Annotated in this window: 50 protein-coding genes (2 of these 50 only partly in view); 22 read left to right on the forward strand and 28 right to left on the reverse strand. The window is 59.2% G+C overall.

The window, feature by feature from the left end; translation table 11 throughout:
• Together D0851_RS14885 and D0851_RS14890 are read right to left on the reverse strand one after the other, a co-directional pair.
• Positions 1–553 carry the 5' portion of a LytR/AlgR family response regulator transcription factor gene (locus D0851_RS14885; RefSeq protein WP_117619356.1) on the reverse strand. Its footprint begins 197 nt before the window's first position, so only the first 553 of its 750 coding nucleotides appear in the window; the start codon lies at positions 551–553; its stop codon lies off the left edge, out of view.
• Positions 546–1,607, reverse strand: a complete 1,062-nt coding sequence (locus D0851_RS14890) for a sensor histidine kinase (protein ID WP_117619357.1) — start codon at positions 1,605–1,607, stop codon at positions 546–548. Before D0851_RS14890 ends, D0851_RS14885 begins: the two co-directional genes overlap by 8 nt.
• A 119-nt stretch (positions 1,608–1,726) precedes the next feature.
• Here D0851_RS14890 and D0851_RS20240 point away from each other — a divergent pair, with 119 nt between their 5' ends.
• Complete coding sequence (locus tag D0851_RS20240; RefSeq protein ID WP_162893752.1) at positions 1,727–2,341, forward strand: hypothetical protein; 615 nt, start codon at positions 1,727–1,729, stop codon at positions 2,339–2,341.
• Entirely contained in the window at positions 2,244–3,125 is an 882-nt protein-coding gene (locus D0851_RS14900) for a phospholipase effector Tle1 domain-containing protein (RefSeq protein WP_162893753.1), read from the forward strand. Before D0851_RS20240 ends, D0851_RS14900 begins: the two co-directional genes overlap by 98 nt.
• A gap of 286 nt (positions 3,126–3,411) precedes the next feature.
• On the opposite strand, the gene D0851_RS14905 is transcribed toward D0851_RS14900, so the two are convergent.
• The 3 genes from D0851_RS14905 to D0851_RS14915 form a co-directional block, all read right to left on the reverse strand.
• Positions 3,412–5,496 carry an MtrB/PioB family decaheme-associated outer membrane protein gene (locus D0851_RS14905; protein ID WP_117619360.1) on the reverse strand — a complete coding sequence of 695 codons (2,085 nt, stop codon included), beginning with the start codon at positions 5,494–5,496 and terminating at the stop codon, positions 3,412–3,414.
• Positions 5,497–5,527: 31 nt separating this feature from the next.
• Positions 5,528–6,403: a DmsE family decaheme c-type cytochrome gene (locus tag D0851_RS21115; protein WP_227539553.1), complete on the reverse strand. Its 876-nt coding sequence runs from the start codon at positions 6,401–6,403 to the stop codon at positions 5,528–5,530.
• Positions 6,404–6,556: 153 nt separating this feature from the next.
• The gene (locus D0851_RS14915; protein WP_162893755.1) at positions 6,557–8,878 is read right to left on the reverse strand and encodes an OmcA/MtrC family decaheme c-type cytochrome; all 2,322 of its coding nucleotides are present in this window, start codon (positions 8,876–8,878) and stop codon (positions 6,557–6,559) included.
• 333 nt (positions 8,879–9,211) lie between these two features.
• Here D0851_RS14915 and D0851_RS14920 point away from each other — a divergent pair, with 333 nt between their 5' ends.
• The 3 genes from D0851_RS14920 to argH all read left to right on the forward strand — a co-directional run bounded on the left by D0851_RS14920 (position 9,212) and on the right by argH (position 12,415).
• Positions 9,212–9,829, forward strand: a complete 618-nt coding sequence (locus D0851_RS14920; protein WP_117619363.1) for a c-type cytochrome — start codon at positions 9,212–9,214, stop codon at positions 9,827–9,829.
• A gap of 58 nt (positions 9,830–9,887) precedes the next feature.
• Entirely contained in the window at positions 9,888–10,499 is a 612-nt protein-coding gene (locus D0851_RS14925) for a NapC/NirT family cytochrome c (RefSeq protein WP_117619364.1), read from the forward strand.
• A gap of 506 nt (positions 10,500–11,005) precedes the next feature.
• The gene (gene argH / locus D0851_RS14935) at positions 11,006–12,415 is read left to right on the forward strand and encodes an argininosuccinate lyase (RefSeq protein ID WP_117619365.1); all 1,410 of its coding nucleotides are present in this window, start codon (positions 11,006–11,008) and stop codon (positions 12,413–12,415) included.
• A gap of 34 nt (positions 12,416–12,449) precedes the next feature.
• Here argH and D0851_RS14940 read toward each other — a convergent pair whose 3' ends face one another.
• Positions 12,450–14,894, reverse strand: a complete 2,445-nt coding sequence (locus tag D0851_RS14940; protein ID WP_117619366.1) for an EAL domain-containing protein — start codon at positions 14,892–14,894, stop codon at positions 12,450–12,452.
• Positions 14,895–15,003: 109 nt separating this feature from the next.
• Here D0851_RS14940 and D0851_RS14945 point away from each other — a divergent pair, with 109 nt between their 5' ends.
• The 7 genes from D0851_RS14945 to D0851_RS14975 all read left to right on the forward strand — a co-directional run bounded on the left by D0851_RS14945 (position 15,004) and on the right by D0851_RS14975 (position 23,563).
• Entirely contained in the window at positions 15,004–17,862 is a 2,859-nt protein-coding gene (locus tag D0851_RS14945) for a class I adenylate cyclase (RefSeq protein WP_117619367.1), read from the forward strand.
• A gap of 62 nt (positions 17,863–17,924) precedes the next feature.
• Positions 17,925–18,071: an LPS translocon maturation chaperone LptM gene (lptM, locus tag D0851_RS14950; RefSeq protein WP_227539315.1), complete on the forward strand. Its 147-nt coding sequence runs from the start codon at positions 17,925–17,927 to the stop codon at positions 18,069–18,071.
• Between the two features lie 41 nt (positions 18,072–18,112).
• Complete coding sequence (lysA, locus tag D0851_RS14955) at positions 18,113–19,363, forward strand: diaminopimelate decarboxylase (RefSeq protein ID WP_117619368.1); 1,251 nt, start codon at positions 18,113–18,115, stop codon at positions 19,361–19,363.
• Positions 19,364–19,377: 14 nt separating this feature from the next.
• Entirely contained in the window at positions 19,378–20,295 is a 918-nt protein-coding gene (gene dapF, locus D0851_RS14960) for a diaminopimelate epimerase (protein WP_117619369.1), read from the forward strand.
• A gap of 16 nt (positions 20,296–20,311) precedes the next feature.
• On the forward strand, positions 20,312–21,058 hold the full coding sequence (locus tag D0851_RS14965; RefSeq protein ID WP_117619370.1) for a DUF484 family protein: 747 nt from the start codon (positions 20,312–20,314) through the stop codon (positions 21,056–21,058).
• A 28-nt stretch (positions 21,059–21,086) separates the two neighbouring features.
• Complete coding sequence (gene xerC, locus D0851_RS14970; protein WP_117620423.1) at positions 21,087–22,028, forward strand: tyrosine recombinase XerC; 942 nt, start codon at positions 21,087–21,089, stop codon at positions 22,026–22,028.
• Between the two features lie 59 nt (positions 22,029–22,087).
• Positions 22,088–23,563: a GGDEF domain-containing protein gene (locus tag D0851_RS14975; RefSeq protein WP_117619371.1), complete on the forward strand. Its 1,476-nt coding sequence runs from the start codon at positions 22,088–22,090 to the stop codon at positions 23,561–23,563.
• On the opposite strand, the gene D0851_RS14980 is transcribed toward D0851_RS14975, so the two are convergent.
• Positions 23,560–23,793, reverse strand: coding sequence for a DUF2789 domain-containing protein (locus tag D0851_RS14980; RefSeq protein ID WP_117620424.1), 234 nt, complete (start codon positions 23,791–23,793; stop codon positions 23,560–23,562). The genes D0851_RS14975 and D0851_RS14980 overlap by 4 nt on opposite strands.
• Positions 23,794–23,889: 96 nt before the next feature.
• Here D0851_RS14980 and D0851_RS14985 point away from each other — a divergent pair, with 96 nt between their 5' ends.
• Positions 23,890–26,691: an ATP-binding protein gene (locus tag D0851_RS14985; RefSeq protein WP_117619372.1), complete on the forward strand. Its 2,802-nt coding sequence runs from the start codon at positions 23,890–23,892 to the stop codon at positions 26,689–26,691.
• 17 nt (positions 26,692–26,708) lie between these two features.
• Here the strand turns inward: D0851_RS14985 and D0851_RS14990 are convergent, their stop codons facing one another.
• Positions 26,709–27,074, reverse strand: a complete 366-nt coding sequence (locus tag D0851_RS14990; RefSeq protein ID WP_117619373.1) for a hypothetical protein — start codon at positions 27,072–27,074, stop codon at positions 26,709–26,711.
• Positions 27,075–27,292: 218 nt separating this feature from the next.
• Here D0851_RS14990 and D0851_RS14995 point away from each other — a divergent pair, with 218 nt between their 5' ends.
• Entirely contained in the window at positions 27,293–27,910 is a 618-nt protein-coding gene (locus tag D0851_RS14995) for a hypothetical protein (RefSeq protein ID WP_117619374.1), read from the forward strand.
• A gap of 7 nt (positions 27,911–27,917) precedes the next feature.
• A complete protein-coding gene (locus D0851_RS15000) occupies positions 27,918–30,146 on the forward strand; it encodes a patatin-like phospholipase family protein (protein WP_227539316.1) in 2,229 nt (742 codons plus the stop codon).
• A 6-nt stretch (positions 30,147–30,152) separates the two neighbouring features.
• On the opposite strand, the gene D0851_RS15005 is transcribed toward D0851_RS15000, so the two are convergent.
• The 3 genes from D0851_RS15005 to D0851_RS15015 all read right to left on the reverse strand — a co-directional run bounded on the left by D0851_RS15005 (position 30,153) and on the right by D0851_RS15015 (position 33,428).
• Positions 30,153–30,830 (reverse strand): GntR family transcriptional regulator, encoded by a 678-nt coding sequence (locus tag D0851_RS15005; protein WP_117619376.1) that lies wholly within the window; start codon positions 30,828–30,830, stop codon positions 30,153–30,155.
• A gap of 85 nt (positions 30,831–30,915) precedes the next feature.
• Complete coding sequence (gene cls / locus D0851_RS15010; RefSeq protein ID WP_117619377.1) at positions 30,916–32,346, reverse strand: cardiolipin synthase; 1,431 nt, start codon at positions 32,344–32,346, stop codon at positions 30,916–30,918.
• The gene (locus tag D0851_RS15015) at positions 32,346–33,428 is read right to left on the reverse strand and encodes an AraC family transcriptional regulator (protein WP_117619378.1); all 1,083 of its coding nucleotides are present in this window, start codon (positions 33,426–33,428) and stop codon (positions 32,346–32,348) included. The genes cls and D0851_RS15015 overlap by 1 nt, the downstream gene beginning before the upstream one ends.
• Before the next feature lie 398 nt (positions 33,429–33,826).
• Between D0851_RS15015 and D0851_RS15020 the strand changes: the two genes are divergently transcribed.
• The 3 genes from D0851_RS15020 to D0851_RS15030 all read left to right on the forward strand — a co-directional run bounded on the left by D0851_RS15020 (position 33,827) and on the right by D0851_RS15030 (position 37,002).
• Positions 33,827–34,624, forward strand: coding sequence for an alpha/beta fold hydrolase (locus tag D0851_RS15020; protein ID WP_117619379.1), 798 nt, complete (start codon positions 33,827–33,829; stop codon positions 34,622–34,624).
• Between the two features lie 101 nt (positions 34,625–34,725).
• Entirely contained in the window at positions 34,726–35,811 is a 1,086-nt protein-coding gene (locus tag D0851_RS15025) for an SMP-30/gluconolactonase/LRE family protein (RefSeq protein WP_117619380.1), read from the forward strand.
• A gap of 207 nt (positions 35,812–36,018) precedes the next feature.
• Positions 36,019–37,002 carry an NADP-dependent oxidoreductase gene (locus D0851_RS15030; protein WP_117619381.1) on the forward strand — a complete coding sequence of 328 codons (984 nt, stop codon included), beginning with the start codon at positions 36,019–36,021 and terminating at the stop codon, positions 37,000–37,002.
• 9 nt (positions 37,003–37,011) lie between these two features.
• On the opposite strand, the gene D0851_RS15035 is transcribed toward D0851_RS15030, so the two are convergent.
• From D0851_RS15035 to speA, 5 genes are all read right to left on the reverse strand, one after another.
• Positions 37,012–38,886, reverse strand: a complete 1,875-nt coding sequence (locus tag D0851_RS15035) for a cation:proton antiporter (RefSeq protein ID WP_117619382.1) — start codon at positions 38,884–38,886, stop codon at positions 37,012–37,014.
• 21 nt (positions 38,887–38,907) lie between these two features.
• Complete coding sequence (tcdA, locus tag D0851_RS15040) at positions 38,908–39,699, reverse strand: tRNA cyclic N6-threonylcarbamoyladenosine(37) synthase TcdA (protein WP_205422218.1); 792 nt, start codon at positions 39,697–39,699, stop codon at positions 38,908–38,910.
• Positions 39,700–39,855: 156 nt separating this feature from the next.
• Positions 39,856–40,494, reverse strand: coding sequence for a ChrR family anti-sigma-E factor (locus D0851_RS15045; RefSeq protein ID WP_117619383.1), 639 nt, complete (start codon positions 40,492–40,494; stop codon positions 39,856–39,858).
• Positions 40,491–41,090: a sigma-70 family RNA polymerase sigma factor gene (locus D0851_RS15050; RefSeq protein WP_117619384.1), complete on the reverse strand. Its 600-nt coding sequence runs from the start codon at positions 41,088–41,090 to the stop codon at positions 40,491–40,493. Before D0851_RS15050 ends, D0851_RS15045 begins: the two co-directional genes overlap by 4 nt.
• Positions 41,091–41,252: 162 nt before the next feature.
• Positions 41,253–43,163 (reverse strand): biosynthetic arginine decarboxylase, encoded by a 1,911-nt coding sequence (gene speA, locus D0851_RS15055; RefSeq protein WP_117619385.1) that lies wholly within the window; start codon positions 43,161–43,163, stop codon positions 41,253–41,255.
• Positions 43,164–43,374: 211 nt separating this feature from the next.
• Here speA and speE point away from each other — a divergent pair, with 211 nt between their 5' ends.
• Entirely contained in the window at positions 43,375–44,256 is an 882-nt protein-coding gene (speE, locus tag D0851_RS15060; protein WP_117619386.1) for a polyamine aminopropyltransferase, read from the forward strand.
• A 64-nt stretch (positions 44,257–44,320) separates the two neighbouring features.
• Here speE and D0851_RS15065 read toward each other — a convergent pair whose 3' ends face one another.
• Both D0851_RS15065 and glnK read right to left on the reverse strand, forming a co-directional pair.
• Positions 44,321–45,589 (reverse strand): ammonium transporter, encoded by a 1,269-nt coding sequence (locus D0851_RS15065; RefSeq protein ID WP_117619387.1) that lies wholly within the window; start codon positions 45,587–45,589, stop codon positions 44,321–44,323.
• A gap of 74 nt (positions 45,590–45,663) precedes the next feature.
• Complete coding sequence (glnK, locus tag D0851_RS15070) at positions 45,664–46,002, reverse strand: P-II family nitrogen regulator (RefSeq protein WP_071264623.1); 339 nt, start codon at positions 46,000–46,002, stop codon at positions 45,664–45,666.
• A 381-nt stretch (positions 46,003–46,383) separates the two neighbouring features.
• On the opposite strand from glnK, the gene D0851_RS15075 reads away from it, so the two are divergent.
• From D0851_RS15075 to trmB, 3 genes are all read left to right on the forward strand, one after another.
• Entirely contained in the window at positions 46,384–46,638 is a 255-nt protein-coding gene (locus D0851_RS15075) for an accessory factor UbiK family protein (protein WP_117619388.1), read from the forward strand.
• A 60-nt stretch (positions 46,639–46,698) separates the two neighbouring features.
• The gene (locus D0851_RS15080) at positions 46,699–48,231 is read left to right on the forward strand and encodes a YifB family Mg chelatase-like AAA ATPase (RefSeq protein ID WP_117620426.1); all 1,533 of its coding nucleotides are present in this window, start codon (positions 46,699–46,701) and stop codon (positions 48,229–48,231) included.
• Positions 48,232–48,303: 72 nt separating this feature from the next.
• On the forward strand, positions 48,304–49,038 hold the full coding sequence (gene trmB, locus D0851_RS15085; protein ID WP_117619389.1) for a tRNA (guanosine(46)-N7)-methyltransferase TrmB: 735 nt from the start codon (positions 48,304–48,306) through the stop codon (positions 49,036–49,038).
• A 39-nt stretch (positions 49,039–49,077) separates the two neighbouring features.
• On the opposite strand, the gene D0851_RS15090 is transcribed toward trmB, so the two are convergent.
• The 10 genes from D0851_RS15090 to D0851_RS15135 form a co-directional block, all read right to left on the reverse strand.
• A complete protein-coding gene (locus tag D0851_RS15090; protein WP_117619390.1) occupies positions 49,078–49,611 on the reverse strand; it encodes a hypothetical protein in 534 nt (177 codons plus the stop codon).
• Positions 49,611–50,813 carry a radical SAM family heme chaperone HemW gene (gene hemW, locus D0851_RS15095; RefSeq protein ID WP_117620427.1) on the reverse strand — a complete coding sequence of 401 codons (1,203 nt, stop codon included), beginning with the start codon at positions 50,811–50,813 and terminating at the stop codon, positions 49,611–49,613. Before hemW ends, D0851_RS15090 begins: the two co-directional genes overlap by 1 nt.
• 4 nt (positions 50,814–50,817) lie before the next feature.
• Positions 50,818–51,435 (reverse strand): RdgB/HAM1 family non-canonical purine NTP pyrophosphatase, encoded by a 618-nt coding sequence (gene rdgB / locus D0851_RS15100; RefSeq protein WP_117619391.1) that lies wholly within the window; start codon positions 51,433–51,435, stop codon positions 50,818–50,820.
• Positions 51,436–51,442: 7 nt separating this feature from the next.
• Entirely contained in the window at positions 51,443–51,910 is a 468-nt protein-coding gene (locus tag D0851_RS15105) for a DUF4426 domain-containing protein (RefSeq protein WP_117619392.1), read from the reverse strand.
• Positions 51,907–52,512 carry a methionine biosynthesis protein MetW gene (gene metW / locus D0851_RS15110; RefSeq protein ID WP_117619393.1) on the reverse strand — a complete coding sequence of 202 codons (606 nt, stop codon included), beginning with the start codon at positions 52,510–52,512 and terminating at the stop codon, positions 51,907–51,909. Before metW ends, D0851_RS15105 begins: the two co-directional genes overlap by 4 nt.
• Complete coding sequence (metX, locus tag D0851_RS15115; protein WP_117619394.1) at positions 52,509–53,657, reverse strand: homoserine O-succinyltransferase MetX; 1,149 nt, start codon at positions 53,655–53,657, stop codon at positions 52,509–52,511. Before metX ends, metW begins: the two co-directional genes overlap by 4 nt.
• Before the next feature lie 127 nt (positions 53,658–53,784).
• Positions 53,785–55,749 carry a dynamin family protein gene (locus tag D0851_RS15120; RefSeq protein ID WP_117619395.1) on the reverse strand — a complete coding sequence of 655 codons (1,965 nt, stop codon included), beginning with the start codon at positions 55,747–55,749 and terminating at the stop codon, positions 53,785–53,787.
• A 243-nt stretch (positions 55,750–55,992) separates the two neighbouring features.
• Entirely contained in the window at positions 55,993–56,577 is a 585-nt protein-coding gene (locus D0851_RS15125) for a YggT family protein (protein WP_117619396.1), read from the reverse strand.
• 22 nt (positions 56,578–56,599) lie between these two features.
• Complete coding sequence (gene proC, locus D0851_RS15130; RefSeq protein ID WP_117619397.1) at positions 56,600–57,433, reverse strand: pyrroline-5-carboxylate reductase; 834 nt, start codon at positions 57,431–57,433, stop codon at positions 56,600–56,602.
• A gap of 61 nt (positions 57,434–57,494) precedes the next feature.
• On the reverse strand, positions 57,495–57,671 hold the final stretch of the coding sequence (locus D0851_RS15135) for a YggS family pyridoxal phosphate-dependent enzyme (protein ID WP_117619398.1). The gene runs 528 nt beyond the window's last position; the window shows 177 of its 705 coding nt (coding positions 529–705); the start codon falls outside the window, past its right edge; the stop codon is at positions 57,495–57,497.

The following is a 57,671-nucleotide window of genomic DNA, read 5'->3' on the forward strand; positions in this document are numbered from 1 at the left end:
GATCCTTGAGGGTATAGTCGCAGACGGTTTCACCCCGGCTATGGTGGATGGTGACGTATTTCTGGTCGGCCTCACAGTAGAGGATTTCAGACAGGTCAATCAGCTCGGTACCGCGGTGAGTGCGCACCGCCAGCTGTTCAGGACTCTGGCTGGCCTGGCCATTCAGGGTTTGCAGTTGCACCCGGTTGACCCTGCCGGCCCTTGCCAGTGCGTCAGCCAGTGTCTCCTTGCGCACGGGCTTGAGCAGGTAGGCAATGGCCTGCACGTCGAACGCCTGTATGGCGTAATGGTCGTAGGCGGTGCAGAAAATCAGAGCCGGCGGGTTGGACAACTGGCTCAGGCGGTCGGCCGCTTCCATGCCGTCCATGCCGGGCATGCGGATGTCCAGCAGCAGAATGTCCGGATCCAGTTGTGCAACCTGTTTCAGGGTTTCGTCGCCGTCTGCGGCTTCACCACAGACCCGGTAACCCGAAAGCGCCTCCACCAGGCGGCGGATACGTTCCCGGGCCAGGGGTTCGTCATCGGCAATCAGGACGCTGCGGGTATCACTCATGGCGGATCTCGGTTCCCTTTCCGGGGATTTTCTGTTCGCTGGCGTTCTGGCGAGGCAGTCGCAGTGTCACGGTATACACATCGTTATGATGGCTGTGTTTGAGCACGGCCGGTTCCCCGAACAGCGCCTGGAGCCGGGACTTGATGTTGGCCAGCGCCATGCGGTTACCGTCATGCTGATGGGTGCTCTGCCCTGGTTTCGGATTCTGCACCAGCAAGTAGACGAAGTCGCCTTTGGCCTCGGCCTCAATTCGCACTGTGCCACCCTCGGGCCTGGGTTGGATACCGTGGTAGATGGCGTTTTCTACCAGGGGCTGCAGGGTGAGGGGGGGGATCGCCTGTTGCTCCAGACCCGCTTGAATCTGCCATTCGAGCTTCAGCCGGTCACCCAGACGGAGTGCCTCGATGGTCAGGTAGCGCTGGCACAGTTCCAGCTCCCTGGACAGGGGAATCAGTTGGTCGCCGGTGCGAAGGCTGGCGCGGAACAGTTCCGACAGATCCAGCACCGCTTCTTCGGCTTTGTCTGGATTGATGGCGATCAGGCTCGCGATGGTGTTCATGCTGTTAAACAGGAAGTGGGGCTGGATGCGGGCCTGAAGGGACGCCAGGTGGGCCTGCATTTCCGCTTCCCGCTGCTGCTGCCACTGGTGTTGCAGATAAAAGTAGCGCAGTACCATCAGTACAATCAGCAGAGCCAGCAACATCTTTTTGGCGATGCCCTGCCAGACGGCCACACCGGCCTGGGGGTGCACGATGCTGTCGGCAAACAGGCTGAACGCCAGTACATCCAGCAGCACGATGGCGACAATAATGGCCGTGGCACCGGGAACGGACATCCGGGCGAGTCTGGTTCGTAGGAGGCAGATCAGTGCGGCGCTGGTGAGGGTGGTCCACTGGACAAACAGGGACAGCAGCCCGAAGTAGTTCCAGTCAATCCAGCCCTGGTTCGCCTGGACGATGGCGAGGACCAGAACCAGCAGTTCGCTGGTCACCAGCAGCAGGAACACGGCTCTTACCCGGCACAGGTCCGGAACGAAAAACTCGCTCGTTGTCACACCTTTGTCCCCGTTACGGGGTGTCTCCTTTGCCCGGGTCAGAATGGTATACCCCCGCCACGTTGAATGTACCCAGTTCCCGCCAGATGATGCCGGGCTGTCAGCAGGAAAGATAGACCATGTTTAGTGCCAGAGATAACGTTACCAATCAGCCGGTGCTGGGCAATGCCTTGGATCAAGAATATTCCGGGCTTCCGCCAGTTCAGCTTACGAGGTCTCAAGGCCGTGCCGCTCAGAACGGCGCATTGATTGATGAAGGCATGCCAGACGAATCGCCGGATGATTCGTCCGAAGAAGAAAGCCGCCCCAAAGTCCGGGTTGAGGCTGGCATCTTTTTCGATGGCACCGGTAACAACCGCAATAACACTCAAACCTACCAGCAGCAAATGGATGGGTGCCTCACGGCCAATGCTGCCGGGGCCATCTCGGAAGATGAATGCAGCAGCGAACTGTCGCAGATTATGGAGGGTAGCTACCTCAATGCCGAAACCAATGTGTCCAAGCTTGAGAACTTGTATCAGCGAGCTGGTGCCCAAGGTGAGAATGGTGAGGCCATAGTCAGGCTGTCGACCTATGTGCCTGGTGTCGGTACCAAATTTGGTGAGCCTGATGACGGTCCGAGTATGGGGCTTGGCCTTGGCGAGCAAGGCCTTCGAGCGGGAGGGGCTTCCCTGGCCGGACAAGGTCACCGTTCGTTTTCTGGGGTTGTTCGACACCGTTGCTGCGGTTGCTGATCTGGATAATCTCGATTTTTCCGCCCACGATGCCGATGCGGGGCGCATCAGCGTTAATGTAAAATCGGGGCATGTTGAGCGAGCCGTGCAATTTGTTGCCCGGGATGAGTGCAGGCACAACTTTTCACTGAACAGCCTCCGAAACGAATCTGGCGACTTACCTGAACATTTCAACGAGTGGGTGCTACCGGGCGCCCATTCAGATATTGGCGGTGGTTACCCGGATCGTTTTCATGAGCGTATCGAAGTTCGTCCGCCCCTGGTCGTCAAAGGAAAAGATCGCCGTAATCCCGAAGCCAGTTTTGAATTTTCCCGCATGTTGCAGGAGCGTGCGCTGATCAAAAACGAAGGTTGGATTGGGCCACTGAACCCGCTTGCCACGCTGGAGATTGAACAGGAACGCCCGCGCGGCTTGCCGGGCGGTGATGTCACGCTTCGCCTGTGGCTGGATCGAGAAGTCCGGGGCGAGTATTCGCGTATTCCGCTTTACCTGATGCACAAGTTGGCGGTGGATGCCGGTGTACCATTTGACCCTATACCCACAGACAACCCTCAACTGGTGTTGCCACCGGAATTAATGACTATCGCCAGGAACCTTGCTGTCCATGTGTGGCATGGCAATGAATTGCTGATGTCCCCAGAGTCCAAAGCACTACTGAAGCAACGGTATATCCATCATTCCGATCATTACCTGAAAATGTACGTGAAGGATGCCTGGCCGATTTACCCGTTCCAGCCGGCCAAATATGGTCGACGCGTTGTCCATCCAAACAAGAGCCAGTGAGCCAATGGGAAATGCCATGAAGATGAAAGACCTTGTGCTCAGTTTATGCGTTCTGATGCTGTTAGGGTGTTCGGAGCAAACGGCCTCAGAAGGGTCAAAGCCAGGCCCTAACTCTACCTATCGGAGTATCGGTGTTGTGGCACCCAGGTATTACAGGGCAGGCACGGCGACGCCCACTACATTGCGCCTTTGGCTCCATTACGTGGGCGCGCATGCTGCAGGCATTACGACTCCCCCCCTCTGGCAGGATGCTCAGCTGAGAAAAAACACGGAACAACTCGCGGGCTCAGAAGCGGTATCTTGCGGATATCCCCACGGCATGGATGAGGTAGTCCGGGCTTTCCCGGTTGGCAGTCAGAACATTATCACTGGTGTCTGGAGCTAAGCCGTCTATGAAAAAGTCCTCCTGGTCGTAATATTCAAGCCAGTAATCAAGGCGATAACTCCATCGGTCGGAAAGGCTATACTCGCCATAGATTCGAGTGCTAAATCGATCAGCTTCCAGTTTTGGGAACTCCTGATCTGATGTTCGAGAATCGATCGATATAGTCCCCCTTGACCGTGTATAGGATAGGTCCACGCCCAGTTCGAGGTGGGGAACCACCTCCCTGGCCTGGACGCCACCGCCGAACGCATTGATCGTGTCATCATTCTCTGCAAACCAGTCCGGCCGTCCAAAGCTTTCACTTCCGGCTATGTCTGACACAATGCTCTGGTGGGTGAAATAGACATAGGCGTTGAGGCTTTGGTCGGGAGAATACGAAGCGTCCAGCGTCACCATTGTGTCGCGTGCCTCGGTCAGACCAATGGAGGAGTTACGGTAGTCATCATTGGCGTATACGGAGTTCAGTCCGAAGCTGAGCTGCGCACTCGCGTAGTAATTGCCCGATATTTTGATTTCACGTCGATCACGGTCAGCAAGATTGAATTTCCGCAAGAGTGGATTCTCCGGCGGCGCTATCGTGAGCGGATCGTAGCCACCATCTATGTCGCGATCTTCCCACCCCAGGCGCACTCGGAGCTCGATTCTTTCCCCGGGTCGGGTTTGTAGTTCGCCAAAATAGGAATCCGTGTCTGTGGCGTCCACCTCCTGGAAAGTAAACTCGGACCGCTCCCGTCCATAACCTGCGCTTATGTCGGTGGTGTTGGTCAGCCGATAATCCGCACTGAGCTCACCACCACTTTTGTCAAAACTGTAAGGGCGGTTTTCCCGAAGCTCAGCCAGGAAAAGATCGGTGCCAACCTGCCGATAGCTGTCCACTGGAGTGTCGTTGTCCCGTTCATCAAAGAACCCTTCTGCCTTGAGGGTCAGCCGACGGGTAGCGTTTCCGGTCAGCCGAAGGCGAGCATTCAGGGTATTCACTTCGGCATCCAGATCCTGCCGTGGGAGCCCGACAGGGCCCAGGCTTGGATTTATCGTTGCGGGAATGAAGGATTCATCCTGCTCAAGACGGCCCACCGCAATGTGCCCCGAACCACTGAACCAGCGAGTGGGACGGAACGCCCCGGAAAGCATCAGGCGATTGAAGCGATTGTCCGGCGCTGCCGCTGACCGGCCTCTCGGGGCGTCGCCGGGAACAACAAAGGGGTTGTCCCAGGTCAGGGACTTGTTATCGTTATCAAAAAACGAGCCGTGATAGGCCAGACGCAGTTGCCAGAGTTTTGCCAGGTAACCGACCGAGAGGTCGAATCGGTGGGTAATATCATCCACCGGCTCTGGCAAAATGGCTGATCGTAACAGGAAGCTCCCACCCATGAGCCGGGTACCATCACGTTCATCCACGGTATACTGGAAGTCGTAATCCCAGTTCTCGCCCTGGAAAAACTGTAAGCCGGTCGAAAGGGTCCGTCGCTCCAGCTCAATATCAATCTCCCGTAAAGCGAGGTCGAGATCGGGCAGGTCTTTTGTGGTATCCCCCCGGACCCAGTTGGCGGAGAGTTCCAGACGCTCGCTGCCGACCCCGGAAAATGCTGTTTTCGTAGAGTCGTACAAGTTGTGATTTAACTCCTGGTAGTCCAGGAAGTAATTTACTGTTCCCTGCTTGCCGGCGTGGATTGCCGCGCTCCGTGACCCAAGACCCAGATTTCGGCCCTGCAGGGACCAATAGGTGCCATCCTCGTCGCGATCGATAACATCTATGGCGCCGTTGAGGAAAAGACCGTCCCGATCAAATCCCCGATAGTCGGTAAACTCAGGTTCATCTTCCTCGAGCCACAGAATGCCAGCCTCCACATAACCTCTTGGTTCCCATTCGAAGGCACAGGCTTCGCATTCTTCAGCCGTATTGTCGCTTTCAGCCATCACACTGGCAGGGCTTACAATCAGTGCGGCCCCAAAAGGCAGGATCCAGTGTAATCTTGGCGCCACCATGGCTTTGTCCTCCTTATATCCCGCCGCTGTGTCAACGGCTCAGGTTGGCTCCAGAAGGATGGTTGGAACCATGCACTTTCGAATGACAATTCACACAACTTCCACCAATCAGGAACGGCGAGGCTCGTCCGCCGGGCAAGTCGTTGGAGGTGCGGGAAATGCTGGGGTGACCTGCCCGGGAATGGCAACTCTGACACAACAGGGGAGGCCTTTGCTTCAAGAGTGCAGGGTGGTTGGAGCCGTGTGGGCTATGACAGTTTGTGCAGTCGTCGGGAACAGGCGCATGCTCCCAGAGAAAGGGGCCGCGCTTCTCAGCATGACAGCTGTAGCAACTGTCATTCAGTGTGGGCTCTTTCAGTATGGCCGGATTGAGAGAGCCGTGGGGCTGGTGGCAGTCGGAGCACGCCATGTCACCGAAACGTATTGGATGCGATGACATTTGGTGGGACTGAACCTGGACATTCCTGTGACAGTCAGCGCAGACATTGGCTTCTTGCCGACTCACTGTTACCGGGTCCTCACTGACATGCACCTGGTGGCAGTCGACGCAAGCCACGCCCTGTCGCTGATGAGGCCCGCCATCCCAGTGCATGCGCTGATTTCGCTGGTGACAGTCGAGACAAATGCCATTCTGTTTTTCTCCCGACCAGAGAGCACTGTCGCCAAATGCAGGTATCGGAGGGCGTTCCTGATTAAAGCGGAGCCTTTTCGCATGATCAGCACCTGGCCCATGACAGGACTCACACTGATTTTTTGCAAAAGGGGTCCGGGCATCTCCAGGCACTGCATGAGGGGTCTTGAAAATGTCCATAACGGGGACTTCGCCGCTTTCATCATGGCAGGCCAGGCAAGTCTCAGCGCCTTTCTCGGTATATTCCGGGGTCGAATCCGCTTCGTCTTGCGCCATCCCCTCAATGCCACCGGAAAACCAGCCAAACAGCACAATCACCCCAGCGAGTATCAAGCGCGGACGGTAGCCCTGTTTCTGGTCGCCGATCCTGATCACTTTTGGTTCCTCTTTAGAGTTGTTATTTGCAGAGCTGATATTTCAGTGCAGTGATCAGTCGCCGGGATTATGAGCCTCGCGAACGTCGGCAATGCTGCCCGGACCATGGCACACCGAACAGCTCTCCTGATTGGCTGTACCTGCCGGAACACCAAAGCCGCCGCCATTCTGCTCCATGTGGTTTTGTGCAGGCTCATCGTCGTGACAGGAAGAGCAGCCCGCTGCCGTCGCCGTTATGACCTGGTCGTCACCCTGATTGAGCGCGGCTGCAAGCGTGATGAAATCATCGGTTCCAAAAGGAGAGGCGTTGGCGACCGTTGCCTGAGTATCGATGGTTGTTCCGAGCACCCCCTCTGGTAAGGGTAACTCGAAGGTGCCATCGGCGTGGCACGCCATGCAGTCGCCGGGCTCGCGAGGGTAACGTATTTCACTGAAATCATGGGGGGTATTGAGGAAACCGTAGACAAGCAGATCCCCGGAGCGTTTGTCAGCACCATGAATGGCATGGATCATCCACTTGAAATCAATTGGCGCCTCTTCTGCGTTATCCACCGCATTCTGGTTGATCTCGTCGTCAGTGCCATCCGGGTCTGCCGGGCGCTGCGCAAGGTCGGTGGCGCGAGGGTTATGGCACATGACGCACAGTTGGACATTATCTGTCCGGTTCGAGCCGTGCAGCGAGAGCCCATCATTCTCACCGTGACAGTTCTGGCACCTGGCCAACTCAACAACGTCCCGGCGAGCCTGGGCCTGGCTATCCGTGATCGGAAAAAAGGCCACGGCACCGGTCACCTTGACCGCCACGTCAAAGGTGCCGTCACCATCGGGGTCCACGGCCGGGTGGCCTTCAATGCCCACCGCGCCTGAACCGCTCACGTTTGCCGGTATGGCAACGGGAGAGACCACACTGAATGTGCCATCGCCGTTGGCTGTAGAGCCAGCAAGAGCATCAATTGAAACGACCTTGGCGGGCGCAACTCCGCTTCCCGAGTTGGTGTAGTCACTGGTGTCCCATGCAAGAATCACTGCCAGCCGGCTCTCGCTGCTGGTGAATTCCGGATTATTCTTCAGATCAAAAGGCTGGTCGTTGTTGGTTGGGTCTGTCACTGAAAAACGGATGTCTGGCTGCTCAGCCGGCCCTGTATTGCTGACTTCGATAATGTTGTAGCTGAATTGCCCGGCAGCAAGGCTGGCTGGAATGGTGTGAGAGTCCAGTACCGATCCGGCAATCTTGTTCTCTGCGTGGCAAACCGAGCATTCGCTGTTGTCTGTGACAATGCCTCCGGGATGGCCACCCGCCATGCCCGCGCTGAAGTCCACGTCGTCATGGCAGGAGCCACAGGACGCAATGGTCGGACGGGTGACGATATTGGTGGCGTCCGGTGTTTCGTTGCTGGCGGGGTCGTGGCATTTCACGCAGGTCTGCGGGCTTTGCGGGAAAGCGACATCGGAATAGTCATTTCTGGAATCACGGAACCCGTAAATGACATATTCCCCGCCGCTTTCAACGCTTGGCAACTGCTCACCCATGTGGATTTTGTGGATCAGGACCCGAAAATCCAGGTTGTTGCCACTGTTGGCGTCCGTGCTTCCCGGATTATGGCAGGTCACACAAAGATCCACGTCCTGGCGGCCATTACCGTGGATGCTCAATTCTCCGTGGCAGGAATTACAGGACGCCTGAGCGACAATTTTCCGCATGGGTATGTTGTCAGTCAGCCCGCTGGATGGCTGAAATGTGAAAACCGCATTGGTTAATGGCAGGGATTCACCGAGAAAGCTTCCCCGGATTTCGAGCCCTACGCGGTGCGTCAAATCCGGTTCAAAAGGTACTGTGACAGGATCAGTAATGGAATCCAGGTCAGCGGCAAATGTATATTCGTAGGTGCCGTCGCCATTGTTGACCAGGGTGCCGTCATTTTCTGTTCGGGCCTGAACGGCGTCCTGGGTTCCCGGGCCAGCACCGGCTGGTTCTATTTCATTCAGATAGCTTTGCCAGCGGTCGCTGTCGCCCTCCGTGCCCGGGACAAGCTTGGCAATTGTAAAAGACGGTTGTCCCTGGGTTAACTGGTCAAACGGAAATCCGAACTGGTCTGTGGCTTCAAATTTTACGACAGGGGCGCTATTGATGGTGACATCGGTTATACGAATCTGGAGTTCTTCGGGAACCTGATTAAAGGATCCGGGGGGGGCGGAGGTGCCGGGAGGTCCTGACGGGCCCCGATCACCGGTATCCCCCTCGCAACCGGCAAGGACGAGAAGAACGATGAACCCCCAGATCAATCCCCCAGTCCGTGCGATGATGCGGAACGACTGGGTGCGGAACGACTGGTTGATCGGCACGCAAGGTTTATGAGTTTTTGTTACCTTGTCCATGCTCATTGCCTCCCTGTTCGAAATGCCACCGGGCCTGGTGGTCAATTTCATTCTTTTACACTATGACTAATGCCGCCAGGTAGATCCCCAGCTTTTCGTTGACTGGAGTCTACGTGATTAAAAATAGTTCATCCGATCAGACCGTCGCACAGTGTGTTCTGGAAAGCTGGTTGGTAATTGATCTGCGTCAAAGTTGGTTCAACACTTAAGATGGTAGTAATTGACTTGAAATGCCAGCAGCCTGTCGGACTTAAGGCTGCTAGTAATCGAATTGCTCGGGGCGCGCGAGCAGGCTAAAGGCACGACGGAACCCACCCGAAAAAGGAGCTCGCCATGCGTTCTACCACTTCTCTTATCCCTGCTACCCTGGCCGCTCTTGCGGTGAGCGCTGGTGTTTTTGCCGGGGTTCCGTCAGCAGCCGAAGACTGTGCCAGCTGCCATAACAAGAATGGCATCAGCGATGACGAAGACGTTCCCATCATTGCCGGTGCTTCTGCCTTCTTTCTCGAAAATCAGATGTTTATTTTCAAGGAGGGGGCCCGTCCCTGTGGCACGGAAGAATTTGCAGAGGAGGCGCATAAAGGTATTGCCGAGAGTCATTGTGACCTGGCAAAACAGTTAACCGAGAAAGAGTTCACTGAGCTTGCAGCCTATTTCGCCGATCAGCCTTTCGAGAGTGCGGATCAGAAAGTCGATGAAGATCTCGCGAGCATGGGGGCGCAAATCCACCAACAGAGCTGCGAAAAGTGCCATTCCGACGGCGGCAGCCTGGTGCTGGATGATGCGGGCATTCTGGCAGGTCAATGGAAGGGCTATCTGATCAGTACCCTGCAGGATTACAAGAACGGTGACCGCTGGCAGCCGGAGAAGATGCAACCTGCAACCACTGCCCTGAGCGAAAAAGATATTCAGGCGTTAGCAGAATACTACGCCAGAGAGGGTAAGAAATAGGCGGACAGGAACGTGTTCCGGGCCACGACGGAGAGCATCAGTCTACAGGAGCAGGGCGATGGGAGCGGGGGAAGATCAGGGTTCGGAAAAAAAGGGCTGGTGGCATCGTCTCTGGCAGTGGCCGAAAACGAAATACCTCCTCTGGATTCCTGCGGGTGGTTTTTTGATGCTGGTCACGGGAGCGATTCTGCTTGGCGGGCTCAATGTCACCATGGAGAAAATGAGCTCCCTGGAATTCTGTACTTCATGTCATGAAATGAGCGCGTTTGTTTATCCGGAGTATAAGCAAAGCGCCCATTTCTCTAACCAGAGTGGTGTTCGCGCGGTCTGCTCCGACTGCCATGTGCCGAAGGACTGGTGGGGTAAGGTCGTTCGCAAGACAGAAGCGACGTTTAATGAAATCCCCGCATGGATTACCGGGAAGATTGACTCGCCTGAAAAGTTCGAGGCCCATCGCAGGGAAATGGCGGAATCGGTTTGGGCGGGAATGCGAGCAAGCAACTCGGCCACCTGCCGCAACTGCCATAGCTACGAGGCCATGGCACTGAGCATGCAGGACCGCTATGCCCAGCGCAGGCACTCCCGGGAATATCGCGAGGCTACCGATAAAACCTGCATCGACTGTCACCAGGGCATAGCCCACAACCTTCCCAAAGTCACGGTAGAGTAAGCGTTCGTACACCTTTCCAGAGAGCGGGGGGGCAAAGCAAAGTCGCCAGCTGACCCTCAGGCCGCTATTCGTTCAAGCCGGGGGGAGAAGCAATTCCTGGTCGGGCGAATAGGGGCGGAAGGTGGTTCCCATCAGACTTCCGGCTGCTGAAGAATTTCCGTTCATTGTGCCAGAAAGTGGCTCCTGCAGCGCAGACTCCTGGCAGGCATTTACCCCTGGCTTTTGCAGTTTCGGAATCGCAACCATGGCTCGGATAACTCTTGGCATCAGGCCATTTTCCATATCTGGGCCAGAAAAAAGGTCACCATTTATCCGGCAAAGTACAAAGAGCAGCCGAAGTGATGTTGAGGCCCAGGAGTGCACTGATATTTAGAGCGATTCTGGAATCCTGAAACGTTACAATGTAGACAAGCACACGCTAAAAGTCGCGTAAACTGTCATTTTCATAATTTCTAATAATATCAAGCGGTCGCCGACTATTCACATGCAACTGGAGTACTAAATCCATGACGGATCAGAAAAAGTCTGACCAGACCACAAGTTCCGAAAAACCCTGGGGCGGACGCTTCAGTGAACCTACCGATGCCTTTGTCGAGAAATTTACCGCATCCGTGGGTTTTGACCAGCGCCTGTACCACCATGACATTACCGGTTCCATTGCCCACGCCACCATGCTGGCGGAAGTTGGCGTGCTCACCAACGAAGAGCGGGACCAGATCATTGAGGGCCTGAAGGGCGTCAAGGCGGATATCGAGGCCGGCAATTTCCAGTGGTCGGTCAGTCTTGAAGACGTGCACATGAATATCGAAGCGCGCCTGACCGACCGTATCGGCATCACTGGCAAGAAGCTCCATACCGGCCGAAGCCGAAACGACCAGGTGGCCACCGATATCCGTCTGTACCTGCGGGACGAGATCGATGTGATTGCCGAGGAATTACGGCGCCTGCAATCGGGATTGCTCGACCTGGCCGAGCGCGAGGCGGATACCATCATGCCCGGTTTCACCCATTTGCAGACTGCCCAGCCGGTGACCTTCGGGCACCATCTGCTGGCCTGGTACGAAATGCTGGTGCGGGATGCCGAGCGCCTCCAGGATTGTCGTAAGCGGGTTAACGTGATGCCCCTGGGCGCGGCGGCTCTGGCCGGTACCACCTACCCCATTGACCGTACCCTGACCGCGACGCTGCTGGGTTTTGACCGGCCGACGGAAAACTCCCTGGATTCGGTCAGCGACCGGGATTTCGCCATCGAATTCTGCAGTTTTGCCGCCTTGCTGATGACCCATCTTTCTCGGTTCAGCGAGGAGCTGGTGCTCTGGACCTCCGCCCAGTTCGATTTCATTGATCTGCCGGACCGGTTCTGTACCGGCTCGTCCATCATGCCCCAGAAGAAAAATCCGGACGTTCCGGAGCTGGTCCGGGGCAAGACCGGCCGCGTCAATGGCCACCTGATCAGCCTGCTGACCCTGATGAAAAGCCAGCCGTTGGCCTACAACAAGGATAATCAGGAAGACAAGGAGCCTCTGTTCGACACCGTGGATACCATCAAGGGTTGTCTGAAGGCCTACGCCGACATGATTCCGGCCATTCGTTCCAAGGCCGATAACATGCGGGTGGCGGCCAAGCGCGGTTTCTCCACCGCCACCGACCTGGCGGATTACCTGGTGAAAAAAGGTGTGCCTTTCCGGGACGCTCACGAAATCGTGGGTAAGTCGGTGGCGTTCGGCGTGGCTGAAGGCCGTGACCTGTCTGACATGACCCTGGAAGAACTGCAGCAGTTCTCCGACCGTATCGGGGCCGATGTGTTTGATGTGCTTACCCTGGAAGGGTCGGTTCAGGCCCGCAATCACCTGGGCGGTACGGCGCCGGATCAGGTTCGTGCGGCCGTTGGCCGGGCGCGCAGCCAACTGGGCTGAGCCGCACCTGCCGGCCACGGGTGGGGCCGTTAGCCTAGCCGCCAATCCGTCCCGTGGCCAGATCAACCGCTGCCGGCGTTAGCTGTTCCAGAGGTTGCGGGCGGAACAGGCGGTAGCCCTGGCCATAATGGATGCCGAGGGTCCTGACTTTCCGGAGGGCATCGTCGCTCTCGATAAATGTGGCCACGGTGACCTTGCCGGCGGCCTCGGCAATCCGGTGCAGGGCTTCGAGCATCACCTGCTGCACCGGATCCTCTTCCAGCTGCTGCACCATCCGCCGATCCAGCTTGATAATGTCCACGGGCAATTTCGCCGCCAGGCTGTAACTTTCCACCGAAGCGCCGGCGCCGTCCAGAGCCACCCGACAGCCCGCCCGATGCAGGGCGTCGCAAAGCACGGCCACATCGTCCGGGTATTGGGTTGCATGAGCTTCGCGAATTTCCAGGCAAAAGCAGTTGGGGGCAAACGGCGATTCGCTCACAGCCCGGGCCATAAAATCCGGGAAGGTGTCATCCAGTACACTGGCCAGCGACAGGTTAAAGCCGCAGTATTTCAGTCGGGGTTCCAGCAGCGGCTGGTTGCCTAACCAGTCCAGAGTTTGGCAAATCACCTGGCGGTCCAGGCGTTTGGCCAGATCAAAACGTTCCGCGACAGGCAGGAAGTTGTCGGGCCTGAGCATGGTCCCGCCATCCGATGTTGCCGGGATCCGGCACAGGATTTCAATATGATCGCCCCAGGTGGGGCTGGCCACCGGTCGCATGGCTTGATATTCGAGAATCAGGTGACCGCCGTCCAACGCCTCGCGTATCTGCTCCACTCGTCGGCTGGCGGTTGAATCGTCGGTCTGTTGGGTGATTGCTCTGGCGGCATGGACCCGGTTTCGGCCCGAGGTTTTGGCGGTGTGGCAAAGGTCCGCGGCCTGGCTGAGCAGTTGTTCCGGATCGCCCGGTATGTCGCTGTCCATGATCAGGAGGCCGCCGGAGGCTGTGGTCTGAAGCTTGTGGCCCTGCCATTCGAAGACCAGTTCCCCGATCAGGTCCAGGGTTTCCTGGGCAATTTTCCGGGCCCGGGCCTCCGGGCAGTTCTCGATCAGCAGGGCGAAAGTGTCTCCGGCCAGTCGTGCCAGGGCGTCACGCTGATGCACCCGCACGCCGAGATTGCCGGCCAGCTCCCGCAGGTAGCGGTCACAGGTACCGCTGCCGGCCAAATCGTTGAAGCGTTCAAAGTCATCAAGATCCAGATACAGCAGGCTGTCACAGGAATTCCGGTGGGCTTTCTGTTCCAGAGTCCGGAGCATCCGGGCGATGAATTCCTTGCGGTTCATCAGGCCGGTGACCGGATCGTGCCGGATCCGGTGGTCGCCATTTGAGGCGTGGTTGATGCGGTTCCCGATGCGCCTTGCCACATGGACAGCGCCGGTCACTTCGCCAAGTTCGTTGGTCAGGCGCTGGTAGTGGAACTCATGCACCGGCAGCTCCCGGGACTGCTGGGCCATGGGCATCTCAACAACGAAGCCGTCCCGCTCAAAGGCACGATGCCAGAGGCGCTCCATCAGCCTGCGTTCATTCGGAAATTCCTGCAGAAGTTCGCTCAGGTTATCGCCGTGCCCGGGATTCACGCCAAACGTTTCCGCGAACTGGCTGGCCCAGGCGTCATTGAAATGCAGCAGGTTGAACGATGCGTCCACTGCAACCACAAGATCCGGAGTGGCCCGGGTAGTCGCTGCCAGCAGCTGTCGCGCATTCTGGCGGGCGCTTTCGCGCTGCATTTCGGCAGTCCGGTCCACCAGCGTTCCGCCGAGCCTGTGAATCCGGCCCCCCTGCTTGAGTGCCTGGCAATTCAGGGTGACCCGGCGCGGGTTCTGCCTGGAGGTAAGAATGTCGAGATCGAGGGAAAAGCGTTCGCCGGTCCGTATGCAGCGCCGGAACATGGCCCTGACCCGTGCCTGTCCGGTCTGGCAGTAGAACAGGGCCTGTTCCGGGGTGATCTCACTGCCGGGTCTGAGCTCAAGGAGCCGGAACATACCCTCCGTCCAGGTCATCTCGTTGGTTCTGGTGTGGAGCTCCCAGACCCCGAAACTGGCACTGCTCTCCGCCGAGCGCAGCAGCCGTGAGTCCCTGGTTGAACTGTCGCAAAGGGTTATGGTGGCGCTGGCGGCCTTGTCGGAATCACGCATGTCGACGCGCAGGCTCAGGCAGGCTGTGTAAAAGAAACCTTCCTTGTGCCTGAATGTCACCAGAACGCTCTGGCCACGTTCAATCCGGTGTCGGTTGGCCGGCGCGAAGGGGTCGTCCTGGCGGGATGCCAGAATCCGGTGTACCGGCTGGCCTTCCAGTTCACTGCTGTCGTAACCAAGGATGGCTTCGGCCTGATGATCGGCAAGCAGCACTTTGCCTTCATCGTCAATGCGCACAATCGTATGGCGCTCCGGTGTCGGGGACTGCTCCGAGCGGTAGCGGCGAATGATGAATTCTTTCACGACGGGTGAGCCTCGGGGGTTCTATAGCTTTTATTTTTTTGTCGGTTTTGCCACGATGCGTCCATCATACTCATACTGGCATTGAAAAGAACCTCTCCCCGGAGCCGCCTTGAGCACCCACGTTGCCCCGATTGCCCTCGATTTTGAGGAGGGTATAGACCGCAAGACTCTCCGTCGGCTGAGGGACCGGTTTCTCGTGGTCAACCAGCAGCGCTGGGACCGTGCCCATTCGGCGTTGTCCTACCGCCAGCAGATGGTTCTGGAGGTTCTGCCACTGGTGTTCCACCTCAATCATCCCGCCTTGCCGGGGTACCTGGATAGCGACTGCCCTTACGGCCTGAGTCACTACAAACCGCCAGACGCTACCATCAATGCGGCGAAGCGGCTGACCCGTACCTTTTCCCTGAAGGATGAAGGCAAGCGCAAACCGGATCTGGACGCCATGTTCCTGATGGGGAGCCCCGGTACTTTGGGGCATTCCGTTGCCAGTGATCTTGATGTCTGGCTCTGCCACCGCAACGATTTGCCGGAGCGGGGTATTCGCTGTCTCGAGCGCAAGGCGCAGAAGCTGGCCGGGTGGGCCGAATCCTTCGGCGTGGAGCTCCATGTGTTTGTTTTCTGTGCATCGGACTGGCGGGCCGGGCGCCAGCGGGCAGAGGTGACGGGGGAGAACTGTGGCAGTGCCCAGCACTTCCTGTTGCTGGACGAGTTCTACCGGACCAGCATCCACCTGGGCGGCGCCTGGCCGATGTGGTGGCTGATACCGGCCGACCAGGAAACCCGTTATGACCAGTGTATGCGAAAGCTGGTGGATTGCCGGTTTGTACGGGCCGAGGAGCACATTGATTTCGGCCCGGTCCCCTCGATACCGGAAGCAGAATTTCTGGGTGCCGGGGTCTGGCAGCTGTACAAGGGCATTGATGCCCCCTGGAAGTCCATTCTCAAGCTGCTGTTGATCGAATGCTATGCCCGGACCGCCGGGCAGGCGTTGCTGTCCGGTGAGTTCAAGCGGGCCGTCTTCCGGGGTGAAACCGACGCCGACAGTCTCGACCCCTATGTCATGCTTTATGACCGACTGGAGGGCTGGCTCTCCGGGCCGGAGGTGGCGTCGAGGCTGGACCTGGTTCGCCGCAGCCTGTACCTGAAAGCCGGCCTGCCGCTGACCCGTTCTGAGGTGTCCTCTGAGCAGTGGCGAACCCGTCTGCTGAGGCAGCTGGTTGAACGCTGGGACTGGCCGGAGAGCACGCTGGCGGAGCTGGATGAGCGCCAGCGCTGGCGGGCTGAGGATGTCACCACCCTGCGCCGGACGATCGTGAACGAGCTTACCCACAGCTACCGCTTGCTCTCAAAAATGGCCAGAGATCACGGCCAGCGGGCCGCCATCAGTGACAGCGATATCAACCTGTTGGGCCGTAAGCTGTACGCGGCGTTTCAGCGTAAAGCCGGCAAGATTGAACAGATCAATCCGGGCCTCGCGCCGTCGCTGGCGGAGGAGAATCTCGCTTTCCACCACCAGTCGGAGCAGGGTGGCAATGGTGAAGGCTGGTTGCTTTACCGGGACCTGGAAGATCCGGCCGATGCCTTCTGGCAGCCGGTTATCCGCCGCTCCGGCAATCTGGCCGAGCTGATGGTCTGGTGTTACTGCAATGGTCTGCTGACCCGCTCGACCCGGCTGAATGTCCGGGCGGGGACGAGCATTGCCTCGGTGAGCGAGCTGCGGGAGATGCTGGATGCCCTGTCCGGGTTCCTGTCATTCCCGGTTGCGCCTGCACCACGGGAGAGCCTGTCCCGGGGTGTCCGGCCCCTGAGAAATCTGTTGCTGGTCAATGTTGGCGTGGACCCACAGGCCCATCTTACGGACAAGGGGCTTCACAAGCTCAGCGCCCGGCACGATTCCCTCGGCTTCAGTGGCGGCCGGGAAAACCTGGTGATCAGCATCGATCAGATCACCTTCAACAGCTGGCACGAAGTCAGCCTGCAGCACTACGCTGCTGGCGACACGCTCATCCAGTGCCTGAAAAACGTTCTGGCATCGGTGGCGGCCAACCCAGCCGAATTGCCCGGCATTCTGGTGCATTGCCATAACCGGGGGCACGGCTCTGCCATTGCCCGCCGTGTCCAGGAGTTGTTTGCCGATGTCCTGAGGCCCTTCTTCGCCGGCGGTGCAGGGCCCCACCCGTTGCGCTACGTCATCGAAATGGATCGCCGTTATTTCCTGCTGCAGTTCAATGGCCTGGAGCCGGGCTTCGTGGCGCTGGAGAGCTTCGATGCCCTGATGGAGCACCTGGCGCTGCCCCAGGAGCGCTATCTGCCGGTGGTGTTCGATCGTTACGCGCTTCAGGACGAACCGGCCCTGCGGGCCGTTAGTCAGGCCAGTGAACCGGATAATATCCAGGTTTTTTTCCGGGTTCTGGGGGAACAGGCGCGGCTCTGGGTCGTTGATGAACTTGGCTCGGTGTTCAGCTGGGACCAGGCTGTGAACAGCCGTCGGCACCTGCTGGTGCCGGTGTTGCGGTTTCTGGACAACCTGATTGAACGGCGATTGCTCCGCCATACCGATTCGCCCGGCGTTGTTGCCGGGGTGCAATGCTACGAGATTGTCCGGCGCGACGGTGCCTGGCGTGCCGAATGCCGGCCGGAATCGGATTCGGGTGCGCCCTTGCCCGGGCTTGAGGTGCAGGCTGTCGGAATTCACGAAGGGGACAGCCGGCTGCGCTTTGATATTTTTTGTGGCGAGCAGGAATTTACCGTGCAGGAATACGGCGACCAGCTGATTCCCGCCGTGGCCCACTACATCCGTTCCCTGCGCCAGAGCGGCGAGGTTTACCCGGTGTACCTGACCGATGTCCATCTGCCCCACGATATTGACCCCAGGGTCTATCAGCAGGATATCCAGACCAGCCAGTACCTGTATTACCGGTCTGTGCTTGAGGATTCCCTGAATCGACAGCTTGCCAGAGGGCGCTGACCTCGCCGCGCGGTGCGGGTGTCAGGTATACTGCGGCCATAGTGAACTCAGGGGTAGCAGGTATGCGTGCGTGGACTCTTCCGATCATGGTGCTGTTGCTGGCGATCGCAACGAGTGGATGCGGTCAGAAAGGACCGTTGTACCGGGACAATCAGGATATTTCGGCCCGGGCTGCGGCCGAGGCATCTGATGAAGATAATCGTGACTAACGCTCCGGCCTTTCCGCCCCGTTAAACGAATCAGGAAACTCATGGATCATTTCAACTATCGCAACGGCGAGCTTTACGCCGAGGGTGTGGCTGTCTCTGCCATTGCCGGGCGCTTCGGCACGCCAGCGTACGTCTATTCCCGGGCGACCCTCGAGCGCCATTATCGCGCCTACGACGAAGCCCTCAAAGACCATCCCCATCTGGTGTGCTATGCGGTAAAAGCCAACAGCAACCTGGCTGTGCTGAATGTTCTGGCCCGGCTGGGCGCCGGCTTTGATATTGTCTCGGCGGGCGAGCTGGAGCGGGTGCTGCGGGCCGGCGGCGACCCGGCAAAGGTGGTGTTTTCAGGCGTTGGCAAGCAGGAATGGGAAATGAAGCGGGCGCTCGAGGTGGGTGTGCGCTGTTTCAACGTTGAGTCCGATACCGAGCTGGACCGACTGAATGCCGTGGCCGGCGAGCTTGGCGTCAGGGCGCCGGTTTCCCTGCGGGTGAACCCGGATGTTGATGCCGGCACCCATCCCTACATTTCCACGGGTCTGAAAGAGAACAAGTTCGGAATCGATATCGCCGAAGCGCCGGACGTATACACCCGCGCTGCGAGCCTGCCAAACCTGGAGATCAAGGGCGTGGACTGCCATATTGGCTCCCAGCTCACCACCGTCTCCCCGTTCCTGGATGCCCTGGACCGGGTGCTGGCCCTGATCGACACCCTGGCCGACCGAAGTATTCATATCCATCACCTGGATATGGGGGGCGGTCTGGGCGTTACCTACAATCAGGAGCAGCCACCGCAGCCGTCGGATTATGTCCGGGCGCTGGCGGAGCGTCTGGGTGACCGGAAGCTGGAGCTGATTCTCGAGCCCGGCCGTTCCATTGCCGCCAATGCCGGTATCCTGGTTACCAGGGTCGAGTTCCTGAAATGCACCGGGCACCGGAACTTTGCCATCATCGATGCCGCCATGAACGATCTGATCCGTCCGGCCCTTTACAGTGCCTGGCAGGCGATCATCCCGGTCACGCCGCATCAGGACGGCGAGGAAAAAGCCTGGGATCTGGTTGGGCCAGTCTGCGAAACCGGGGACTTCCTGGGTAAGGACCGTCACCTTCGCCTTCGGTCCGGGGACCTGCTGGCGGTTCGCTCTGCCGGCGCCTACGGCTTTGTCATGAGCTCCAACTACAACACCCGCAACCGGCCCCCGGAACTGATGGTCGATGGCGAGCAGGTGCATGTGGTCCGGCGCCGCGAAACCCTTGAAGACCAGCTCGCGCCCGAGAGCTGCCTTCCGGAATGAGCGGAGGCGAGGAGATGAACCAGCAGCGCCGGAGCCAGGGCCCCTTACTTCGGTTCACCAAGATGCACGGGCTGGGTAACGATTTCATGGTTGTGGATGCCATCAGCCAGCCGTTCCGGCTGCGCCCGGACACGATCCGGGATCTGGCCAACCGGAATTTCGGTATCGGGTTTGACCAGTTGCTGGTGGTGGAGCCGCCGGGTTTGCCCGACGTGGATTTCCGCTACCGTATTTTCAACGCGGACGGTTCCGAGGTGGAACAGTGCGGCAATGGCGCCCGTTGTTTCGCCCGGTTTGTCCGGGACCAGCACCTGACCAATAAAAAGGTGATACGGGTCCAGACCGCCAAGGGTGTGATCGAGCTGCGCGTTGGCCGGGATGGCATGGTCATGGTCAATATGGGGGTGCCTGAGCTGAATCCGCCGGCCATTCCGTTTGCTGCAGACCGTCGCAAGGACGTGTACACCGTGGATGTGGACGGCCAGACCGTGGAGCTCAGCGCTGTGTCCATGGGCAATCCCCACGGCGTGCTGGTGGTGGAGGACGTAGACACAGCGCCCGTGGACACCCTGGGGCCGAAGCTGGAGCGCCACCCCCGCTTCCCGGCCCGGGCCAACATCGGCTTCCTGCAGATACTGGATCGCAGCCACGCCCGCCTCCGGGTGTTCGAACGAGGCGCCGGCGAAACCCTGGCCTGCGGCAGCGGAGCCTGTGCCGCCGTGGTCGCTGGCTGTTTGCGTGGCCTGCTGGATTATCGGGTTGAAGTGGAGTTGCGCGGCGGCAAACTGGTCATTGAATGGCAGGGTGACGGGACCCCTGTTATGATGGAAGGGCCTGCAACCAGCGTATTTGAAGGGCAGTTAAGGCTGCCAGCTGATTCTGGCAGTCGCCGCCGAAAGGGCAGTGGCCGCCCCCACAAACAACGATCCTGACAGCCAGGAGTTCACCATGACAGAACAAACGGCCCGCCAGAAGGCCGGTGACCTCACCCAGAAAGAGGTGGCGGAGTACTTGCGGGCCAACCCCGATTTCTTTGTCGACCAGGACGAACTGCTGCGCAGTCTGACTCTGCCCCACGACAGCGGTCGCGCCATTTCCCTGGTCGAACGCCAGGTGCACCTGTTCCGCGAGCAGCGGGACACGCTGCGCAGGGAGCTGGTGGAGCTGGTGTCCATTGCCCGCCACAACGATCGCCTGTTTGAAAAGAGCAAGCGCCTGTTGATGCAGGTGATTGAAGCGCGGACCCTCAACGATATGGCCTCAGCCATTGATGACAGTATCCGTGGCGATTTCGGCCTCGACGCGGCCTCGGTGCTCCTGTTTACCGACGCTGAGCTACCGGAGGCCTCCCAGGGTGCCCTCCATGTGGTGAGCCCTTCGGTGGCCCGTGAACGACTGGGCAGCCTGCTTGAAGGCGAGCGGGCGGTGTGTGGCCAGTTCCGCGAGAGCGAACGGGAGTTCCTGTTTCCGGACCGGGAAGAGGCGATTGCTTCTGTCGCCCTGGTGCCCCTGCGTCATGATGAACTGGTGGGCGTGTTTGCCGTTGGCAGCTGCCAGCCGGGTTATTTTGACCAGAGCATGGGCTCGCTGTTTCTCAGCTACATCAGCGACACCCTGAGCCGGCTGCTGCCGCCCATGGTTCAGCGCCACACCATGGCCGCCCCGGTTACCGATATGGCGACGGAGTCGCGCTGAGGTGTCAGAGATTCCGGCGGCGTCGGACCTGCCCGATGAGCTGTGCGGGCCATTAACCGATTTCATCCGGCATCTGGCGTTCGAGACGCGGCATTCACCCAGAACCTGCGACAGCTATCAGCGGGACCTCCTGCGCCTTGCCCGGTGGCTGGCTGGCAGAGAGGTGCCTGCGTGGCGGCGGGTCACCAACCATGATCTTCGCCGCTATGTGGCTACTCTCAGCCGGGAAGGCCTCTCAGGCCGCAGTATTGCCCGGCACCTTTCGGCAACTCGCCGCTTTTTCCAGTTTCTGCTCAGGGAAAAGCTGGCGTCCGACAACCCGGCCCTGGACATCCGCGCGCCGAAGGGTGGCCGGCGCCTGCCCCGGGTGGCCGACGTCGACCAGCTGAGTCACCTGCTGGACAGCCAGCCGGACGACCCCCTCGAAGTTCGTGATCTGTGTATGTTTGATCTGATGTATTCCTCCGGGCTGCGGCTGGCGGAACTGGCGAGCCTGGATACGGGAACCGTTGACCTGCGAAGTGGCGAGGTCCGGGTAGTCGGCAAAGGCGGTAAAGAGCGGCTGTTGCCAGTCGGGAAAAAAGCGGTGGAAGCGATCCGGGCCTGGCTGCCTCAGAGGACGGCGCTGGCCAATGAGGGTGAAGACGCCCTGTTTGTCAGCCAGCGCGGTGGCCGGCTCAGTCACCGGAGCATTCAGGCCCGGCTTGGTCGCTGGGGGATCACCAGGGGGGCTGACCAGAAACTTCATCCCCATCTTCTGCGGCATTCCTTTGCCAGCCACATGCTTGAATCCAGTGGAGACCTTCGCGCCGTACAGGAACTGCTGGGACACGCCGACATCGCCACAACCCAGGTCTATACTCATCTTGATTTTCAGCATTTGGCCCGGGTTTATGACCAGAGTCACCCCAGAGCTCGCCGGGATAAGTATCATGGCAGGACCCATGGCGAAAACACCTCAGGTCAGTGACCGGCATGCCGGTCACTTCCACTCAATAACGGCACAGCCAGCGTAAACGGGAGCGCTCCATGGCATCCGATCCTTCCTGGAAGGAGAAATACCTTCAGAAACTCGAATCTGCTGATAACCGGGAAAAGCAGTGGAAGGCGGAGCGGAATACCCTTGAGCGTATGCTGGTGCGCACCAGCCTCGCATCCGAGGGTCAGACTCCAGAGCTTGACCGGTTGCTGGTCCGTATCCGCAAGGACCTACGGAAAAGCAGGGTGGATGTGGATGCCTGGAAGGAACTGCAGGACCAGATTGACCGCCAGGTAGCCCTGTTGGATGAACACCAGGCCTCCGGTGACAAGAAGCGGTCGTTTTTTTCGCGCAAAGAGCGGGAGCCAGAGCCAAAAAACGGTCCGGAGCCGCAACCAGAGCCTGAAATCGCCTCAGAAGCCGCTCATGCACCGGGCAATGGCCAGGATATTGAAGACAATGCCCAACGACTGCGCATTGCCCGCCGGGTTGGTCAGTTGCTGGGCCAGATGCTTACTCAGGTCTCTCTGGAACCCGCCGCCGAGGCCCGGGCCCGGGCCCTTCAGCAATCCCTGCTGGCAAGTAACGACTGGGACGAGTTGCGGGAAGGCCTGAATCATGTCGCGGAACTGGTCATTGCCGCGGTTACCCGGAGCAAGCGTGAGTTTGAGGCCTTTCTCAAGCGTCTGGATGAGCGACTCGAGATCCTGCGGGAACATTTCTCGGCCCAGTCCTCGGCCCAGACCGGTCGCCTTGATGCGTCAGAACATCTTGACCGGGAGATCCGCGAGGAAGTCGAGCGGGTCGGGCTGCAGTTGCAGGCCAGCGACAACCTCCGGGACCTCAAACAGTCTGTCAGTGGCCATCTGGAATCCATTGTTCAGGCGGTTGGCCGGTTCCGCACCCAGGAGTCAGAGCGTGAGCAGGTGCTTTCCGAGCAACTGGAGGCGATGCAGGAGAAAGTGGCCGCCATGGAGGCGCATTCAGAGCAGATGCAGGAACAGGTTCGCAAGGAACGTCTGCGAGCCATGACCGACCTGCTCACAGAGCTGCCGAACCGGGAAGCCTGGCAGGAGAGGCTGTCTTTCGAATGCAACCGCTGGCAGCGTTACCGTCATCCACTGACCATCGGCGTTCTCGATATCGACCTTTTTAAGCGAATCAATGACTCATACGGCCACAAGGCCGGGGACAGGGTGCTTCAGCTGGTTGCCAGGGAATTCAGGGAGCGGCTGCGCACCACCGATTTCGTGGCTCGCTTCGGGGGCGAGGAGTTTGTGGTGCTGTTCCCGGAAACCGGGCCCGCCGATGCCCGTACCGTCGTCGACAAGGTGCGGGAGCACGTCGGCAAGCTGCCATTTCATTTCCGGGGCGAGCCGGTAACCATTACCTTTTCTGCTGGCTTGGCGGGTTTTGTTTCGGGGGACACTGAAGAGTCGGTATTTGATCGGGCCGACCGCGCCCTTTACCAGGCCAAGGACGGGGGCCGCGATCGGGTTGTTATCAGTGAGGGCGCCGAGTCCTAGTGGCGCATCCGGGCATCCAGTTCATCGATAATCTCCGCCCAGTCACTGTCTTCCTCCAATCCTTCTTCCAGGAAATGGGACTGGCTCTCTGACCAGAAAGGGGCATCCTGGATAGCGACCTCGCTTGGCAGGGGGGAGTACCTGGCGACAAAATCCTCGATGCTCCTGGTGTCGGAGGCAAGGCCAAGCTGCTCAAATAAAGTGCTGAGGTTGTGTTTGCTGGTGTCCATGTCCATTCATCTCCTGTTGGCGGCTTGCCTGAATGAAATCGCCGGCGATTGCAGGTATTGTTCCCTGAAATGTAGCGGAACCCTTGAGGATTTCCAGTGAAGGTTAACCTTCCCCTCCTACTATGCTGCCTGCTGGCACTGTTTCAATCCCCGGTATGGGCGGACCCGCCGCAAACGTCGCCGGCGCCGGTACTCGGTATAAAGGAGCTGACCTGGCTGGCGGAGCAGGAACGCTTCCGGATAGGTCTGCGTAGTGCTCAGGTTCCGCTGGCTTTTGATACCGGCGAAGGTGCTCTGGCCGGAATCTACATCGATTATCTGGCCCGGTTATCGGAAAAGCTGGATGTGGCCATCGAACCCGTGATCCTTCGGTCGGAGAAAGACCGTGGCCCGGTTCAGCGCGAGTCTGAGACCGATGCCATTCTGACCACCCGGATGCCGGGCATGCCGGTGGTGCCGGGGAAACGGTTCACCGATCCGCTGATGTCCCTGACCTACGGCCTGTTTGTCAGTGCCGGCGATGCCGCCATTCGAACCCTGGCGGATCTGGAGGGCAGCCGGATTGCTGTCATCGACGGTGACCCGAATCAATACCCCATGCTCGACCCGGTGGAGGCGTTCACACCGGTTCCGGTCGCCAGTGTCAGCGAAGCCGTGGGGCAGGTTCTCTCTGGCAAGGCCGATGCATTTCTGGCACCGGTGCCTGTGGTTTCGGATTACCTGCAGTCGGCCATGGTGAACGGCATCGGCTTGTCGGATCTGCTCGATGACAATCCGGTGGATGTGGTGTTGCAGGTGGACGCCGGCAATGATCGTCTTTTTCAGGTACTGAACAAGGCCGTTTCGGCGATCAGCCACAACGAACATCGGGTGATCCGCCAGTCCTGGCTGCAATCGGGGCAGCCTGTGCTGGAGCGAACCGGGACCGAGCTATCTGCTTCCGACCATGACTGGCTGAAACGGCATCCTGATCTCAAGGTGGCCTTTCGCTCGGATTGGCCGCCGTTTGAATATTCCCAGGACGGCCGGCCCACTGGCCTGGTTCCGGATCTGCTGACCCGCCTCGAAGAGCAACTGAACATCCGGTTCACCCGTAAGTTGGCCGGGAGCCGGATGGACGCCGAAGACCAGCTCCGGTCCGGCGAGGTCGACATACTTCCCGGATTATCCCGGACGCCGCGTACCGAAGACGACTTTCTGTTTACCCGGGCCTACCTGACCGTACCTATAGCCCTTGCCATCCGGGATGACGGGCGCTTTATCGGCGATCTCCGGGAGCTTCGCAGTGAACGGGTGGGGGTGGTGAACCGGCACGCGGCCCACGACTACCTGCTGATTAACCACCCGAATCTGGACCTTTACCCCGTGGCCACCGTGGAGGAAGGGCTTCTGGCGCTCTCCAATGGGGATCTGGACGTTATGGTTACCCACATCCCGGCGGTCAGCTACACCGTGGCCCGGCTGGGCTTGTCGAACCTCCGGATCACCAGTATCACCCCTTACCAGTACGACCTCAGGCTGGCGGTCCGGAAGGACAGTCCGGAACTGCAGCGGGTGCTGAACAAGGCCCTGGGCAGCCTTGAGGCAAGCGAGACCGAGTCCATCTACAATCGCTGGATTCACCTCGATATTGAACAGGAAGCCGATTACACCGTGGTGCGCCGGGTGGTGCTCATTGCCATTGTCGTCGTTCTGATTTTCCTGTACTGGAACCGGAAACTGTCCCGGGAAGTGGATGAACGGATCCGCTCTGAAAATGCCCTTCGCCGCAGTGAGGACGAGTTGCGGGCGGCCAAGCTTGAAGCCGAGCGTCTCGCCCGGGAGGCAGAGGCCGCCAGCCTCGCGAAAAGCGAGTTCCTGGCAAACATGTCCCACGAAATACGGACACCGATGAACGCCGTGATCGGCTACAGTGATCTGCTCAGCAACACCGTGACCGATCCCCAGCAGCGAAACTATCTGGACGCCATCCGGGCTGGTAGCCGCAGCCTGCTAATGCTGATTAACGACATTCTGGATCTGTCCCGCATTGAAGCGGGGAAAATGCGGCTGGACTATTCCGCCGTGTCGGTGCGGCGACTGCTCGATGATGTCCGCCACATTTTCGATCTCCGGGCCCGGGAACAGGGCATCACCCTGGAGGTGAGTGTTGATTCCAAGATGCCGGCGGCCATGATGCTGGATGAAACCCGCCTGAGGCAGGTTCTGTTCAACCTGGTAGGCAATGCCATCAAATTCACCCATGAGGGTGGCGTTACTGTCCGCGCTACAGCGAAGCCCCTGAGGGTCCGGGGAGAGGGCGGCAGCCCGGGCTCCGAGACACCGGAACGCCAGTTTTACAAGCTGGTGGTGACCGTCAGGGATACCGGTATCGGTATCCCTCAGGATCAGATTGACCGGATTTTTGATGCCTTTGAGCAGCAGGAGGGCCAGAACACCCGGCGCTATGGGGGGACCGGCCTCGGCCTTGCCATCAGCCGAAAGCTGGCGCGGATGATGGGCGGAGAACTGGAAGTTGAGAGTGAATCAGGCGCCGGCTCAGTGTTCACCGTGACCTTGCCGCGGGTTGAAGCGACCGTGGAAAAGGCGGAAGACGAAGGTGCCCCGAAAGAATCCGAGCGGCTGCTGGCCCAGACCCTCAGCATGCAGGAACGGGGCTGGCTGAGAGAACAGCTCGCGGCAGATTTTGGTGACGAGTGGAAAACGGTCAGGGAAAGCGGCGATCCGGAGCAGATGAAACATTTTGCCCGGCGGGTGCTTGCCTGGGGCCAGCGATTCCGGTCCCGTTCGGTGACTGGTTACGGGGAAAAACTGCTTGCCGATGTGGAGGCGTTCAACCTCGACGCCGTCAACAGCGCGCTCGAGGCGTTTCCGAAACTGCTGGGCCGCGATGACTGACCAACCCGGCAGCGGTGCTACAGGCAGTCAAACTGGGAGCGGCGGTCGAAGGCGACTGATACCATGTCGTAACCGGAATCCGACAGCTGCCGGATCAGCTCGCGGTCTTTTAGCAGCGTCATGCAGACTTTGTGAACACTGGCCTGAAGCTGTTCTGAGGCCAGCTGACTGGAGGCCAGGCGAAAATCTACAATCAGGTATTTTCGCTCTACCGGGGCGCTGGCCGGGATATCCTCCCGCTCAACGCTTTCATAACCGATGTAGGTTGCCTGTGCCTGCGGGAAAACCTGGCTCATCAGTACGTCCAGGTTTTCACCATGGGCAAGCGGTGCCGACAACAAAAGCGTTACGGCGGTGATGCGAAGTGATTGTGTGATCGTCATTGGAGACCACTCCCTGGTGATGTTCCGGTCAATATGTAACCAATTGTAAAATTTGGTTACCGTTGATTATTACAGAGTCTGTCGCAATTTGCGTGATATGTGACATCGATTTTTCAATTGTTTGCAGTCTGGACACAGAGGCAGCATGTTTCGCGGACTCCCGGAGCGCCACGCGATCAACTATGATGTGAGAAAGACGGACGCCAAGAGGAAGACGCATGTTTCAGCTTGTCTTTAAAGGGGAATGCGTTCCCGGAACGGATCTGGAAGCTGCGCGCAACAATGCCCGCACCTTGTTCAAGGCTTCGCTCGAGCAGGTCGACCGTATGTTCAGCGGCCAGCCGGTGGTTATTCGCAACAAGCTTGAGGAGGTGCAGGCCGAAAAGTACCGTGCTGTGCTGAAAAAACACGGCATGGTCGCTTATGTACAGCCCATGGCCGATGCCCGGCCCGCCGCCAGCCCTCCGCATCCGCCTCAGCCGAAGCCGGAGGCGCCGGCAGGGCAGGCGAGTCAGCAACCTGCTGCGCCGGCAACTCCCGCCGCTGTCGCAGAGAAGAAGGGCACGGTTCCTCAAACCGAGCCTGGCGATCGTCTGCCGGTGGCGGGTGAAAAGGTAGACGACATTCTCTCTGGCTCCGGCCTGAGCCTGGCCCCGGTTGGAGAAACGCTGGCAGAGCGATCGGAGGTAGAACCACCGATGTTCCAGCATCTGGACGAATGGAGCCTGGCGCCGGCCGGCAGTGATCTTGGCGTTGAGCGCAACCTTCCTCCGCCGGTGGTGCCGGATGTGTCCCATTTGTCGCTGGCGGACGACAATTCCTCTGACAGAAAATGATGCGGCTGTGAGTTTGCGGAACTTCTGGGCGCTGCGAGTCCCATGGCTGCTGACCTCGGCCCTGCTGTTTTTCGCACCCCTTTTCGCACCCCCGGCCCTGGCCGAAGAACGACCCCGTATAGGTCTGGTTCTCAGCGGCGGTGGCGCCAAAGGCATGGCCCATGTTGGCGTTCTGCGGGTTCTGGAAGAAATGCGGATTCCGGTGGATCTGGTGGTTGGCACCAGTGCCGGTTCTGCCGTTGGCGCCCTCTACGCCAGCGGGATGCCGGTTACCGAGATTGAACGTCGTTTTATTCGGATGGACTGGCTCTCAAGCTTTCTGGATGACCCTGGCCGGGCCTATAAGCCGGTGCGCCGAAAGCGGGATGACTGGCGGTTTCCGGTGGTTCCGGGCATCGGGGTCCGCGCCGATGGATTGCATGTTGGTGGTGGGCTTATTGCCGGCCAGAACCTGGGCTTCATCCTCAACGAGCTGACCAGAAACGCCGCCCTGGTTGAAGACTTCGACCGCCTTCCGATTCCCTTCCGCGCCGTTGCCACGGATCTTGAGAGCGGTGAGCAGGTGATCATCGACAATGGCAACCTGTCCGAAGCTATTCGTGCCAGCATGAGCATTCCCGGTGTCTACGCGCCGGTGGAATGGCAGGGCCGGCTGTTGGTGGATGGTGGCGTGGCCAATAACCTGCCGATCAGTGTCGCCCGGGATCTGGGCGCCGACATTGTTATTGCGGTTGATATTACCGACAACCTGATGGAAACGGATGAATTGCGGGAGGCCTTCTCCGTTGTTGGCCAGCTCACCACCATCATGACCCGACGAAATACCGATCAGCAACTGGAGTTACTAAAGGGTAGGGATGTTTTGATACGTCCCGACCTGGAAGGCTACACCTCCGCTGATTTCTACGATGCGCCCATCCTGTTTGAACTCGGTGCCAGCACCGCCCGGGAGCACGGTGTGGAGCTTCGTCCGCTCTCGGTGTCGCAGGCAGACTGGAACACCTGGCGAGCAAGGATTGGCGCACGGGCATCGGAGTCTGAACCCGTTGCCCGGATCGAGATCGAGGACAGCCGACGGCTGGCCAGCGACTTTCTGAAAGAGCGAATCCGGCAAAAGCCCGGGGAGCCATTGGATACCGGACAGCTCGAAGTGGATCTCAAGCGCATCTATGGCCTGGGCTACTACGAGATCGTGTCCTATTCCACGTCCCGGTCCCCGGAAGGTACGATCCTGACCATACGGGTTCAGGAAAAGAGTTGGGGACCGAATTACCTGTCGTTTGGTCTCAACTACGAAGACAATTTCGACGGCGAAACCCACTTCAATATTGCGTCCTTGCTTCGTATGACCGAGCTTAACGCGCTGGGTGCCGAGTGGCAGACCGGCGTCCAGCTGGGTACCGAACCCTGGGTCCGCAGCCAGTGGTATCAGCCGCTGGACTACGGCTATAAGCGATTCCTGGTATTGGGCGGTGAGTATTCCCGGGACACCCTCAGCCTGTTTGATTCCACTGGCACGCGCATTGCTGAACTGAATGTGACTTTCCGCAAAGCAGACCTTGCTCTTGGTATGGAGGTCGGAGGCAGCGCCGAAGTCCGTCTGACGTATTCGCGGGGCTATGCCACGGTGGATGAACAGATCGGCCAGCCGGTGGCGCCGGAGGATTCCGTGCATCAGGGTGGCCTTGCCCTGCAGCTGGTTCATGACTCGCTGGACGACACGTTTTTCCCGCGCAAAGGAGGCTTCGTAGGACTTCGGGGGCGCTTTGAGCGCGAGGGCCTGGGTTCCGACCGCCGGTTTGATTCGGTGACCGGCATGGCGCTGGGGACGGGGAGCTGGAAGACACTGACCCTGACGGGGTTGGTCTACGCCCATGCGGTGACCCGAGGCACGCCGGGGATTGAAAACGCGGTCCGTCTTGGCGGGTTCCGGCGGTTGTCGGCCTATGCGCCGGGTGAAATTACCGGTGACAATGCCCTGATGGCCTCTGTCTATGCCAGCCAGACCTTCGGTGGGCCGCTTTTGCCCTGGTTTGTTGGTATGGGTTTTGAGGCGGGGAACGCGTGGCCGTCGCTGGATTCGGCGAGCTGGGACAGCTCGGTGAAATCCTCAAGTGTGTTTGCCGGCCTGGATACCTTCCTGGGCCCGGTGCAACTGGCGGCGGCCTATAACAACGAGGATAACTGGACCGCCTACCTGAATATCGGCTTCTCGTTCACCCAGCTCTTCTACTGAGAACCGTTACCCGAGTTTGCCGCTGGTATTGTCAATCGCGTCCAGAACCTGATGGCATTGCTGCAGGGCATAGCGGTGCAGAATGTCCGCCAGGCGCTCTTCATCCCGGTCCTTGATGGCGCTGATGGATTCCTGCATGTGGGCGAGGTTGTCTTCCAGCACCTGGTTGCCACCCCGCTGGAAAGCGACGAAGGCGCAGCGCTTCGCCGACGGCCAGAGGTCGTCAATGGCGGAGACAATAAAATAGTTATCGGCGTAAGCCAGCGATGCCTTGGTGTATTCGATGCCCAGCTCCAGAAAGGCCATCAGATCGTTCTTTTCGAAGCAGGCTTTCATCTGATCGTACAGCGATTCGAGCCGGGCCATATCATCCGCTTGCCAGTTGCGGACCAGCTTGCGGCCGGTGTGGGTGAGGTAAAGTTCCAGAGTCTCATAGAGGCTGCGAACGAAGTAGTCGTCCAGCGGCGTGACAAACGCGCCCTTGCGGGGAACATTGCGGACCAGGTGCCGCTTCTCCAGCAACAAGAGCCCCTCTCGTATCGAGCCATGGCTGACGTCCATCTCTTTGGCCATGGCGCCCTCGTAGATCCGTTCTCCGGACCGGAGCTGACCAAAGGCAATGAGATTTTCTATGTGGCGGGCGACCTGCTCGGTCAATGTTTCTCTGGGTTTGAACACGTTCATGATGATCTGTCGCTACTGCATGCTGGCTGATTCGTGCTGGCATAGTCGCACATTCGTGCATGCCGGAGCCAGTAGCCGCAGAAGGTCAGAGCAGGGGCGCCAGCAGCCGGACCGCCCGACAGCCCAGGCGGAACAGGAGGGAGCGATCCTGGTAGTCGCCTTCGGTCATCAGGCGTGAGCTGTCCAGATCCTCCTCCAGCATGGACTCGACGCTTCGGACAAAATGGCATGCTGTGGTAATGGCGGTAATTTCGAAGTTGAGGCGCATGGAACGGTTGTCCATGTTAGCGGTTCCGACCGCCGCGTAGCGGTTATCCACCAGAATCACTTTCTGGTGCATGAAGCCCGGCTGGTACCGGTAGATGCCTATGCCGGTCTTGCAGGCCTGGACCAGGTAGGAGTAGGCCGCTAACCCGATCAGGCGGCTGTCGGATTTTTCCGGAATAAGGATTCGTACATCCACGCCCCGCAGTGCCGCCAGCTGAAGGGCGTTCATTATCTGGAAATCCGGGACAAAATAGGGCGAGGCAATCCAGAGCCGGGTGCGGGCATTATTGATGCAGTTGAGGAAAAACAGAGTGCAGGTTTCCCAGGTATCCGCAGGCCCGGTTGGCAGCATCAGCACCTCGTCGTCGCCGGCCTGGTTCTCCACCGGGGTCCAGTCCAGATCAGGAAAATCGCTACTGGCCCAGTTCCAGTCTTCCAGCCAGGCCAGTTGAAGGCCGGTAACCGCCGGACCCTCGATGCGGCAGTGGGTGTCGCGCCAGGGTTCCTGATCCATGACAGTGCCCAGATACTCATCCCCGAGGTTAATGCCGCCGACAAAGCCGATCCTGCCGTCACACACCAGCAGCTTCCGGTGGTTCCGGAAATTGATCTGGAAACGCCGCCTGCGAATATTGCCGTTGCCGAACGAGGCCACCCGGGCGCCCGCTGTGGCGAGCTGGTTCAGATAGGTGCGCGGCAGCCAGACGCTGCCGATATCGTCGTACAGGAACCAGACTTCCACACCCTGGGCCAGTTTGCGCTCAAGGATGGACTTGATCCGTCGCCCGACCCGGTCCGAGCGGACAATATAGAACTCAAGGAGGATATAGCGCGTGGCGTCCTCCATGGCTTCAAACAGAGCCTCGAAGGTGGCTTCTCCGTCCCGTAACAGTGTGCACCGGTTGCCGTTGGTAAACGGCTGGCGACCCAGCCTGCACAATACCTGAAGCTCTTCGGTGGACCGGTCACTGGTGGGTGTCGGGATGGACGTGGTCTGTTGTTCAAACCGGTTGAGCAGATCAGTCAGGGATTCGTCGCCCAGCCGGCGGGCCTTGACGTAGCCGCCGAACCGGTATCGCCCGAACAGCACGAACATGGGTACGGCGACATAGGGCAGGCCGAGAAGCCCAATGATCCAGGCGATGGCGCCCTGGGTGGTGCGATAGGTCAGAAGTATGCGGTAGATGCACACCAGTGCGCCAAGATAGATGGCGCCTAACGCGATGGCAACCAGCGGCAACTCTCCCATCATCGTTCTCCACTAGCGTCAGCCGGCGCCTGGTCGGCTGTTCCTGGCGGTGCGAGATGCCTGGCGCGGTACTCCGCCGGGGACGTGCCGGTCCAGCGTTTGAATGCCCGACTGAAAGCACTGAGTTCGGAGAATCCGAGTAAAAAGGCAATTTCGCCGAGGGCGTAGTGGTCGGCGGCAACATAGCGCAGGGCCTTGTCCTGGCGAACCTGCTCCACCAGACCATGGAAACTGAGTCCTTCCTTTTTCAGTTTACGGTACAGGGTCTGGCGGCTCATGTGGCACTGCCGGGCCAGGGTATCGGCGTCGATTTTTTCGGTTGCCATCTGCCTTGAAATCAAACGGCGAATCCTGCGGCCGAATGAGCGGCGGGTCTGCAGCCTGGCCAGGAGTGAGTTGACCTGTTTCAGCACGGCCGAATAGACATAAGGATTTCGGCGCGGAATCGGGTGCCCCAGATGTCGGCTGCTGAAGGCCAGCCGGGTTATGCCACAGTCAAACCGGACCGGGCCGCCCAGAAGCTTCTCGTACTCATCGGCGTAAGCGGGGGCAAGGTGGGCGATTTCCGCCCAGTCGGCACGAATGCCCGGATGGATGAAGTGCCGGGTCCGGGTGATGGCGGCGGCCAGTGTCCGGTCCATATCCTGCCGGCAATAATGCTCGGCCATGTCCGGTTGCCAGCACAGGATGGCCTGGTCTCCGGCCTGCTCAAAGCTCAGCAATACCGACTCATTGATCAGCCGGTGCAGGCGCACGTATTGGGTAACCGCTTCTCCCAGGGTGTCGCAATTGAAAAACACATGCCCCACCAGCCCCATCCGTTCCGGATCCACCATCTGGCCGGCATGTAGCCCGACTCCCGGGTCGCCTGTTACCTGTTCGGCATGTTCCCACAGGCGGTAATGAGCATCGGCCGGTACCCGCCGGTCCGGATCCCTGAGTTCCGACATGGCCAGACCGGTGAGCTGCTCAACACGGGACGGGTTCAGCACGCCCTGGCGCTCAAGGTAGTGCACCAGTGCGAGGGTGCTGGACGCCGCAACCAGCGGTGCGCTAGCGGTGTCTGGCTGAGCTGATGTCACATTGTCCGGCCTGATAGTTAACAACCCGTCATGATTGCTGATACAAAATGTCAAGTGTCTGCAACCGCCTGTCAACAGTTACTCCTGTGCTTAACGATAGCATTAACCTGACAGGTTGAAGCAATGGAAAGACAATCAGGAGGTGTATTATGGAACAGCAGATCTTCGTACCCCATACCGAGGTTGAGCGCAAAAACGTGATTGAGCTCGCCGAGTACCTGAACAGCATCTTTTACTGCTGATCTTTCAGGCGTATTGTCTATGACCTTGATGTCGGGCTTTGCCCGGCTTTTTTTCGTCTTCAGAAAATGACCGCCAATACCGGCACTTGCTCGCGAGACTGGCAGTGGTAATGTATTCGTTTTGAGAATGCAGACCTATCCGGAGACTGACTGCCCATGAGTGTTGCGCTGAATCACCGCATTACCGGCGAAGGCCCGCCCCTGATCCTGTTACACGGCTTGTTCGGATCCCTGGAAAACCTTGGTGGTATCGCCCGGCGCCTTGAGGATCAGTGGCAGGTCCACGCACTGGACGAGCGCAATCATGGTGGCTCTCCTCACACTGAAGCCATGGATTATCCGACGATGGCTGAGGACGTGATTGCCTATATGGACGCTCAGGGGATCGCAAAGGCCAGCCTTCTGGGCCACTCCATGGGCGGCAAGGTAGCGATGCAGATTGCCCTTCAGGCGCCGGAACGGGTGGATAAACTGATCGTGGCCGATATTGCGCCAATCAGCTACAAGCCCCACCACGACGCCATCCTGGAGGGCCTGAATGGCATCGACCTGAACGGTGTGCGATCCCGTCAGGACGCAGACAAGCTGATGGCCGGGTTTGTTGACATCCCGGGCGTCCGGCAATTCCTGTTGAAAAACCTTGAGCGTATCCCCCGGGAACAGCAGGAAGAGGGGGGGGCGATGTTTCGCTGGCGCCTGAACCTTCCTGTCATTGACGCCTGCTACGAGAACCTCGCCAGGGCACCGGAGGGCGAGGGGCCGTTCACCGGCCCGGTGCTGTTTCTCAAGGGTGCGGATTCCGCCTACATCCAGGAAAAGCACCGGGACGATATCCAACGCCTGTTCCCCCAGGCTCAGTTGCGGATTATTCAGGACACCGGTCACTGGCTGCACGCCGAAAAAGCCGATACCTTCGCGGCGTTGTGCGTCCGTTTCCTCAGCGCCGATAGCTGAGCGGCTTCGAAGACCGGCATTTTCATGCTCACCGGCCTGTCTGCTAAGGTTAGGCAATCGCTGATATACGGAATGTACATAACAACAGGCGGGCAGAGTGTATGAAATGGCTGATGGTGGGGTTGCTGGTTGTTTTCCTGCTGCTTGGCAGTTTCCTGCTGACGCCCTCACCCGTTGACAGCAAGGCCTGGGACCCTCCCGCTCCGCCGCCCCTGACCGGGCTGTTGGCACCGAACGAGCGTTTGCGGCTTGCCGATCTGTTGGCCCGGGGCCAGGTTTACGGCCCGGAAGACACCACCATTGGCCCGGATGGCGTGCTTTACACAGGAACCCAGGATGGGTATATCGTGCGGGTGTTCCCGGATGGCCGGGTGGAAAACTGGCTGTCCACCGGTGGCCGGCCTCTGGGCATGGTGTTTGACCACCAGGGCAATCTGATCGTGGCGGATGCCTGGAAAGGCCTGCTATCCATTAGCCCCGATGGTGAGATTACGGTGCTGGCCCGGGAAGCGGAAGGCACACCGTTCCGGTTCACGGACGATGTCGATATTGCCGATGACGGACGTATCTACTTCACCGATGCCAGTTCCCGCTTTGAACAGCCGGACTACCGGCTGGATCTGCTTGAAATGCGGCCCCACGGCCGTCTGCTTCGTTACTCCCGGAAGACCGGCAAGGCCGAGGTTCTGCTGGGTAACCTGCACTTTGCCAATGGTGTCGCGGTATCTCCCGACGGCGATTCCGTGCTGGTTAATGAAACCTGGAAATACCGGATCCTGCGTTACTGGATCCGCGGCCCCAGGGCGGGACAGGCGGAAGTGTTTGCCGACAATCTGCCGGGCTTCCCCGACAATCTGGCGGTGGATGATGAGGGCCGCTACTGGGTCGCGTTTCCGACCCTGCGCAATCCCCAGGTGGACACCATGCATCGGCACCCCTGGCTCAAGGATCTGGTGGCCAAGCTGCCGGACAGTCTGAAGCCGGCGCCCCAGGAGTATGGTCTGGTGATAGCCTTTGACCGAAAAGGGCAGGTCATTACCAGCCTCCACGACACCCGGGGCACGCATCTTCAGGAGATCACATCAGTGAACCCCCAGGATGATTACCTGTACCTCGGGTCACTTCACAACGATCGCATTGGCCGGCTGGCGTTTCAGGCCATTCCGGGCCTCGGAGATAACCAATAATGCCTTACCAAGACATTGCCTGGGACCTGCCGGATCCGTTCACCATCGAGATCACCGTGCGGGGCACCAAAAGAGTTTGCCGGGATTCTCAGACCTGCTGTTGTTGCAGGCGGCAAGGGGCTGTAGGTTTCCTGAGCCCTTTTGTGCTTAACTTCTGCTAGTCTGAAGCAAAGCCAACCCCGTTTAACCTGTTGTCCGGAGATCCTCATGGAAACGACTGCTGATCAGAATACTGAATCCAAGATGCGCCATGTGGTCTACGATCGCTTTGGTGCACGCGATGTGCTGCAGGTGGCTCAATCCGACGTGCCGGCGCCCGCGGCGGGGCAGGTGCTGGTCAGGGTGCATGGTGCGGGCCTTAATCCCATCGATTGGAAAACCCGTAAGGGCCTGGGCTTTGCGGCCCGGCAGATCGAAAATTCCCTGCCCTGGACACCGGGATACGATGTCGCTGGCGAGGTAGTGGCTGTTGGCGATGCTGTCACTACGCTGGCCCCGGGCGACCGGGTGATGGGTATGGTCGGCTTTCCCGCCGGAGGTGGCGGCTACTCGGAATACGCGTTGGCGGCGGCGGATGAACTGGCTATCGTACCGGAGGAGCTGGATCTGGTGTCTGCCGGCGCTTTGCCACTGGCGGCGCTGACTGCCTGGCAGGCCCTGTTTGAGGTCGCCAAGCTGGACTCGGGCCAGAAAATCCTGATCCACGCGGGCGCCGGTGGTGTTGGGCATTTTGCGGTGCAGTTTGCGCTGGAACGGGGGGCTCATGTGATTGCCACGGCCTCTGCCGGCAACCGGGACTTTCTGGCGGAACTTGGGGTCCATGAAGTGATCGATTACCGCACCACGGATATTGCTGAGGAATGCTATGGCCTGGATGTGGTACTGGATCTGGTTGGTGGCGACACCGGCAAGCGTTCACTGCACACCCTCGGCGAACATGGTGTTCTGGTGACAATTCCGACTGTCACCGCCGATGAGATCATCAGCGCAGCTGAAGAGCTGGGCTTACGTGCCCACGGCATGACCGTCCGCCCGGATGTTTTTCACCTGGACGAGATTGCCGAACTGATCGAAGATGGCGACGTGAAGGTGCACATTGACAAGGCTTTCCCGCTGGAAGAGGTCGCGCAGGCCCACGAGCTTCTGGAAGGTGGGCACGTGCGTGGTAAGTTGGTGCTGGACTGCCGCTGAGGCGCTTCCTCAGCCGTCCGTTGAAGGCTCTTTACTGGCTGAAGGCTCCTTGCCGGTTTCTTCCCCGCCATCTTTCTCCTTGCGTTCTTTTCTTGGCTGCGGGGGCACCAGGCTGATCAGGATCCAGTCGTCATCCGGTTTCAGGTCTTCCATACTGCAAACCGGGGCGACGTGTTCCTTGCTGTCGAAGGTGAACAGTACCAGGGCCTGGTTCTGGTACTTCTTCAGGAAATCCTCGTAGCCGAACGATTCGCTCAGCTGGGTGGTCTTTATGGTGTAGCCCTGGCTCACCAGGCTGGCCAGTTTAGCGTAGCTGACGCCGTCAAAGAGTCCCCGTGTCATCTGGATCTTTTCGGCGGTCTGGTGCCGGGCCTTCTGGTCCTGATCACCCTCGGCAAGGCTGTATACACATTTGTTTCCAAACCAGTCAAGGAAGTGGTAGATGGCCAGGGAGTTCATGTGCTTGTAGGGGGAAATCACCAGAAGCTTGCCAATTCCAGTCAGGTCCAGGTGTGTGGAGGCGTGTTCTGAAACCGGGTTGCCGAAGTAAGCCTGAAGGTTTTCCATGCGTGCCTGGCGAACGTTTTCCCAGTTGGTGTCTGCCAGGGTCACCGGTACCTCATATTTTTTCAGAGCCTTTGCTATCATCCGGGCCACCGGATTGGCTCCGAGAATCAGGAAGCCGTATTCTGCCGGCTCAGCGACCTTCAGCAGTCGAGCCACCGGCCTTGCTGTCATGCTTTGCAGGGTGACAGTGGCAATAATCAGTATGAATATCAGCGGCACCAGAGCGCCGGCGCTCTCATAGCCGAGCTTCTGAAGCTGGAAGGCAAACAGGGCAGAAACCGCCGCAGCAACAATGCCCCGGGGGGCAATCCAGCTGAGGAAAAGCTTCTCCCGCCAGTTCAGGTTGGTGCCGATGGCCGAAAGGAAGATGCTCAGGGGGCGGGCGACCAGCATCAGTAGCGCCAGCACTACCACCAGGCCCCAGCCGAGCTCGGCGATGGCGGAAAACTCCACCCGTGCCGCCAGAATGATGAACAATGCCGAGATCAGCAGAACACTGAGGGATTCCTTGAATTCGAGGATACTGTCAATTGGCACCTGCTTCATATTGGCCATCCAGATGCCCATTACGGTCACCGTCAGCAGACCGGACTCGTGGGCCAGTTCGTTGGAAATGGCATACACGCCGAGCATGAAGGTCAGGGTGCCGGCATTATGAAGGTATTGGGGGATCCAGTGCTTGCGCAGTACCATGCCATTGAGGTGGCCGGCTACGGCGCCAATCAGGAAGCCCACCGCCAGGGTCTTGCCGAAAATGTACAGGGAGTGCCCGAACACATTGCCCTGGCCCCAGGAAACAATACCCTCGAACACCAGAACCGCGAGCAGGGCGCCGACGGGGTCAATAATGATGCCTTCCCAGCGCAGGATGTTGGCCAGCTTTGAATCCGGCCGCACGGATCGTAGTAAGGGGGCGATCACGGTGGGACCGGTGACAATTGAAATGGCGCCAAAAAGCAGCGCTACGGCCCAGGAAACATCGAGTACCCAGCGTGCTGCCAGCGTGCCGATGATGCAAGTGACAATGGAGCCCACCGGAATCAGGTTGCGGACCATCTTGCCGTGGCCGCGTATTTCCGCAAAGCGCAGGGTCAGGCTGCCTTCAAACAGAATAATGGCGACGGCCAGTGAAATAACCGGAAACAGCAGATCGCCGAACACGGCCTCGGGTACCAGGAACCCCAGTACCGGCCCCGCAGCGATGCCGCCCGCCAGAAGGAAAACAATGGCCGGCATGCGGACACGCCACGCGAGCCACTGGCAGAACAGTGAGAGAACGCCAATGCTGGCAAGAAGCAGGACAGTGCTGACAGGCATACTGGTTTCAGGTCCGTTGAGTTATTGGTTGGCGCGTCGAGCAATGCGGTTCAGCAGCCGGGACGCTGCAAAGAATCCGAAGCTGGCAGTCACCGGGCTGGCGGCGCCAAAACCGGAGGCGCAGTCGAGCCGGACCGGGCCATCAGTGGCGGGCTTATGCAGGCAGACTTCCCCGTCTCCGGCAGGATACGTCAGCTGCTCGAGGGAGTATACGGCCTCAATGCCAAAGCGCCGTTTCGGGTTACGGGAAAAGCCGTATTCCCGGCGCAGCAGGTTGCGCACCTTGGCCAACAACGGATCCTGAGTGGTTTTGCTCAGATCGGCTACCTGAATCTGCGTCGGGTCGATCTGTCCGCCGGCACCGCCGGCGCAGATCAGCGGGATTTTCCGGCGCTGGCAGTGGGCAATCAGGGCCGCCTTGGCCTTGACGCTGTCGATGGCATCGACCACGCCGGTCATGTCGGCCATGATCAGCTCACCGACGTTTTTGGTGGTCAGGAAACCGAAGTGCACACGGATGTCTGCTTGAGGATTGATCGCCCGCAGCCGATCAGCCATGGCATCGGTTTTGGTGCGCCCGTACTGGCCCTCCAGGGCATGGAGCTGGCGGTTGGTGTTGGAGACACAGACATCGTCCATGTCGATCAGGGTAATGGTGCCAATGCCACTGCGGGCCAGGGCCTCGGCGGCCCAGGAGCCGACGCCGCCGAGTCCGATCACGGCAATGTGGGCGTGGCGAAAGGCCTCCAGGGCGCGGCGCCCGTGCAATCGTTCAATGCCGCCAAAGCGGAAAGCGTAATCGTCGGCGTTCATGGTGTCCCCGTGCTGGTCCTGCTGGAAGCCGGACGGAATCAAAGAACGCAATTGTAACCCAGTGGTGGCGCAGACAAAAAAGCGACCATAAAAAAGCCACGCGAAGCGTGGCTTGCAATAACTACCCGGTCCGACCGGGAGCCGGGCAGGACTGGTTCAGCGGATAAACGGATTGAGCATCCGGGTAAAAGTGCCCGTAAGCTTGACTGGCGCGCTCAGCACAGACAAGGTAATGCAGTCTTCACAGCCAACCGCGACTGGCTTGTGCTCATCCTGATCGGTCAGTACCACGAAGTCCCACTGGTTGAACACCCCTTTCTGATCGGCAAAGGCGCCTTGCAGAACGATGGTCGTTTCCTCACCCCGGTGGGTGTGGGCCGGAGCCTTGCCGCCAGCCGCCAGCTTCTGCAGCACCACCTGGTCTTTCTGGCCAGGGAACCGATCGGTAATATCCAGCACGCTGACATCGCCCAGTTGCCGCTTCCAGGGCAGGCTGTTGAGGTCTTCGCCAAACAGCTTCTGAAGGGCGCCGATCCTTGGGGCCGGTGGCATTGCCGGTTGGTCAGCGGGTGCGCTGTCGATCCTGGCAAGTAGGCTGTCGAACATGCTTTCCGAGACGCTCACCTTCGGCTGTTGCTCCATCATCACAGCGCCAAGACTGTCCAGGGTGTCCACATGGCTGCGGCAATGCGAGCACTTATCCAGGTGGAGTCGGATGCAAAGGGCATGGGGCTCGCTCAGGTTGCCTGCGCTGTACTCCATCAGGCTCAGGCTGTCGGGATGATGCCGTGTCATACGTTCTGATCCTGCAAAATCACTTTCAGTTTGTTCAGTGCCAGGCGCACCCGGCTTTTCACGGTGCCAAGGGGAATGTTCAACTCATCGGCCACCATCTGGTGAGACTTGTTTTCCATGTAAACCTTGGCAATCACCGTAGTCTGTTCTTCCGGAAGATGACTCAGGGATTCGCGAATCCGCCGCTCCGACATCAAACGGTGCAGCGAGGTGACTGGCTCATTCTCGTTTTCGCCAGGGATTTGCCAGAGATCTTCGGTTTCAACCGGCATCTCGGCACTGGTGCGTTGCATCTTTCTCAACATATCAATGCGCTGGTTCCGGGCAATAGTGAAGATCCATGTGGACGCAGCCGCTTTGCGCCAGTCATAGAGGCAAGAGCGCCTCCAGATAGACACAAACACTTCCTGAACCAGTTCTTCCGCGTGGCTTGCCAGACCATTGGCCATGGCGTAGTACTTGATCTGCGGACCGAAATGCTGGAAGAGCGCATGATAGGCCTCACGATCCTGGTCCTTGCCCACTTTCTGCAGCATCTGGCTCCAGGGGTCTTTACGCCCCTCGGAACTGGTTGGCTTCTGATCCAGTGTAGTCACCGGACGCTCCTTGACAGTCGCATGATTTGAGCTTGTTCTGGTCATCATTCTATGCACTCATCCCGGGTTTGTCAGTCTGAGTGTTTACGGGCCGTTTTGTCCTGTGGATCTGTGAATCCGCAAAACCACCGACCGAGACCTGAAGACGGCCAGCCGTTTTAACTATTCTTCCAGATAGGTGTAGCCCTCCAGCCCGGCGGAGAGCTCGGCCAGCAGTGCCGACTGGGTTTCCGGTGTCAGCCCGGATGCCATGAACTTTCGCCGATACGCTTCCAACAGGGCGTCCGGTTCAAAGTTTACGTAACGAAGGACCTTGGCCACGGTATCTCCGGTGATGGGCGCGCCGATCTCGTACCCGCCCTCCGGTGTCAGGCGGACATCCACGGAATGGGTGTCGCCGAACAGATTGTGCATGTCCCCCAGAATTTCCTGGTAGGCCCCGGTCATGAAAAAACCCATGAGTAGTGGTTCTCCGGGCTGGTCTTCCGGTAAAGGCAGGGTGGTTTCAGTGCCCTGGCCATCCACGTACCGGTCGATGCGGCCATCGGAATCACAGGTGATGTCCTGGATCACGGCGCGGCGATTCAGGGGGCGATTCAGGCCGTTGACCGGCATGACCGGGAAAATCTGGTCAATGCCCCAGACATCCGGCAGTGACTGGAACAGGGAGAAATTCACGAACAGCTTTTCCGCCAGTTTTTCGTTGAGCTCGTCGATGATTTCCCGGTGGGCCCGGTTGCTGCTGTCCAGCTGGTTTCGCAGCAGGCGGCAGCAGCGGGTATACAGCGTTTCAGCCTCCGCCCGCTCCTGCAGTGAAAGCAGGCCGTGGGCAAACTGGCCATGAACATCAGCCATGGCATGCAGCACATCGTGGTAGATCTCCGCCAGTGAGCGCGGGGAGCCGGTATCTTCCAGACTCTCCAGGTCGCGCCAGAGATCGTGCAGCGGGGCCGGTGCCTCAGGTTCCGGCCGCTTCGGCACGCGATTTTCCGGCGCTTCGCGATCAATCACGTTGGTCACCAGCACCGAGTGGTGGGCGGTCAGGGCGCGCCCGGATTCGCTGACCAGATCCGGGTGGGGAATGCCGTGGCGGTCACACTCCGCCTGCAGGACATGCACCACGTTGTAGGCGTATTCATAAACGCTGTAGTTCATGGAACAGCTGCTGCGGGAGCGGGTACCCTCATAATCGACGCCCAGACCACCGCCGATATCGACCGTACCGATCGGGGCGCCCATCTGGCGTAGCTCACTGTAAAACCGGGCGCATTCCCTGAGGCCGGTCTGGATGTCCCGGATATTGGCAATCTGGGAGCCGAGATGGAAATGCAGCAGTTGCAGGGTATCCAGTGCATCGGCCTCGCGCAGGGTGTTTACCACATCCAGTACCTGGCTGGCGGACAGACCAAACTTGGATTTTTCACCGCCGGTATTCTGCCAGTTGCCCTTGCCAATGGTCGCCAACCGGGCCCGAACGCCAATCAGCGGTGCAACGCCCAGGTTAGTGGCTTCCTCCAGAATCAGCGGCAGCTCGGACTGTTTCTCCACCACAATAAATACCCGATGGCCCAGGGTCTGGCCAATCAGGGCCAGGCGAATGTATTCCCGGTCCTTGTAACCGTTGCAGACGATCACCGAGCCCGGTTGCCGGGACATCGCCAGTACCGCCATCAGCTCGGGCTTGCTGCCTGCTTCAAGGCCGATCTGTCCCTTCGAGGCGGCGGGCTCCGCAGCCAGCAGTTCTTCAACCACCCGGCGCTGCTGGTTCACCTTGATGGGGTAAACCGCTGTGTAGCAGCCCCGGTACGCCTGCTCATCCGCGACCTTGTTGAAGGCATTGCACAGTTTATTGACCCGGTCGTGCAGGATATCGACAAAGCGGATGAGAACCGGAAGCTGGAGCCCGGATTCGGTCAGTGTACGGGTCAGCTGTGGCAGATTGATCTGAGCCGGGGTGTGGCCCCGGTCCGGCCGGATCATTACCTGGCCCTCGGCGTTGACGCCGATGTAGCCATCACTCCAGTGGGCAATGTTGTAAACCTTGTGAGCCGGGGTGGCGCTGGCTTCGCTCATGCTTGCTATCCTGTCAGGAAACCGGAGCCGGCGGTTGTTCGGTCAGGGGCCGGCCTATGGCCGCCATTGTATGGATTCCCACCCCCGGCTAAAAGAACCGGGTGTGGAAAATATGTGGCCGGTAGCCACGATTATCGCTTTAGCTCACGGTGGGGCACCCCTACAATACGCCCTTTTAACACAGCCCATGGCCCACAGCGGGAGGCAAAACATGACAGCACTGAATGATGGCTGGTTTACCGAGGTATTCCAGGACCAGGGAACGGCGTTCTCCCTGCAGGTGAAAAAGAAGCTCCACGAGGAGCAGACCCCGTTCCAGAAGCTGGAAATATACGAGACCGAGACCTTCGGCAACCTGATGGTTCTGGATGGCTGCGTGATGCTGACCACCCGCGATAATTTCCTGTACCACGAGATGATGACCCACCCGGCCCTGTTTACCCACCGGGACCCGAAAAAGGTGGTGATTATCGGTGGCGGCGACTGCGGCACTCTTAAGGAAGTGCTCAAACACCCGGGTGTGGAAGAAGCCTGGCAGGTGGAAATTGATGAGCGGGTCACCCGTATGTCGGAAAAGTACTTCCCGGAATTGTGCGAAGCCAACGGTGATCCGCGCGCCAATTTTTTCTTCGGTGACGGCATCCAGTGGATCCGCGACATGGCGCCGGGCAGTGTAGACCTCATCATTATCGACAGCACGGATCCGGTCGGCCCGGCGGAAGGCCTGTTTGCCCTGGATTTCTACCGAGACGCCATGCTGGCATTGCGCGAGGGCGGCATTATTGTCCAGCAGAGTGAATCACCGCTGCTGCACACCCATAGCATCATCAAGGACATTCACAATGACATGCGCAAGGCCGGGTTCGAACACGTGCAGACCCTGCCATTCCCGCAACCGGTCTATCCCACGGGCTGGTGGAGTTGCACCATGGCCAGCAAGGAGAACCCGGTAAAATATTTCCGTGAGGAAGACGCCAACAACCGGCCGTTCGTGACCCGCTACTACAATGCCGGAGTGCACCATGGTGCGTTGGCGATGCCCCAGTTCATGGTGGATGCGCTGGAGGATGAGGTCAGGCCAGAGGAGGGTTAAGCCGGCAAAACCAAAGAGGGGTGCCAGATGGCACCCCTCTTTGGTTTTGCGTTGCCAGCGATTGTTACTTGCTGCTGACAAACTCCGGATAGGCTTCCATGCCACACTCGGACAGATCCACGCCTTCGTACTCGTCCTCTTCGCTCACCCGAATACCCATGACAGCCTTGAGGATGCCCCAGACAATCAGGCTGGCGACGAATACCCAGACGAATATGGTGATGGCGCCGATGATCTGGCCGCTGAAGCTGACATCACCGTTGGTGACCGGCACCAGAAGCAGACCCAGCAAGCCACAGGTACCGTGAACCGAGATGGCGCCCACCGGATCGTCGATGCGCAGCTTGTCCATGGTCACGATGCTCAGGACCACCAGGATACCGCCGAAGGCACCGAAGAGGGTCGCAGTCAGGGCGCTCGGAGTGGATGGCTCAGCCGTGATCACTACCAGGCCAGCCAGCGCGCCGTTCAGCAGCATGGTCAGATCAGCCTTGCCAAACATCAGGCGGGCGGTGATCAGGGCAGCAATTGCACCGCCGGCAGCGGCGGTATTGGTATTCAGGAACACCATGGCCACGGAGTTGGCGCTGGCGATATCGCCCAGCTTGAGAACCGAACCGCCGTTGAAGCCGAACCAGCCCATCCACAGGATGAAGGTACCGAGGGTCGCCATCGGCAGGTTGGCACCCGGGAAGGCGCGGATTTCACCGTTCGGGCCGTATTTGCCTTTACGGGCACCGAGAAGGATTACACCAGCCAATGCGGCTGCTGCACCCGCCATGTGAACGATGCCGGAGCCGGCGAAATCGCTGAAACCGAGATCGCCCAGGGTATACATGCCGAAGACAGACGCGCCGCCCCAGGTCCAGGCGCCTTCCATCGGGTAGATAAAGCCGGTCATGAACACTGCAAAGACCAGGAAGGCCCAGAGTTTCATGCGTTCGGCCACAGCACCGGAGACGATGGACATGGCTGTTGCGACAAACACAACCTGGAAGAAGAAGTCAGACGCGCCGGAGTAGATGGAGCCACCCTCGAAGCCGCCGTCCCGGCTGGCGAAGTCACCCAGAACAGCCGCAGTGTCAACGTCTGCGATTCCGGAAAGGAAAATGTTACCGCCGTACATGATGGCGTAACCACTAACCAGGTACATGATGCAGGCAATGGCAAACAGAGCCACGTTCTTGGTCAGGATTTCCGTGGTGTTCTTGGCACGCACCAGGCCGGATTCCAGCATGGCGAAGCCCGCTGCCATCCACATCACTAATGCACCGCACACCAGGAAATAAAAGGTGTCTATAGCATACTGCAGGTGAAAAAGATTGCTTTCCATATGAAGCCCTCCGCACGAGGCTTTTCAGGTTATAAATTTTTTTGCGTTGGCTGATCGAAAAAATCAGAGCTGGTTCAGACCGCTTCTTCGCCGGTTTCGCCGGTCCGGATCCGGATGGCCTGTTGCAGTTCGGTCACGAAGATCTTGCCGTCACCGATCTTGCCGGTGTTGGCTGCCTTGGTAATGGATTCGATGACCTGGTCCAGCAGATTGTCGCCAATGGCAACTTCCACTTTGACCTTGGGCAGGAAATCCACCACGTATTCCGCGCCACGGTAAAGTTCAGTGTGGCCTTTCTGCCGACCGAAGCCTTTGACTTCAGTGACGGTTACGCCTTGCACGCCAATCTCGGATAGTGCCTCACGGACATCATCCAGTTTGAAAGGCTTGATGATCGCTGTCACAAGTTTCATTGCTTTCTCCTTGGTAAAGCCGTCCCAACAGTGAGGGCCCGTCGGCCAGTTGTTGAGGTCGGGATGCTGCCACCTCGCACACCAATTGTGCGGATTGCGTACGAGGGCTTTAGCATCGGGTATGCCAACGCAAAAAAATACATTTAAAACAATAATCTACAATATGCGCGTACCAGAATGGCGCAAAGATCTGCACCAAAATGGAGCGGGTAGCCAGCCGATGAGTCAAATTGGAGCGGACTCACTGGCCGTTCGTCCATTATTATAAGGCCGACCGGGCACAGTATGGCAGGGGCTGCGGTGTGATACACTCCCGCAAACCGGTGAGAGCCCCTCTCTTTTAGTCGAAGCCGGACATTTCTGGAATCAGTGAGGTGATATGTGAAGGGTCCCCAGGATATTTTCGCCCAGTTACAGGGTCAGTTTGGTCAGTTCGTTCCCGATATGGCCCGCGCCGCCCGGGAGGATTTTGAAACCCAGGCCCGGGCAACAGTGATGTCGGTCCTTTCCCGTCTGGAGCTGGTAACCCGGGAAGAGTTTGATGCCCAACAGGCGGTGCTGCTGAAGACTCGTGAAAAGGTGGAGGCGCTCGAAAAACGGGTCGCCGAGCTGGAAAAATCCCTGCAGGAACAATAAACTCCGGATTAGCCCGGCAGGACGCCGGGCATGGTTTTCCGGTCACCATGGAAGGTTGTCATGCTAGCTATCGTTCATTCCCGCGCCATAATCGGCGTGTCTGCTCCCCCCGTTACGGTTGAAGTCCACCTCTCCGGGGGATTGCCCGCACTCTCGATTGTCGGCCTCCCTGAAACCGGCGTTCGCGAGAGTAAGGAGCGGGTTCGCAGCGCCCTTCTGAATGCGGGGTTCGACTTCCCCGCCCGCCGCATTACGATCAACCTTGCCCCCGCTGATCTGCCCAAGGAAGGCGGCCGGTTTGACCTGCCCATTGCCCTTGGGATTCTGGCGGCCTCGGGCCAGATTCCGGCGGAGAGTCTCGCCGATTGCGAGTTTCTCGGGGAGCTGTCCCTCGATGGTGCGCTGAGGCCTCTCAAGGGCGTGCTTCCGGCTGTGCTTGCTGCCCGGCAGGACCAGCGAGCCTTGCTGGTTCCCCATGGCAATGCCGGCGAGGCGGCCCTGGCCAGCCAGGGTGACGTGCTGGCGGCCGGCCACCTGTTGACCGTGTGTGAACACCTCAGCGGCCGGGCCAGGCTGGTTCCGGTGCCGAAATCACCATTGGAACGGGTGCCCGGCAACAACAGTGAGATACCGGACCTGTCCGATGTCCGCGGCCAACGGGTCCCTCGCAGGGCGCTCGAAGTTGCCGCCGCCGGCGGCCACAACCTGTTATTCTTCGGGCCGCCTGGCACCGGCAAGAGCATGCTGGCCAGCCGTCTGCCGGGTATTCTTCCGGCACTGACCGACGATGCGGCCATGGAAGTTGCCAGCGTTCACTCGGTTGCCGGGCTTGCCATGAGAGAGGGCGGGTGGCGCCAACCGCCGTTCCGGGCGCCCCACCACACAGCATCCGCGGTGGCCCTGGTCGGTGGCGGGAGCAGCCCGCGGCCTGGGGAAATCTCCCTCGCCCATCGCGGCGTACTTTTTCTGGATGAATTGCCAGAGTTTGAGCGTCGGGTTCTGGAAGTGCTTCGGGAACCCATGGAAACGGGGCACATCACGATCAGTCGGGCCGCGCGTCAGGTGAATTTTCCGGCTCGCTTTCAAGTCGTCGGTGCAATGAACCCATGCCCCTGCGGTTACAGTGGTCACCCGACCATTGAGTGTCAGTGCACACCGCAGCAGGTAATACGGTATCGGTCGAAGATCTCCGGGCCTCTGCTGGACCGGTTCGATCTCCATGTCGAAGTTCCGGTTCAGGGTGGCGGCGTACTGATGCAACAGGGCGGCGATGGCGAGACCAGTGCCACTGTCCGGGAACGGGTTATCGCTGCCAGGATGAAACAATCGGAACGGGGTTGCGTGAATGCTGCGCTGGCAGGGCGCGAACTGCATTCCGCTTGCCAACTGGACCGCCAGGGTGAGCAGTTGCTCTCCGGCGCCATGGAGAAGCTGGGGCTATCGGCCCGGGCATTGCACCGGATATTGCGGGTGGCTCGCACTCTCGCAGACCTTGAGGGCTGTGACGAGCTCCACCAGGGCCACCTGGTTGAAGCGCTCGGCTACCGGCAACTGGATCGTCAACAGGGGCGCAATTCGGTGGTATCCGCCTGAACCTTGTCACTCTGGTAAACTGTAGCCAAAGCCCATTAAACAAGACCCGCTGCCCGCGGTTAAGGATTGCAGATGACTAACCAGAAAGAGCCGCAAGATCCGAAAGACACTGCCACGGAATCACCGGTAACAACCCGCCGTGGTGTGCGTAGCTTTGTCCTGCGCCAGGGCCGCATGACCGAAGGTCAGAAAAAGGCGTTTGAGCGCAGCTGGCTGAAATATGGTCTCACCCGGGAAGACGGAATGATCGATCCGCGCCAGGTGTTTGGCCGGGATGCCATGCTGAACCTGGAAATCGGGTTTGGCATGGGCAAGTCACTGGCGGAGATGGCGGAAGCTGCCCCGGAGCAGGACTTCATCGGTGTCGAGGTGCACCAGCCAGGTGTGGGTGCTCTGCTCAAGGAGATTGAGGATCGCGGCCTGAAAAATGTCCGGATCTACAGTATCGACGCCAATGACGTGATTGATCTGTGCCTGCCGGATGCCTGTCTGGATCGGGTGATGGTGTTCTTCCCGGATCCCTGGCACAAGAAAAAGCATCACAAGCGCCGGCTGATCCAGCATGAGTTTGTCCAGCGCGTTCGTCACAAACTCCGCGTGGGCGGTATTCTCCATCTGGCGACAGACTGGGAGAACTACGCGGAACACATGATGGAAGTAATGAATGAATCCGAAGGGTTTGCCAACGCCCAGGAATCCGGAGGATATTCACCACGACCGGAAGATCGTCCGATTACCAAGTTTGAAAAGCGGGGCGAAAATCTTGGGCACGGAGTATGGGATCTGTTGTTTTATCGAACCAACTAGTAGTCGGTGATCCCCTGCGGGAATGTTCGGGGGCGGGCTTCAGTGGTGCGCCAGCGGATGGCGCCGCGAGGCCCGGAGAATGACCAGCCCGGCCATACCCAGGGTCAGCGCGGTAAATTTGACCAGGGCGCAGAGGGTTGCCGAAAGGCTCATCGCATCGGTGGGCGGACTGAAATTGTTCAGCAGCAGGATGTTCTCGGCGACATCACTGAGGCCGGCCGTTACGAATAGTGCCCGGACCCATCTGGCCACCATGCGCTCACGGATTCCGGGGCGGTCCCGGGTGAAGTGATGGGTCAGGAGGATGAGGGCGATGGTGTAGGCGGGAATAAACAGGAAATCCAGCCACAAGGAAACTTTGGCCCAGACTACGCCCTCACTGCGCCAGCTGCGAATGATGGCGTGCGCCTGATCCGCCGTGCCGGCGAGCTGGTAACTGACGATACCCTGGGGGGCGGAAGCGGACTGCAACGGCTGATTGATCAGCAACAGGGCAAACAGCAACACCGCAGCCACGGCCAGGCTGACTTTCAGGTCTTTTGGAAAGGCTGCCAATCCGTGTGCAGGGTCCATTACAGAAAACGCTCCAACAGGCTGTTAAGGTATCTCTGGCCCAGGGTTGTGGCCTGCAGCCGGTCTTCAACCAGCAGTTTCTCATCGCGTGCTGTTTTTAGTTTTACCCCAACTGACGACAGGGGTAAACCCGTTCGCTCGCAAAAAAGGCGTTCGCTCACCCCCTCTGTGAGCCGCAGGGCGTTCATCAGGAATTCCAGGGGCAGGTCTTCGGGAGCAATGATGTCACTGCCTGCCGTCCGGCTACCAATCCGGTTCAGGTAAGCTTCGGGCTGGCGGGTTTTCCAGTATCGCCGGATGCTGCCATTGGCCAGGCTGATCTTGCCATGGGCTCCGGCACCAAGCGCCAGGTAATCACCAAAGGTCCAGTAATTCAGATTGTGGCGTGACGCCCTGCCGCCCCGACTCCAGGCCGAAACCTCGTAATCCCGAAAACCCTGCTGCTGCAGAAATTGGGCGCCCTGACGATAGATGTCCCAGAGGTGATCGTCGTCCGGCAAATCCGGTGGCCGGCTGTAGAATTCGGTATTCGGCTCCAGGGTCAGTTGATACCAGGACAGATGCGGAGGCTGGTAATCGAGAGCGGTCCTGAGATCCTCCAGTGCCTGCTCCGGCGTCTGGCCTGGTAATCCGTGCATCAGGTCTATGTTGACGTTGTCGAACCCTGCCTGACGGGCGGCACTAATGGCGCAATGGGCGGCTTCGCTGTCGTGGATGCGCCCCAGTGCTTTCAGGTGGCTGGAGTTGAAACTCTGAACCCCGATGGACAACCGGTTGATACCGGCTTTCCGAAAGGCCTCGAAGCGGCCGGTTTCCAGTGTTCCCGGATTGGCTTCCAGGGTGATTTCCGCATCGGGGGCGATGTTGAGTCTTGCCCGCAAGTGGGCGAGCAGCCGGTTATAGAAATCACCACTCATCAGTGACGGTGTGCCACCGCCGATAAAGATGGTTTCTATGGGGCGTCCGGAGACCAAGGCCAGGTCCTGGTCGAGGTCTTCAGCCAGGGCATCAAGGTAGGCGGATTCCGGAATGGCGCCTCCTGTAGTGGTAGTGGCGTAAGTGGCGTGAGAAGCGTGGATGGCGTGGGAGTTGAAGTCGCAGTATGGGCACTTGCGCACGCACCAGGGCACATGGATATACAGGCTCAGCGGCGGGCAAACCGCCACCGGTTGGTAACTGTCGACCGGCCCATGGCTATCCACCGGTTCAGGACTGCGCACCAGCTAAGGACTCCGCCCTGAGCTGTTCTGCCAGAATTCTCAGGGCCCGGCCCCGATGGCTGATGCGGCTTTTCTCGGTGCGGGACAATTCCGCCGCGCTGCAACCCTGTTCCGGAGCCAGGAACACCGGATCATAGCCAAAACCGCCGTCGCCACTGGGTACCCGGAGTATTGACCCGGGCCAGCGACCATGGCAAATCACCGGGGTCGGGTCATCGGCGTGGCGAAGGTATACCAGCACGCAGTGGAACTGCGCTCCCCGCTGCTCATCCGGGATGTCGGCCATGGCTTCGAGCAGCGCGTTTATGTTGTCCTGGTCGGTGGCGTTTTCGCCGGCAAAGCGGGCAGAGCGAACACCGGGCTGGCCCCCGAGGGCATCAACGGCCAATCCGCTATCGTCCGCCAGGGCGGGCAGTCCGGTTGCCCTTGCTGCGTGCCGGGCCTTGAGAATCGCATTCTCGACAAACGTAACGGCGGGTTCCCCGGCCTCATCCACGCCAAGCTGTCCCTGGGCAACCGGGGTCATGCCCAGGGGCGCCAGCATCCCGGCCAGTTCGGCAATTTTGCCTTTGTTGTTACTGGCGATAACCAGGTTTTCGGTCATAACGGGCTCAATCGTTGAACAGTGTGTGGGCAAACCGTACCGCCAGATCCTGCTGATGGCCGGTGGGGCGAGCGGTGATGTTGAAGGTCATCAGCTCACCGGACGGGTACTGGTACTCGGCGATGAAATAGACGGAATCACCTTCCTGAATCCGGCGGAACGCCAGAAATCGCACCTGCTGGACATCGTTGGCCACCTTGCCCTCCACCTGGCCGCTCACCGGAGACATGGAGCCGTCCTCGTTTTCCTCCATGATGGCAATGTTGACGATGCCAATGCCCTTGCTGCGCTGAAGGTTGTTGGCTTTGGCAATCTCCGGGGCCAGAAAAGTGCTGGGAAAAACGCTCCAGAGTACGGTGTAGTCACCGAAGTTTTTTGAACCCGCATGGACCTGAGCGCTGAACAGGCCAATGAGTGTGACAACCAGGAGGTTGCGCAGAAGGCTGCGGCATGTGGAAACGGTTTTTTCGATCATTGTTCGGTCTCCCGTGTAATTCGGTAAATGGCAATCTCGCCCAGCAGGTTTGGCCACAGGCGAGCCAGCCAGCTGTTCTGGTGCTGGCCGTCCACCACCCGCCGGCTTTTGATTTTAATGCCTTTCTGTCGGCACAGGGCTTCAAAATCCTTGAAGGTGCACAGCCGTATGTTGGGCGTGTTATACCATTTATACGGCAGTGCCTCGGATTCGGGCATACGCCCGCTCAGGGTCAGTCCCCAGCGCAGGCGCCAGTGGGCAAAGTTCGGAAAGGTGACAATACCCTCGCTGCCGACCCGCAGCATTTCATCCAGAACCTTGTCTGGCCTGCGCACGGCCTGCAGCGCCTGGGTCATCAGAACAATATCGAAGCTTCCGTCATCAAAGTTGCCCAGCCCCTGGGTGTCCAGGTTCTGTTCGATGACCGCCACGCCCCTGCCCATGCAGGTTGTGATGTGGTCCGGGTTGATCTCCAGGCCAAAGCCGCTGGCGCCTCGCTCCCGGTGAAGGAAGTCGAGCAGGGTGCCATCACCACAGCCCAGATCAAGCACATGGTGGCCGGGCTGAACCCATTGCTGGATGATGTTGAGATCCGGTCTCATGCACCAACCTCCCTTGCGACGCGGTCCATGTAGGCGTTGAAAATATCAGTATACCGTGGCGTGGGAATCAAAAAGGCATCGTGCCCCCAGGGTGCGTCCACTTCAGCATAGCTGACTTTGCGCCTGGCCGCGATCATGGCGTTAACCATCTCTTCCGAGCGGGCCGGAGTGAAGCGCCAGTCAGTACTGAAGGAAAGGACCAAGTATTCGCAGGTGGCGGCAGCGAGGGCCTTGGACAGATCGCCGCCGAACTCATAGGCCGGATCAAAGTAATCCAGTGCCCGGGTCATCAACAGGTAGGTGTTGGCGTCGAAGGATTCGGAGAATCGCTCGCCCTGGTAACGCAGGTAGCTTTCCACCTGGAATTCGGCGTCGTAGCCGAACTTATAGGCCTGGTCCCTCAGTTCGCGGCCAAACTTCTCGCCCATGGAGGCATCGGACAGATAGGTGATGTGCCCGACCATACGCGCCAGCATAAGGCCCCGGCGGGGTACGGTATCGAAGTCGTAATAGCGGCCGTCATGGAATTCCCGGTCTGAGGTGATGGCCTGGCGCGCCACCTCGTTAAAGGCAATATTCTGGGCCGTCAGCCGGGGTGTGGAGGCAATAACCACCGCATGCCGCAGGCGGCCCGGGTAGTCCAGGCTCCACTGCATTGCCTGCATGCCGCCCAGGGACCCCCCGACCACGGCGGCCCAGCAATCAATGCCGAGCCGGTCCGCCAGCAGGGCCTGGCTTTTTACCCAGTCGCCGACGGTAATGACCGGAAACTCCGGCCCGTAAGGTTTGCCGGTCGCGGGGTTGGTGCTGATCGGGCCGGTGCTGCCGTGGCAGCCTCCGAGGTTGTTCAGGCTGACGACAAAAAAACGGTCGGTATCGATGGGTTTTCCCGGCCCGATGCAGCTGTCCCACCAGCCCGGCTTGCGGTCTTCGGCGGAATGATAGCCGGCGGCGTGGTGATGCCCGCTCAATGCGTGGCAGATGAGCACGGCGTTGCTCGCATCCGCGTTCAGTTTGCCGTAAGTCTCGACCACCAGGTCATAATTTTCCAGGGTCTGGCCACAGGCCAGATCAATGGGAGCGTCGAAATGATAGGTCTGCGGGGTGACTATCCCAACAGAATCCGCAGGCAGGGAATCGGGCATCGGCGCGAGAGGTTCCTGGTTCGATCCGTAAGTGTCTGGAACAGCAACGGCAAAGCCATCGCCAGCCCAGCAGTTTAAAGCCGGGGCGTGATGGCTGCAACCGCCTGCATGGTCGCTGTGGCGGGGCTTACACAGCCCCGGAGATGTTTACCACTTTCTGCTGGATCAGGGTAGGGGCCGGCTTGCGGATCTGGCGCTGCATGGCATCGGCCAGTTCCAGTTGTCGGCGGAGGTCGGTGATGGCGTGATTCAGGCGCTGGCGCTCGGCCCGGCTGTCCCGGTCATTGCGGACCATGTCGCGCAGGCGCCGGATCTGGTGTTCCAGCAACTGCTTCTGTTCCATTGAGAATTGCATAATGGGCAGCAATGCTTCCGATGGCCAGCGCTCGACGTCTTTGCGCACCCGGGCGTGCAGGGTGCGGGCTTCACCGACCATGACATTGAAGAAGCGGCGAACCAGGACGGATTGCTCGGTCAGCAGGTTTTTCGGGCTGCTGCGGAAGCGGCGGGCCTTTTTCCGCAGTTCGCGGATGGCAATGACGTGGCGGCCGGCCCGCAGAGGTATGGGTTCCAGGTGGCGGGCACGGTTATCCTCGTTGTAGCGGCGGTATATGGCGCCCACCATTTTCTCGGCCAGATGACCTTCGCTCAGCAGGTTGGTCAGATCACTCTCAAGCAGCTCAAAGAACTGATCCATGGCGCGGTTCATGCCGGCTGTGGTCCAGCTTTTCGACATGTTATCGCGGACTCGCTCGGCGTGGCCCTCAAGGCGCTCCTCGCTAACCAGCTTTTTCAGCAGGTTACCCTGGGAGTCCATCAGGCGCCGGCTGGAGCGCAGGGTGATCAGCTTCTTGTAGTAGTAGTCGTAGTCTTTCTGGGCCCGCTCGGCCAGCCGGCCCAATGCCGCTTTGTCCATGGTCGCGCCGGCACAGGCCTGGAGTTCCTCTTCCAGGGATTCCAGGCGATATTGCATGGCTGCCTGACTGTTCTGCAGCATGCCCATAAGATCGTTGATCAGGCTTTGGGTGATCAGCTGCTCCTTGTGCATCAGGATGCGCTGTATAATCAGTTGTTCGAGCTGACCAATATTGGAGCGGTCGAAAAGTTCACTGTTCCGCCTGACTCTTGCCATCAGGCCCTGTTTGGCGGAGACGGGGATGACGTCATGCTGGCGCATGCCCAGATGGTCGGCGGTATAGCTGCGCACCCGCCCGATGGCTTCCTGAGTGTGGCGCTCACCCTGCAGGTCGTCCCAGAGCACATCGATTTTGTTCAGAACGGCAAAGCGGCCGGCACGATGGTCTGCGTGCTGGGTGTCGATATGCTCTTTCCAGATGGTCATGTCACTGGCGGTTACGCCGGTGTCGGCGCTGAGCACGAAGATTATGGCATGGGCCCGGGGCAGCATGCTGATGGTCAGTTCGGGCTCGGAACCCAGGGCGTTCAGCCCCGGGGTGTCGAGTATGCGGAGCCCGCGCTCGAACAGCGGGTGTCGGATGCTGATCTGGGCGTTACGCCATGCCGGCACCTGAACATTGCCCGGGTTGTTGCGGTCATGCTCCAGCATATTCTCGTCAAACCCAAGGCTTCGGGCCTCTTCCGGCGGCACGCTCTTGACCCGGGCCACCTCGGCCAGTACTTCGCGCATGATTTCGGGGTCGCGCTCGTCCAGTTCGTGCTTGACCCAACGTTCCGGCTGTTTGCGCAGTTGTTGCAGGGACAGATCGCCGTTTCGGGTTTCAATCGGCAACAGAAGCAGATAATTCTCGTTGGCGCTACGATCGAAAAACAGCTCGGTGGGACACATGGTGGTGCGCCCGGCCTGGGACGGCAGCATACGTTGGCCGTATTCCGAGAAGAACAGGGCGTTAATCAGCTCGGTCTTGCCGCGGGAGTACTCTCCGACAAACGCAATGGTCAGTTCGTCCTCAATAAGCAATTCGAGCCCGTGGCGAATGCGGATGCTGATATCGTCGGAAAACAGATTGTTATCCTGCAGCCATAACCGGTAGCGGCCAATCTGGCGGATCAGCTCTTTTTTCCAGTTGTGGTAAGCCTCTACCTGCTGCGACAGAGTTCCCTGTGGGTTCATCGGATTTTCCTTCTGCGCGACTTCCGGGTATCCCGGGCAAAACGGGGTGCTCACGGGTGACGGATTAATTACCGGTAATACTATCCTGTCCCGGTAATGTTTGCGGCTGGGCTGCGGGGGTCAAATTGGGTGAGTTGAAAGAGTAATCATAAAAAAGGCTGCAAAATCAGAATCCTGAGCCTGCAGCCAAGCAATAATCGTTTTCGTCGCTAAGTGTTACAAAATGTATATTTGAGACGCGGTTTACAGTCCGAGTCCGATGGATCCCAGCCCTGCTGCCACTTTCATATGTCCAATGACCACCGAAATGACATTCAGAATCAGGAAGACAATGATCGGTGACAGATCCAGGCCGCCCATGGAGGGTATGATGCTACGCACCGGGCGCATCACCGGTTCGGTGATCTGGGCAACCAGCTGAATCGCCGGATGGCCGCTGCCGGGCGCTATCCAACTGACAACCACGACGGCAATGACTGACCAGAAGTAGATCTTCACGATCAGATCCAGCACGTTCAGTACCGCCCAGACCAACAGGGTGAGCGGGTTCATGGCGGGAATACCGCCGTTCAGGGCGATCAGAATCAGGAAGAGGGTGATGGCCTGGATAATGACCGCCAGAACCAAAGCGGCACCGTCAATTCCGCCCCACCCTGGGATAAAGCGCCGGAGTGGCCGTAGCAGGGGGTTGGTGGCCTTGACCGCAAACTGGGTGATCGGGTTGTAGAAATCCGCCCTGGCCAGCTGAAGCAGGAACCGCAACAGGACAATGGTCAGATAAAAGGTGGATGCGATCAGCAGGATGGTAATCAGAATGTCTGCCAGCATGAAGCCGTGTCTCCGTTATCGGTTACTGTTTGCCAGCCAGTTCTTTGGCCATTTCTTCCGAGCGCTTGAACGCCGCGTTGTAGGCCTTGCGGACCAGATCCCGCATACCGCCCGCTTCAAAGGTATTGATGGCCTGCTCCGTGGTGCCTCCGGGCGACATCACATTACGCTTGAGCTGGCCGGGATCGTGTTCACTGCGGGCGGCCATCTCGGCAGCCCCTGCCATGGTCTGGATGGCCAGTTCCCGGGCGGTGCCAGCGGCGATGCCGGCTTCCGTCGCCACTTCCTCGAGTGCTTCGAGCATCAGGAAGAAATAGGCCGGCCCGCTGCCGGAAAGGGCGGTAACGCCATGCAGAAGGTTTTCGTCGTCGACCCACAGCGCTGACCCGATGCTCTCGAACACCGACTCCACCATCTTCTTCTGGTTGTCTTTTACGTCCTTGTTGGCAAAGAGGCCGGCAGCCCCTTTGCCGACCAGAGACGGCGTGTTGGGCATCACCCTGACCAGGGGCAACCCGCCACCGAGCCAGCCATCCAGCGTGTCAACAGTCAGGCCGGCGGCAATGGAAACCATCAGTGGTCGGGTGTTCTGCACCACCGGAGCAATATCGCGACAGACATCGGCCATCACCTGGGGTTTGACCGCGAGTACCACCATGTCAGCCTGTTGGGCGCAGTAGCGATTGTCGGTGGTGACGCTCACGCCGAAACGCTTGCGGATGGATTGCAGGTGCGCGTCATCCGGTGCGCTGACCCAGATGTCGCCGGCCTTGTAGCCGTTGTCCAGCATACCGCCAATGATGGCGCTGGCCATGTTGCCGGCGCCAATAAAAGAAATGGTTGGTGATGTGCTCAAGGTTCACTCCCCGGTTGATCGGTTAAACGTCTGGACCTGATGATAGCAGGAACCGGCCGCTTCAGCTCTTTGCTGGCCGCTTGCCAAACAGTGCAGTGCCCACTCTCACCCAGGTGGCCCCTTCGGCAATGGCAATGTCCAGGTCGCCGGACATGCCCATGGACAGTGTGTCCAGGGGGCCTGCGTCTGGATAATCCGTTTTCAGTTGCTTCAGGGTGTTGGCCAGTTTCCGGAAGCT

The organism is Marinobacter sp. Arc7-DN-1 (assembly GCF_003441595.1).
GTDB classification, from domain to species: domain Bacteria; phylum Pseudomonadota; class Gammaproteobacteria; order Pseudomonadales; family Oleiphilaceae; genus Marinobacter; species Marinobacter metalliresistant.

What these genes read in the sequence shown, in the direction of transcription:
- D0851_RS14980 (WP_117620424.1), bottom strand. Translation starts at nt 23,793, where the DNA reads ATGGACACCAGCAAACACAACCTCAGCACTTTATTTGAGCAGCTTGGC.
- D0851_RS15120 (WP_117619395.1), bottom strand. Translation starts at nt 55,749, where the DNA reads ATGAACCCACAGGGAACTCTGTCGCAGCAGGTAGAGGCTTACCACAAC.
- D0851_RS15090 (WP_117619390.1), bottom strand. Translation starts at nt 49,611, where the DNA reads ATGGACCCTGCACACGGATTGGCAGCCTTTCCAAAAGACCTGAAAGTC.
- D0851_RS14915 (WP_162893755.1), bottom strand. Translation starts at nt 8,878, where the DNA reads ATGGACAAGGTAACAAAAACTCATAAACCTTGCGTGCCGATCAACCAG.
- metX (WP_117619394.1), bottom strand. Translation starts at nt 53,657, where the DNA reads ATGCCCGATTCCCTGCCTGCGGATTCTGTTGGGATAGTCACCCCGCAG.
- glnK (WP_071264623.1), bottom strand. Translation starts at nt 46,002, where the DNA reads ATGAAACTTGTGACAGCGATCATCAAGCCTTTCAAACTGGATGATGTC.
- trmB (WP_117619389.1), top strand. Translation starts at nt 48,304, where the DNA reads ATGACTAACCAGAAAGAGCCGCAAGATCCGAAAGACACTGCCACGGAA.
- D0851_RS15125 (WP_117619396.1), bottom strand. Translation starts at nt 56,577, where the DNA reads ATGCTGGCAGACATTCTGATTACCATCCTGCTGATCGCATCCACCTTT.
- D0851_RS14925 (WP_117619364.1), top strand. Translation starts at nt 9,888, where the DNA reads ATGGGAGCGGGGGAAGATCAGGGTTCGGAAAAAAAGGGCTGGTGGCAT.
- D0851_RS15020 (WP_117619379.1), top strand. Translation starts at nt 33,827, where the DNA reads ATGAGTGTTGCGCTGAATCACCGCATTACCGGCGAAGGCCCGCCCCTG.
- argH (WP_117619365.1), top strand. Translation starts at nt 11,006, where the DNA reads ATGACGGATCAGAAAAAGTCTGACCAGACCACAAGTTCCGAAAAACCC.
- lysA (WP_117619368.1), top strand. Translation starts at nt 18,113, where the DNA reads ATGGATCATTTCAACTATCGCAACGGCGAGCTTTACGCCGAGGGTGTG.
- D0851_RS14975 (WP_117619371.1), top strand. Translation starts at nt 22,088, where the DNA reads ATGGCATCCGATCCTTCCTGGAAGGAGAAATACCTTCAGAAACTCGAA.
- D0851_RS15065 (WP_117619387.1), bottom strand. Translation starts at nt 45,589, where the DNA reads ATGGAAAGCAATCTTTTTCACCTGCAGTATGCTATAGACACCTTTTAT.
- D0851_RS14905 (WP_117619360.1), bottom strand. Translation starts at nt 5,496, where the DNA reads ATGGTGGCGCCAAGATTACACTGGATCCTGCCTTTTGGGGCCGCACTG.
- tcdA (WP_205422218.1), bottom strand. Translation starts at nt 39,699, where the DNA reads ATGAACGCCGACGATTACGCTTTCCGCTTTGGCGGCATTGAACGATTG.
- D0851_RS14995 (WP_117619374.1), top strand. Translation starts at nt 27,293, where the DNA reads ATGTTTCAGCTTGTCTTTAAAGGGGAATGCGTTCCCGGAACGGATCTG.
- D0851_RS20240 (WP_162893752.1), top strand. Translation starts at nt 1,727, where the DNA reads ATGTTTAGTGCCAGAGATAACGTTACCAATCAGCCGGTGCTGGGCAAT.
- D0851_RS15035 (WP_117619382.1), bottom strand. Translation starts at nt 38,886, where the DNA reads ATGCCTGTCAGCACTGTCCTGCTTCTTGCCAGCATTGGCGTTCTCTCA.
- rdgB (WP_117619391.1), bottom strand. Translation starts at nt 51,435, where the DNA reads ATGACCGAAAACCTGGTTATCGCCAGTAACAACAAAGGCAAAATTGCC.
- D0851_RS15030 (WP_117619381.1), top strand. Translation starts at nt 36,019, where the DNA reads ATGGAAACGACTGCTGATCAGAATACTGAATCCAAGATGCGCCATGTG.
- D0851_RS15025 (WP_117619380.1), top strand. Translation starts at nt 34,726, where the DNA reads ATGAAATGGCTGATGGTGGGGTTGCTGGTTGTTTTCCTGCTGCTTGGC.
- D0851_RS14990 (WP_117619373.1), bottom strand. Translation starts at nt 27,074, where the DNA reads ATGACGATCACACAATCACTTCGCATCACCGCCGTAACGCTTTTGTTG.
- lptM (WP_227539315.1), top strand. Translation starts at nt 17,925, where the DNA reads ATGCGTGCGTGGACTCTTCCGATCATGGTGCTGTTGCTGGCGATCGCA.
- speE (WP_117619386.1), top strand. Translation starts at nt 43,375, where the DNA reads ATGACAGCACTGAATGATGGCTGGTTTACCGAGGTATTCCAGGACCAG.
- metW (WP_117619393.1), bottom strand. Translation starts at nt 52,512, where the DNA reads ATGAGACCGGATCTCAACATCATCCAGCAATGGGTTCAGCCCGGCCAC.
- D0851_RS14920 (WP_117619363.1), top strand. Translation starts at nt 9,212, where the DNA reads ATGCGTTCTACCACTTCTCTTATCCCTGCTACCCTGGCCGCTCTTGCG.
- D0851_RS15045 (WP_117619383.1), bottom strand. Translation starts at nt 40,494, where the DNA reads ATGACACGGCATCATCCCGACAGCCTGAGCCTGATGGAGTACAGCGCA.
- dapF (WP_117619369.1), top strand. Translation starts at nt 19,378, where the DNA reads ATGAACCAGCAGCGCCGGAGCCAGGGCCCCTTACTTCGGTTCACCAAG.
- D0851_RS21115 (WP_227539553.1), bottom strand. Translation starts at nt 6,403, where the DNA reads ATGGCGCAAGACGAAGCGGATTCGACCCCGGAATATACCGAGAAAGGC.
- D0851_RS15105 (WP_117619392.1), bottom strand. Translation starts at nt 51,910, where the DNA reads ATGATCGAAAAAACCGTTTCCACATGCCGCAGCCTTCTGCGCAACCTC.
- D0851_RS15080 (WP_117620426.1), top strand. Translation starts at nt 46,699, where the DNA reads ATGCTAGCTATCGTTCATTCCCGCGCCATAATCGGCGTGTCTGCTCCC.
- D0851_RS15005 (WP_117619376.1), bottom strand. Translation starts at nt 30,830, where the DNA reads ATGAACGTGTTCAAACCCAGAGAAACATTGACCGAGCAGGTCGCCCGC.
- speA (WP_117619385.1), bottom strand. Translation starts at nt 43,163, where the DNA reads ATGAGCGAAGCCAGCGCCACCCCGGCTCACAAGGTTTACAACATTGCC.
- cls (WP_117619377.1), bottom strand. Translation starts at nt 32,346, where the DNA reads ATGGGAGAGTTGCCGCTGGTTGCCATCGCGTTAGGCGCCATCTATCTT.
- D0851_RS14965 (WP_117619370.1), top strand. Translation starts at nt 20,312, where the DNA reads ATGACAGAACAAACGGCCCGCCAGAAGGCCGGTGACCTCACCCAGAAA.